Here is a 42,052-nt window from a genome sequence, read left to right as displayed (position 1 = left end):
TTTTTTCTCTTCAACCGACCGGGTTAACTGTGAAGTGATTCACATCTGCCGTGTCGATGGAGGCGCATTATAGGGTGCCGCCGAGGAATGACAAGCGGAAATATGCATTTTTATTTTGACCGCTCACCTTTTCACCAAAAAGGCTATTTTTGGTGCTTTTTAATCTCTTTTGGCAGATCTGCCAGGCTATTAATCACCCAATCCGCGGCACTCTCTGCTTCAGGCGTCACAGGTTTGCCGGTGCGCACAAGTATTTTAGTCCCCACACCTGCGGCGGTTGCTGCCTGCATATCTTCCAGTTTATCGCCCACCATATAAGAAGCAGCCATATCGATATGCAGGAATTCCTGCGCAGAGATAAACATTCCCGGATGCGGCTTGCGGCAATCACACGTCTGGCGAAACTCTTCTACAGTTCCCTGCGGGTGGTGCGGGCAATAGTAAATGCCATCAAGTTCGACACCGCGGTCAGCCAGCGACCAGTCCATCCATTCCGTCAGCGTCTCGAATTGCGCCTCGGTGAATTTTCCACGTGCGATGCCGGACTGGTTGGTCACGACCACCAGCGCATAGCCCATCTCTTTCAGCTGGCGCATAGCATCGATAACGCCCTCGATAAACTCGAACTCATCAATTTCGTGGACATAACCGTGATCCACATTAATAGTGCCATCACGATCGAGAAAAATTGCGGGTACTGATTTTGCCACCGGTTTGCTCCTGAAAAAGGCATGTACAGCTAGTATCTCATGAATCGCAGCGCAATAAAGTGCTCATCGTACAGAGTTGGATTGATTTAGACGTCTGGATGCCTTAACATCCGTTTTGTTTACGGTCATCACCCGTATCTGGCAGAAGAAAATGCCACGGCTAACTTACATACGATAAAAATAATCTAATGATTAAACTTTCCAATATCACCAAAGTGTTCCAGCAGGGGAACCGAACCATTCAGGCGCTGAACAATGTCAGCCTGCATGTTCCTGCTGGTCAAATTTATGGCGTCATTGGCGCATCGGGTGCAGGTAAAAGTACGCTGATCCGTTGTGTTAACCTGCTTGAGCGCCCAACCCAGGGTCGTGTAGAAGTAGGCGGGCAGGAACTGACCGCCCTTTCAGAGAAAGAACTGACGAAAGCACGCCGCCAGATTGGCATGATCTTCCAGCACTTTAACCTGCTGGCCTCCCGTACGGTGTTTGGCAACGTTGCCTTACCGCTGGAACTGGACAACACGCCAAAAGAAGAAGTTAAGCGTCGCGTAACCGAACTGCTGGATCTCGTCGGTCTGGGTGATAAACACGATAGCTACCCGGCAAACCTGTCCGGCGGACAAAAGCAGCGTGTGGCCATTGCCCGCGCGCTGGCAAGCAACCCGAAAGTGCTGCTGTGCGATGAAGCCACCAGCGCATTAGATCCCGCCACTACGCGTTCCATTCTGGAGCTGCTGAAGGACATCAACCGTCGCCTCGGCCTGACCATTCTCCTTATTACACATGAAATGGACGTGGTGAAACGCATCTGTGATTGCGTCGCGGTAATCAGCAACGGTGAGTTGATTGAGCAAGACACGGTCAGCGAAGTGTTTTCCCATCCGAAAACACCACTGGCACAACAGTTTATTCAGTCCACGCTGCACCTGGATATTCCGGAAGATTATCTGGAGCGTTTAAAAACAGAATCGACCGCTGACAGCGTCCCGATGCTGCGTATGGAGTTCACTGGCCAGTCCGTCGATGCACCGCTGCTGTCCGAAACCGCGCGCCGCTTTAATGTGAATAACAACATCATCAGCGCGCAAATGGATTACGCCGGTGGCGTGAAGTTCGGCATCATGCTGACGGAAATGCACGGCACACAAGCAGAAACCCAGGCGGCAATTGCCTGGCTGCAAGAACATCACGTAAAAGTAGAGGTACTGGGTTATGTCTGAGCCGATGATGTGGCTGCTGGTTCGCGGCGTTTGGGAAACGCTGGCAATGACCTTTGTATCAGGCTTCTTTGGTTTTGTGATTGGTCTGCCGGTCGGCGTGCTGCTGTATGTGACGCGCCCGGGACAAATCATTGAGAACGCGAAGCTGTATCGCACCCTGTCTGCACTGGTGAATATCTTCCGTTCTATCCCGTTCATTATTCTGCTGGTGTGGATGATTCCATTTACCCGTGTGATCGTGGGAACGTCTATCGGTTTGCAGGCAGCTATCGTTCCGCTGACCGTGGGAGCTGCGCCGTTTATCGCCCGTATGGTGGAAAACGCCCTGCTGGAAATCCCGACCGGTTTGATCGAGGCTTCCCGCGCGATGGGGGCAACGCCAATGCAGATCGTGCGTAAAGTCCTGCTGCCTGAAGCGCTGCCAGGGCTGGTTAACGCGGCAACCATTACGTTGATTACTCTGGTGGGTTATTCCGCGATGGGCGGTGCCGTTGGCGCCGGCGGTTTAGGCCAGATTGGCTACCAGTACGGCTATATTGGTTATAACGCTACCGTAATGAATACCGTTCTGGTATTGCTGGTTGTGCTGGTTTACTTAATCCAGTTCTCTGGCGATCGCATCGTCCGGACTGTTACTCACAAATAACGTTACACACAACACAAACTCGACGAGTTAAGGATATAACATGGCGTTTAAATTAAAGACCTTTGCAGCGGTAGGCGCGCTGATCGGCTCTCTGGCACTGGTGGGTTGCGGTCAGGACGAAAAAGATCCAAACCACATCAAAGTGGGCGTTATCGTGGGTGCAGAACAGCAGGTTGCTGAAGTCGCGCAGAAAGTCGCGAAAGAGAAGTATGGTCTGGACGTTGAGCTGGTGACCTTTAACGATTACGTTCTGCCGAACGAAGCGCTGAGCAAAGGCGATATCGACGCCAACGCCTTCCAGCACAAACCTTACCTGGATCAGCAGATCAAGGATCGCGGCTATAAACTGGTGGGTGTGGGTAACACCTTTGTTTACCCTATTGCCGGTTACTCCAAGAAAATTAAATCTCTGGACGAACTGCAGCCAGGCTCTCAGGTTGCCGTCCCTAACGACCCAACCAACCTTGGCCGTTCCCTGCTGCTGCTGCAGAAAGTGGGCCTGATTAAGCTGAAAGACGGTGTTGGCCTGCTGCCAACCGTTCTGGATGTCACCGAGAATCCGAAAAATCTGAAAATTGTTGAGCTGGAAGCCCCACAGCTGCCACGTTCTCTCGACGACGCGCAGATTGCCCTGGCCGTTATCAACACCACGTACGCCAGCCAGATTGGCCTGACGCCAGCGAAAGACGGTATCTTCGTTGAAGACAAAGACTCCCCGTATGTAAACCTGATCGTGACTCGCGAAGACAACAAAGATGCGGAAAACGTGAAGAAGTTCGTACAGGCTTATCAGTCTGACGAAGTTTACCAGGAAGCCAACAAAGTGTTTAACGGCGGCGCTGTTAAGGGCTGGTAATCTCACCTCAGTGTAATATCATCAAGACGGGCTTATGCCCGTCTTGTCATTTGTGCAGTCAACTGATTCAATATCTGACGTTTTGATTATCCATTGAGGAATTATTATGCGTGCTTTACCGATCTGTCTTTTAGCACTCATGCTGAGCGGCTGTTCTATGCTAAGCAGATCTCCTGTTGAACCTGTCCAAAGCACGGCAACCCCGCCAAAAGCAGAACCCGTAAAACCGAAAGCGCCTCGCCCTGCGCCGGTTCGCATTATTACCAAAGCTGACGAACTCGTGGGTAAACCTTTCCGTGAACTGGGTGAAGTAAGCGGCGAATCCTGTCAGGCTACCAATCAGGACTCTCCACCGAATATCCCAACAGCGCGTAAACGCATGCAGATCAACGCGGCAAAAATGAAAGCCAACGCGGTTCTGCTGCATAGCTGCGAAGTGACCAGTGGAACACCGGGTTGCTACCGTCAGGCGGTTTGCATCGGCTCGGCGCTGAACATTACGGCGAAATGAGTTCATTTCAGTTCGAACAGATAGGCGTTATTCGCTCTCCCTATAAAGAGAAGTTCGCCGTGCCACGCCAGCCAGGTCTGGTCACCAGCGGTGGCGAGCTTCACTTGATCGCGCCCTACAATCAGGCCGATGCCGTACGCGGGCTCGAAGCATTCAGCCACTTATGGGTTGTGTTTGTGTTTCACCAGACGATGGAAGGTGGCTGGCGTCCGACCGTACGCCCTCCTCGCCTGGGAGGCAACGCCAGGATGGGGGTGTTTGCGACGCGCTCAACCTTCCGTCCAAACCCTGTCGGGATGTCGCTGGTCGAACTGAAAGGTATACGCTGTCAAAAGGATCAGGTCATACTGGAGTTAGGCAGCCTTGACCTGGTTGATGGCACGCCGGTTATCGATATCAAGCCGTATCTCCCCTTTGCCGAAGCGTTACCCGACGCCCGCGCAAGCTATGCCCAGGAAGCACCGCAGGCAGATATGCCTGTTCACTTCACGGCTGAGATAACCACGCAGCTTGAGCAGTTGGAAACACGCTATCCCCGCCTTCGTGACTTTATCACCGAAGTGCTGGCTCAGGACCCCCGTCCGGCCTATCGTAAAGAAGAGGACGCCGGGAAAACCTACGCCGTCTGGCTGCTGGATTTTAACGTTCGCTGGCGCGTGACCGGGGCAGGTTTTGAAGTGTTTGCCCTTGAACCCAGGTAATTTTGTCCTCCTCTCTTTTGGCATCTTTGCCACACTGGTAAACTAAACCACTTTTTTTGTCTCAGGCTGGTGTTTCAGCCTGTTCCAATCGTCGAAATGGAACCGTAACAACATGCGTACTAGCCAATATCTGCTCTCCACTCTGAAGGAGACGCCTGCCGACGCCGAAGTGATCAGCCATCAGCTGATGCTGCGCGCCGGGATGATCCGCAAGCTGGCCTCCGGGTTATATACCTGGCTGCCGACCGGCGTGCGCGTCCTGAAAAAAGTCGAAAACATCGTGCGTGAAGAGATGAACAACGCCGGTGCTATCGAGGTGTCCATGCCTGTGGTTCAGCCCGCTGACCTGTGGCAGGAGAGCGGCCGTTGGGAGCAATATGGCCCTGAGCTGCTGCGTTTCGTTGATCGTGGCGAGCGTCCATTCGTCCTCGGCCCAACGCATGAAGAAGTCATTACCGACCTGATTCGTAATGAGCTGAGCTCTTACAAACAGCTGCCGCTGAACTTCTTCCAGATCCAGACCAAGTTCCGTGATGAAGTTCGCCCACGTTTCGGCGTCATGCGCTCACGCGAATTCCTGATGAAAGATGCTTACTCTTTCCATACGTCTCAGGAATCGCTGCAAGAGACCTACGACAAAATGTACGAGGCTTACAGCAAAATCTTCTCCCGTATGGGTCTGGATTTCCGTGCTGTGCAGGCTGATACCGGTTCTATCGGCGGAAGCGCGTCTCATGAGTTCCAGGTTCTGGCTCAGAGCGGTGAAGACGATGTGATCTTCTCTGACTCTTCTGATTACGCCGCGAACATCGAGTTTGCAGAAGCGCTGGCCCCTAAAGCGCCACGTGCTGCTGCAACGGAAGAGATGAAGCTGGTTGATACACCTCACGCAAAAACCATTGCTGAGCTGGTTGAGCAGTTCAACCTGCCCGTCGAAAAAACGGTAAAAACCCTGCTGGTGAAATCCACCGAAGGTAGCGCGTACCCGCTGGTTGCCCTGCTGGTGCGTGGCGATCACGAACTGAACGAAGTGAAAGCTGAGAAGCTGCCTCAGGTTGCCAGCCCGCTGACGTTCGCAACGGAAGCGGAAATCCGTGCCGTCGTGAATGCAGGTCCAGGCTCTCTGGGCCCGGTGGATATGCCGGTTCCGGTGGTTATTGACCGTACGGTAGCCGCAATGAGCGACTTCGCCGCTGGCGCTAACATCGACGGTAAACATTACTTCGGCATCAACTGGGATCGCGATGTCGCGACGCCGGAAGTGGCTGATATCCGTAACGTGGTGGCAGGCGATCCGAGCCCGGACGGCCAGGGCACCCTGATGATCAAACGCGGTATCGAAGTGGGCCACATCTTCCAGCTGGGGGATAAATATTCCCGCGCGCTGAATGCCGCCGTTCAGGGGGAAGATGGCCGCAACCAGATCCTGACCATGGGTTGCTACGGTATCGGTGTGACGCGTGTGGTTGCAGCCGCCATTGAGCAAAACTACGACGAACGTGGCATCGTCTGGCCAGACAATATCGCCCCGTTCCAGGTGGCTATTCTGCCAATGAACATGCACAAGTCTTACCGTGTGCAGGAGCTGGCCGAAAAACTTTACTCCGAGCTGCGCGCTCAGGGTATCGAAGTGCTGATGGATGACCGTAAAGAGCGTCCAGGCGTGATGTTTGCCGATATGGAACTGATCGGTATCCCGCACACCGTAGTCATCGGCGACCGTAACCTCGACAGCGACGACATTGAATACAAATACCGTCGCAGTGGTGAAAAGCAGATGATCAAGACTGGCGACATTCTTGATTACCTGGTGAAAGCCATCAAAGGTTAACGTTCAACAAAAAACCCCGCTCAGGCGGGGTTTTTTAATGGGCCGATATCGGCTTATTTGCTGTTACAGTCTTTGCCCGCAACAAACTTCGCGTCTTTATCTGTCACCAGCGTTTTCACCAGCTCTCCGCTGTCCGGGTTCGGCTCCAGCGTAAAGTGACCATCTACCGTCAGCAGGACAGGCTTGCTGTCATTGCCGCGCGCAACAGCGTAATCACGCTCCAGCTGCGCATTGTTCGCCACGCTGATTTTCTTGCCGGTGGCGCAGTCGGTAAAGATCGCCGCATCCGCCATATAGAAATACATCCCACGCATTGGCATTGGCGTTGCAGGCAGGGCCGCTTTCACCGGGGCCAGCGTATAGTTGAACTGGGACTCAATCGGATTGCCTTCGCGGTCGAGCATCTCCATCCCTTCACCTTTGGCGCGGAAATAGGTTTTCTCACCGGTGGTATCCGTCAGTACCAGCTTCTCAGCCGTACGCGCCCATGTCCCGTAGGACGCAAAGGAAGATGGTTCTTTCGCCCCCTGATAACGCTGGTTCATAACCCAGGTACCGTCTTTCTGCAGGAACAGTGACGTTTCAATGCCCTCGCAGTCGGCACACGGTAAAACGCCGCGCCAGCTCTGCTGCATTGGTTTTAACTCTTCATTCTGCGCAGGCTGCACGACCTGCGTTTCAGAACGGTTGTTACACCCGAAAAGCGCAAACAGCGTACTCACTGCCAGCGCTGACAATAATGCTTTTTTCACAATGAATTCCTTATGAAATTGTGTTCCTTTTCGTCACTCCGTAGGGCGACGAACTTTACCGCGTAGTGCTTTCACTGTGGATTTTTGGGCCTTCGACGATAGCCGACGCTCTTTCGATGCGCGGGTCGGTCGCGTTGCCCGACGGCTTTTTTGCACTGCCGTTAATTCTTTAATCATCGACACCAGTCTGGCAATCGCCGCTTCGCGGTTCAACTCCTGGCTGCGGTACTCCTGCGCTTTAATCACAATCACGCCATCACTGGTGATCAGGTGATGGCTGGCAGCGAGCAGGCTTTCTTTGTAATACTCTGGCAGGCTGGAGGCCCGAATGTCAAAGCGCAAATGGATAGCCGTTGAAGCCTTGTTAACGTGCTGTCCACCCGCCCCCTGAGCACGGATGGCGGTGATCTCCAGCTCATTGTCAGGGATACTAACGTTTCGGGACAAGACAATCATGGCGCTGGCTGCCACGCCGTCAAATGAATTTCCAGATTATTCTGAGAATCAGAAAGCCAGATAGCACCGTCCTGAATTGTGGCCTGCAGGACCATCGTCCGGCTGGCAAACTCGCTGAGCTTCGCCAGCTGCTCATCGTCCAGATACCAGACGGTAAGGTTGGCAAACTGCCCGCACTTGCTCTTGCTTTGCTGCCACCAGATTTCCGCAGCACGTTGATTATACGCGAATAACGCCACGTTAGCGGACTGCGTGCAGGCCTTTTTAATGCGACGCTCATCCGGCAGACCGAGTTCAATCCATAAATCGATACCCAGATGATCGTTGTGCAGCCAGGCCTCTGGCTCGTCCTCAGCGCTTAAGCCCCGGCTAAATTGCAGACGCTCGTCAGCATACTTTATCCACGCCAGCAGGCGCAGCATCATGCGCTCCTGGGTTTCAGAGGGGTGGCGTGCCAGAGTGAGTGACGCATCCAGGAACTGGTTGCGGTCAAGATCTGCCACATTGACCACAGCTTTATAAATTGTCGCTTTCAGCGCCATGAGAGAACTCCTTTCGAATCAGGCGCACATTGTAGCGAAAAAGGAATAAAAAGGCTGTTCCTGGGTGAACATTCACCGGCTATCAAGGCGCTGATATTGCTTAAATGAGTATGGTATAGTCACCTTGCTAAACCGAGTTTATCTTCGTAGGCTTAATGATATCTCACAGTAAGTCAGTGCGCTGGCGGGAGGGGATGTGAATAATTATTGTGAGTTAATTCGCAAACGGTATGCGGAAATCGCCAGCGGAGATCTGGGGTATGTCCCGGACGCGTTGGGCTGTGTATTGAAAGTGCTTAATGAAGTGGCCTCTGATGAGGGCCTTTCAGAATCGGTCAGGGAAAAAGCAGCGTATGCTGCGGCGAATTTACTGGTGAGCGATTATGTCAATGAATGAAACTTATCAACCCATCAATTGTGATGACTATGACAACCTCGAACTCGCCTGCCAGCATCATTTAATACTGACGCTGGAGCTAAAAGATGGCGAAGTGTTGAAGGCAAAAGCCAGCGACCTGGTTTCGCGAAAGAATGTGGAATATCTGATAGTGGAAGATGCCGGGGCGACGCGTGAGCTACGTCTGGACAAAATTGCCAGCTTCAGCCACCCGCAAATCGGCACCGTTGTGGTGAGCGAATCCTGATGACACTAACGGGCAGCCCGGCTGCCCGTTACGCTTTCCACTCAAACTGCACGCCCGTTTCTGCCCACCCCTCTTGCGTAATGAATACCCCCGCAGCAGCAATCAGCGTTTCACCGTAGAAAAGTAGCGGCGTGGTATCGCGTCGCCAGGGCGGCACATTGCTCTCCTGCCAGATTTTCTTCAGCTTCCGCCCTCCGTTGCGCCCGACAATATGCAGCAGACCGCCCGCCTTAAAGCGCACGGTGACCGGCTCCCCGGGTTCAGGCAGACGCACATGGCCGGTTGGCACCAAAGACACACGACCGGCATCACAGGGCAACAGTAGCGGTTCCGCAAGCGACGGCCAGTCAAGCACCCTGTCGGCGAGCGAGGGGGATGATTTAACCCACCAGAGCGCCCCTTTATAGCGTCTGACGTCGAAACCGTTCAGGTGCACACACGGCGTAGCATCTTCCCGTGCCAGGGCGACTTCATCCCAGAGACGAGCCAGCATTGCCCGCGACGGCATAGCGGCACCGTGAGAGGCCAGCCAGCGTCGTAACAATGCGGCCCGACGCGCCGGGCTCATCGCTTCCAGCGGTGCGATGGTAAGCGATCCCTGCGCGGTAATCAGTTCCGCCAGCTCTTCGCTCAGCAGCTCATCCAGCAGACTCTCCTGTTCAGCGCACAGCATGGCGCTGCGTGCTGCCGCTTCTGCAAAGTGCGGCCAGCGCTCGCTCAGAAGCGGTACGACACGCAGACGCAGGAAGTTACGGTCATAGCGGTCATCCTGGTTGCTTTCATCTTCAATCCAGCTCAGCCCGTGTTCCCGTGCCCACGTTTCCAGCGAGGCTCGCGTCTCGCCAAGCAGTGGGCGAAGGAGGTGCGATCCGGCGAAATCAGCCCGTTCTGGCATCGCGGATAACCCCGCCGGGCCGCTTCCTCGTTTGAGGGCCAGTAATAACGTCTCGCACTGGTCATCGAGATGCTGCGCCGTGACCAGCGCTTCGTCAGGCTGTAATTCAGCGGCAAAAGCGGCATAGCGTGCTTTACGCGCCTGCGCCTCAATGCCCAGCCCCTCATCATGGAGATGTACACGTTCAACAGTCAGCGGGATCGTCCATGCTGCACACACCGCCTCGCAGTGTGCCACCCACGCATCCGCGTGCGGGCTTAACCCGTGATGAATGTGCATCGCCCGAAGCTGAATATCAGGCTCGTTGTCACGCCAGAGTTTGAGACGGTGGAGCAGAACGGTGGAATCCAGGCCACCGCTAAACCCCACCAGCAGCTGGCGGTACGGTGAAACGGCTTGAGCAATCGCGGGTAGGGTCATAGAAAATCACACATAAAAATGCCCGAACTGAGCGGGCATTATCACACAGGGTGGAAATTACTGCTGGTAAAGCTCCAGCGGAAGGCCATCCGGATCGTTGAAAAAGGTAAAACGCTTGTCGGTGAACGGATCGATACGAATCGCTTCGCACTTCACGCCGTGGGTCTCCAGATGTTTTACGGCGCGATCAATGTCGTCGACGCTAAAGGCAAGGTGGCGCAGGCCGCAGGCTTCCGGGCGGGACGGACGTGCTGGCGGAAAAGGAAAAGAGAACAGCTCAATCACATATTGCCCGTTTAAAGCGAGATCGCCTTTCCAGGAGTCACGCTCCTCACGGTAAGCCTCGCTTAACAACGTAAAGCCCAGAATATCGCAGTAGAAGGCCTTACTTTTTGCGTAATCGGTGGCAATGATCGCAATATGGTGAACCTGTTTTAAACCCAGCATAGCTTCTCCTTTTTATGATGCCTGAACGTTACAACCGACAACCCGGGCCTGGCAAGCTGTCGCCCTTATTTTAGGACTCGCACCCAGTAACCCCCTTGCTCATCGCGCTTCGCCCCGTGAATATCAGTCTCAAAGCCTGGATAGTGGCGCCCCACTGAGCAGAGCATCAGCAGAAAATCGAGCACCGCCCGACTCTCTTCGGTGATCATCTCCCCCGGCATCAACAACGGTACGCCCGGCGGATAAGGCAGGATCATGTTAGCCGACACGCGCCCGACCAGATTTTCCAGCTCAACGGTTTCAACCTCCCCTTTCACCTGACGTTGCCAGGCCTTGTGTGGGGTCAACTTCATCTCCGGTAGCACGTCAAACGCCTGCAGCATCAGGCGCGGCAGATCGTGCTGACGGATCAGCCGATGGATCCCCTGGGCCAGATCCTGAATGCGCATATTGCGGTAGAAGTCAGGATCTTCAGCATAAAGATCCGGCAGCATATTTTTCACCCGCAGGTTGAGATCGTAAGCGCGCTTAAACTCCATCAGTCCGCGCAATAAGCCCATCGCACGGGTTTTATCAATCCCAATACTGAACAGGAACAAGAGGTTATAAGGGCCGGTTTTCTCCACCACTACGCCACGTTCATCAAGGAATTTTGCCACCAGAGCAGCAGGAATGCCTTCGTCACTCATCGTGCCCTGTTCGTCCATCCCCGGCGTCAGGATCGTTACCTTCACCGGGTCGAGGAACATATGGTCGGCGTCGGCATCGCGAAAACCGTGCCAGCTCTCGCCGGGTGAGACAGGCCAGCACTCGGCCTCATCAATCTCTTCGGGTTGCCAGATATCGAAGAACCAGCCGTCCGCTTCATCTTTCAGCCGCTGAACTTCTTTACGGAAATGCAGCGCCCGCTCTACAGACCGATTGATCAGACGCTTGCCCGGATTCCCGCGCAGCATTGCCGCCGCCGTTTCAATAGAGGCCACCAGCGGATAGCTTGGCGAGGTGGTGGTGTGCATCATAAAGGCTTCGTTAAACGTCTCTTCGTCGTACTCGCCTTTGATGTGAATAAGCGAGGCCTGAGAAAACGCGGCCAGCATTTTGTGCGTCGACTGCGTTTCGAAAAACACTTTGCCCGGCACGCGCTCACCGCTCATGCCGCTTTTTCCCGCGTAAATCGGATGAAAGTTGGTGTATGGCACCCACGCGGAGTCAAAGTGGATCGACGGCACATCCAGCGCCTGCTTAATCCAGTTGGTGTTATAGAGCAGACCGTCATAGGTGGAGTTAGTGATGACCGCGTGGATCGGCCAGCTTGCCCCCGGGATCGCCGCGACCTTATGTTCAATCGCGGCGTGGCTAAATTCACGACGCGGGATCCCGCCGAGGATCCCAAGCGCGTTTCGCGTCGGGGAGAGCCATAACGGTACAACATCGCTCATCATCAGCAGATGAGCCAGCGACTTGTGGCAGTTACGGTCAATCAGCAAGGTGCTGCCGGCGGGTGCGGCGTACATTCCGACGATTTTGTTTGATGTCGAGGTGCCGTTGGTCACCATATAACTCTGCTCGGCACCAAAAGTCCGGGCAATGTATTCTTCAGCTTCCAGGTGCGGTCCGGTGTGATCGAGCAGCGATCCAAGTTCTGTGACGGAAATCGACACGTCCGCTTTAAGCGTGTTGCCCCCGAAGAAATCATAGAACAAACAACCCACCGGGCTTTTTTGATAGGCCGTCCCGGCCATATGGCCTGGCGTGCAGAAGGTGTATTTGCCTTCTTTGACGTAAGTAAACAGCGCGCGGGTAAACGGTGGCGTGATGTTATCGAGATATTCACCGGTGTACTGCTGAATACGGGTCGCAATATCTTCCGCGACACCGAGTGAGTATTCAAAGAACCACAGCGCCATTCGCATATCATGAGCGCTCACGTCCATTGTCGAGTGGGTATTAATAAAAGCGTACAGCGGGAGATATTCGTTCAGCTTATTGATATCGCTGCACAACTCCATGTCGTACTCGTCCCAGTCGAAGATCACGCCACAGATGCGAGGGTTGTGCTCGATAAATTTCAGCAGGTCGGCGCTATTGTGCGGCCAAATCAACTGGTACCCGCGGGACTGAAGGGCGTGCTCCAGCTCCTTAATGGGCTCGTCTTTATAAAAGACGCCGTGCGGCCCCATAATGGCGATGATGTTCACGGTTTACCTCCTTGAAAAACATTAGCTAAGCATAGTTAAGGTAAACGGCAGGCATAAAAAAAGCCGCAACAATGTGCGGCTTTTAGGATAATTGTGAAGCTTACGCGTAACCGTAGGTCATCAGACGCTGGTAACGACGGTTGAGTAGATCTTCTGTGCTCAGGACATCCAGGTCCGCCAGGTCTGCCAGCAGCTGCGCTTTCAGGGAAGCCGCCATCACTTCCGGCTTACGATGCGCGCCACCCAGAGGTTCAGGGATCACGGAGTCGATCAGCTTCAGCTCTTTCAGACGTGGGGCAATGATGCCCATCGCTTCTGCAGCCAGAGGCGCTTTATCGGCGCTCTTCCACAGAATAGAGGCACAACCTTCCGGGGAGATAACGGAATAGGTGCTGTACTGCAGCATATTCACTTTATCGCCCACGCCAATCGCCAGCGCACCACCGGAACCCCCTTCACCGATAACGGTACAGATGACCGGCACCTTCAGGCGAGACATCTCGCGAAGGTTACGCGCGATGGCTTCTGACTGGCCACGCTCTTCCGCGCCCACGCCAGGATACGCACCCGGGGTGTCGATGAAGGTGATGATTGGCATCTTGAAACGCTCAGCCATCTCCATCAGACGCAGGGCTTTACGATAGCCTTCTGGTGCCGGCATACCAAAGTTACGACGAATTTTCTCTTTGGTTTCACGGCCTTTCTGATGACCAATGATCATCACCGGGCGCCCGTCCAGACGTGCGATGCCGCCGACGATAGCTTTGTCGTCAGCGTAAGCGCGATCGCCTGCCAGTTCGTCAAATTCGTCAAACGCCAGGCGGACATAATCCAGGGTGTACGGACGCTGTGGATGACGCGCCAGCTGGGCGATCTGCCATGCGCCGAGATCGGCAAAGATTTTGCGCGTCAGTTCTACGCTTTTCTCACGCAGACGATGCACTTCTTCATCGATGTTAATATCCAGTTTTTCATCCTGACGGCTTACCGCTGTCAGAGAATCGATTTTCGCTTCCAGCTCAGCAATCGGCTGTTCGAAATCAAGGAAATTCAGACTCATAGTATTCCTGTATTAGTCAAACTCCAGTTCCACCTGCTCCGAACCAATGAGGCCACGGAGATCGTTAAGTAAACGATCGCTCGGAGAGACACGCCACGTTGCACCAAAGCGCAACCGCGCACGTGCATCCGCCCTCTGATAGTAGAGATGTACTGGAATTGTCCCCGAGCGGTGGGGTTCCAGAGACTGACGGAGTCGGTTTAAAAGCTGGTCATCAATTTGCCTGTCCGTCAGCGAGATAGCAAGCCCGCGAGCATATTTTTCCCGGGCTTCGTCAATGTCCATCACTTCGCGGGCGGTCATTTTAAGCCCCCCACTGAAGTCATCAAAGCTGACCTGTCCGCTGACGATAAGTATGCGGTCTTTTTCCAGCAAATGCTGGTATTTATCCAGCGCGTCGGTGAACAACATCACCTCCAGACGCCCGGAACGGTCATCCAACGTACAGATGCCGATACGATTGCCGCGCTTGGTGACCATAACCCTTGCAGCAATCACGAGCCCCGCAGCCGTGGTGATTTTACCACGTTCTGTCGGATGCATGTCTTTCAGCCTGTAGCCTCCGACATAGCGCTCAATTTCTTTGATGTACTGGGTGATGGGGTGCCCCGTCAGGTATAAGCCTAACGTTTCACGCTCTCCATCCAGCACCACCTGTTCTGGCCACGGCTGGCAGCTGGCATAAGACTGCTCTATCTGCTCTGGCTCTTCCGCCAGTACGCCAAACATATCCGCCTGACCGATTGCTTCCGCTTTGGCGTGCTGATCAGCCGCTTTCAGCGCATCGCCGAGAGAGTTCATCAGCGCGGCGCGATGCGGCCCCAGCCTGTCGAACGCGCCGGACATGATCAGTTTTTCGAGCACGCGGCGGTTCAGTTTTTTGGTGTCCGTACGGGCGCAAAGATCGAACAACTCGCGGAAATAACCGCCGTTGTTACGCGCTTCGAGGATCGCCTCAATCGGGCCTTCACCCACGCCTTTGATCGCGCCAATCCCGTAAACAATTTCCCCGTGCTCGTTGACGTGGAAATGATAGAGACCGGAGTTGATATCCGGCGGCAGGATCTTAAGCCCCATGCGCCAGCACTCATCGACCAGGCCAACCACCTTCTCGGTGTTGTCCATATCGGCAGTCATAACCGCCGCCATAAATTCTGCAGGATAGTGCGCTTTCAGCCACAGCGTCTGGTAAGAGACCAAAGCATAGGCAGCAGAGTGAGATTTGTTAAATCCGTACCCGGCGAATTTCTCTACCAGGTCAAAGATTTTGATCGCCAGCTCGCCATCAATACCGTTTTTTCTTGCGCCTTCTTCGAAAGTGCCGCGCTGCTTGGCCATCTCTTCCGGCTTTTTCTTACCCATCGCACGACGCAGCATGTCCGCGCCGCCAAGGGTGTAGCCAGAGAGCACCTGGGCAATCTGCATAACCTGTTCCTGGTACAGGATAATGCCGTAGGTTGGCTCCAGAACGGGCTTCAGGCACTCGTGCTGCCACTGTACATCCGGATAGGAAATCTCTTCACGCCCGTGCTTACGGTCGATAAAGTTATCTACCATCCCTGACTGTAGCGGGCCCGGTCGGAACAGCGCCACCAGTGCGATCATATCTTCGAAGCAGTCAGGCTGCAGGCGCTTAATCAAATCTTTCATGCCGCGGGATTCAAGCTGGAAGACGGCGGTGGTCTCCGAGCGCTGCAGCATGTCGAAACTTTTCTTATCATCAAGCGGGATGGCCGCGATATCCAGCGGCGGCTCGCCATTCTTCTCGCGACGGGCGTTGATCATCTTCAGCGCCCAGTTGATGATGGTGAGCGTACGCAGACCGAGGAAGTCAAACTTCACCAGCCCGGCGTATTCGACGTCGTTCTTGTCAAACTGGGTGACCGGATGCTGGCCCGCTTCATCGCAGTATAGCGGCGCAAAATCGGTGATTTTGGTCGGCGCGATAACCACCCCACCCGCATGCTTACCGGCGTTACGCGTGACGCCTTCCAGCTTACGGGCCATGTCGATCAGCGCTTTAACTTCTTCATCGGCTTCGTAGATTTCTGGCAGCTGTGGTTCAGCTTCAAACGCTTTTGCCAGCGTCATACCTGGGTCAGGCGGCACCAGTTTAGAGATACGATCGACAAAACCGTACGGATGCCCCAGTACACGGCCAACGTCGCGAATAACCGCTTTCGCTGCCATCGTACCGAAGGTAATAATCTGCGATACCGCGTCGCGGCCGTACATGTCCGCCACGTGTTCAATAACCTGGTCGCGTTTCTCCATGCAGAAGTCGACGTCGAAGTCGGGCATCGAGACACGTTCCGGGTTAAGGAAACGTTCGAACAGCAGGTCAAATTCCAGCGGGTCGAGGTCGGTAATTTTGAGTGCATAGGCCACCAGCGAGCCCGCACCGGAGCCACGCCCCGGTCCAACCGGTACGCCGTTATCCTTCGACCACTGGATAAACTCCATAACGATCAGGAAGTAGCCCGGGAAACCCATCTGGTTGATCACCTGGAGTTCAATATCCAGGCGCTCGTCATATTCTGGTCGACGTTTTTTACGCTCGTCTTCATCCGGGAAGAGGAATTCCAGACGCTCTTCGAGGCCTTCTTTCGACTTCATGACCAGGAAGTCTTCCGTGGTCATGTCCCCGGTCGGGAACTGCGGCAGGAAGTATTCGCCAAGGCGCACGGTGACGTTACAGCGTTTGGCTATCTCAACGCTGTTCTCCAGCGCTTCCGGGATATCGGAGAAGAGTTCGCACATCTCCTCTTCATTGCGCATGTACTGCTGAGTCGAGTAGTTGCGCGGACGTTTCGGATCGTCAAGCGTGAAGCCATCATGGATCGCGACGCGAATCTCATGCGCGTCAAAATCGCCAGGCTCAAGGAAACGCACGTCATTGGTTGCCACCACGGGCAGGCCGCGTTCTTCAGCCAGCGCAACCGCGGCGTGCAGGTAACTCTCTTCGTCCTGCCGACCGGTGCGGATCAGCTCAAGGTAGTAACGATCCGGGAAATGTTCTTCATAGAACGACACGCACTGATCCACCAGCGCACTGTTGCCACGCAGCAGACATTTGCCGACATCACCCATACGGCCGCCGGAGATCAGCAGCAGCCCGTCGTTCAGCTCAGCCAGCCAGTCCCGGTCGATCCACGGCCCCAGTGCGCCATAGCCGCGCTGATAGGCTTTGGAGATAAGCAGAGTCAGGTTTTGATACCCTACGTTATTCATCGCTAACACGGAGATTTGCGTCAATTCATCGCCAATAAGATCGCTTTGGACGTGAAAATCCGCGCCAACGATGGGTTTCATCCCCGCGCCATGTGCCGCTCCGTAGAACTTCACCAGGCCACACAGGTTGGTAAAATCGGTGATCGCCAGCGCAGGCATGCCAAGCGAGGCCGCCTTTTTTACCAGCGGCCCGGTCTTCGCCAGCCCATCGATCATGGAGTAGTCGCTATGCACCCGCAGGTGTACGAAACGTGGTTCAGCCATCTTCAGATTCCGCGTTACTTAATTGCTTGCGTATTGATTCAGGACACCAGTCCCAGCGCGCGTTTCACCGGGCCAAAGCTGCGTCGGTGATGTTCAGTTGCGCCATGTTCAGCCAGCCTTTCCAGATGAAAGGCCGTTGGATAACCCTTATGCTGGGCGAAGCCATACTGAGGGTAAGTGAGGTCCAGCGCGGCCATTTCGGCATCACGCGTCACTTTGGCAATGATTGAAGCCGCACTGATTTCTGCGACCCGGCTATCGCCTTTCACCACCGCCATTGACGGCATCGGCAATGCAGGGCAGCGGTTTCCGTCAATCAGGACATACTCCGGGGTAATTTTCAGACCCGCCACTGCACGCTGCATCGCCAGCATAGTGGCATGCAAAATATTGAGTTCGTCGATCTCATGCGGCTCTGCACGCCCCAGGCTCCAGGCCAGTGCCTTTTCCTGAATCTCACTAAACAGCGCCAGACGGCGCTTTTCAGACAATTTTTTAGAGTCGTTTAACCCGATAATCGGGCGAGCAGGATCGAGGATCACCGCAGCGGTCACCACTGCACCCACTAACGGGCCACGACCGACTTCGTCCACACCCGCCACGAGGTGGGTGTGAGGATAAATAAATTCCATCATTTTGCTAACTCCAGCACCGCTTCAGCCGCTTGTTCATCGGCATTACAGCGGATCTGCTGATGCAGTTCGCGGAACGTATCATGCATCTGGTGGCTGGTTTTGCCGTCGGCCAGTAGCGGTAACAACGCATCGGCCAGCGCCTGCGGCTCGCACTCATCCTGCAGAAGCTCTTTCACCAGCTCGCGCCCGGCAAGCAGGTTTGGCAGAGAGACATAGTCCGTTTTCACCAGACGTTTCGCCAGCCAGAAGGTGAACGGCTTCATGCGATAGCCTACCACCATCGGGCACTTCGCCAGCATACACTCCAGCGCAGCGGTGCCCGAGGCCAACAGTGCGGCGTCGCTTGCGACCATCGCCTCACGGCCCTTCCCGTCCAGCAGATGAACATGGAGATCCGGAGCAACCTCCGCCTTGATGCGCTCAAACTGCTCGCGACGTTTTGCATTCACCAGCGGCACAACCACTTCGAGGTCAGGATAGGTCTTGCGAAGGATTTGCGCCGTTTTCAGGAAGTCCGCGCTGAGCATCTCGACTTCTGCACCACGGCTACCGGGCAGCAGTGCCAGACAGTGCGCATCATGAGGAATACCCAGCACATCGCGCGCCGCGTTTTTATCCGGATCCAGCGGCATTGCATCCGCCATGGTATGACCGATAAAACGGCACGGGACATTAAATTTGTCGTAAAACGCTTTTTCGAAAGGCAGAAAAGCCAGCACCAGGTTGGTTGACCGTCCGATTTTGAAAACGCGTTTCTGTCGCCACGCCCAGACGGACGGACTGACATAATGAATGGTTTTGATGCCCTTCTGCTTCAGATTCCCTTCGAGGGTAATGTTGAAATCCGGTGCATCGATACCGACAAACACATCGGGTTTGAGTTCGGTAAAGCGACGGGTGAGATCGGCACGAATGTGCAGCAGACGGCGCAGGCGACCCAGCACCTCAACGATACCCATCACAGCCAGCTCTTCCATTTCATACCAGGCTTCACAGCCTTCGGCCTGCATCAACGGGCCAGCAACGCCTACAAAGCGCGCATTGGGTACCCGGGCCTTGAGCGCACGGATAAGACCTGCACCAAGAATATCGCCGGAGGTTTCTCCGGCGACCAGGGCTATCGTAAGCGGACGACTGTCGACCATTAACGAATCAGACCCCTTGTGGAACGGTCAAAGAACGTCATGAACTCGTTCACTTCAGGGTGCTTCTCCGCCAGCTCGGCAATTTCCGGCTTCGCCTCTTCCAGCGTTTTACCGCTACGGTACAACAGTTTGTACGCGTTGCGGATTGCAGTAATCGCTTCGCGACTAAAGCCACGACGCTTGAGGCCTTCGATGTTCACGCCAAACGGCGTGGCATGGTTACCCTGCGCAATGACGAACGGTGGGACATCCTGCGCCACACCGGAGCATCCGCCGACCATCACGTGTGCACCAATGATGCAGAACTGATGGACTGCGGTCATGCCGCCAATAATTGCGAAATCATCTACCGATACGTGTCCTGCCAGCGTTGCGTTGTTGGCAAGAATACAGCGGTTACCTACCGTACAGTCGTGCGCGATATGCGCATTAACCATAAACAGGTTGTCGCTGCCCACCTTCGTCAATCCACCACCCTGTACTGTTCCACGATGAATGGTGACGCTTTCGCGAATGCGGTTACGATCGCCGATTTCCAGACGGGTCGACTCACCAGCATATTTAAGATCCTGGTTTACTTCGCCGATGGAAGCGAACTGATAGATCTCGTTATTGCAGCCAATAGTCGTATGACCATTCACGACAACGTGAGATTTCAGTACTGTACCCTCACCAATTTCGACATGGGGTCCAACAATACAAAATGGGCCAATATGGACGTTAGCACCAATAATGGCACCGACTTCCACAATGGCGGTAGGATGAATAAAGGCGGATTTATCAATCACGTATCAAGACTCCCGGCTACGAGCACACATCATAGTCGCTTCGCAAACAACTTTGCCGTCAACCAGAGCTACGCCTTTGAAGCGAGTCAGGCCGCGACGCGTTTTTTCAAAAGTGACTTCCATGATCATCTGATCACCAGGCACGACAGGACGCTTGAAGCGCGCTTCATCGATACCCGCGAAGTAGTACAGCTCACCCGGCTCCAGTTTGCCCACGCTTTTAAACGCAAGAATACCGGTAGCCTGTGCCATCGCTTCCAGAATCAACACACCCGGGAAGATAGGTTTACCCGGGAAGTGTCCCTGGAAGAACGGCTCGTTCACGGAAACATTTTTCACTGCGCGCAGAAAACGACCTTCTTCAAAATCCAGCACACGGTCTACCAGCAAAAACGGGTAGCGGTGCGGCAGAAGTTCTAAAATCTCTTCAATATGCAGAGTATGAGTGTCAGTAGTCAAAATACTCTTCCTGTCAAAATGTACTGATAAAAATAATAACACGGCCTGCCGGTTTATAAGAAAGCCGACAGGCCGGGGAATATAGCATTAAACGGATGAACGCTTAGTCTTGTTGATCGATTTTGCGCTCAAGAGACTTGAGTCGCTTGCTCATATCATCAATATTCATCACCAGAGCAGCTGTTTTACGCCATACCTTGTTGGGTTGCAGCGGGATGCCAGAGGAATAGACGCCAGGTTCGGTGATAGGACGCATTACCATGCCCATTCCTGTCACGGTCACCTTGTCGCATATTTCCATATGGCCATTAATCACGCTCGCACCGCCGATCATGCAGTAACGGCCAATTTTCAGGCTGCCCGCCATGATAACGCCACCCGCAACCGCGGTATTGTCGCCAATCACAACGTTATGCGCAATCTGGCACTGATTATCGATGATAACACCATTGCCAATAATCGTATCGTCAAGTGCACCACGGTCAATGGTGGTACAAGCACCGATCTCAACACGATCGCCGATAATCACGCGACCAAGCTGTGGGATCTTAACCCAATTACCACGATCGTTAGCGTAGCCAAAGCCATCAGAACCAATCACTGTGCTGGACTGAATGAGGCAATTTTCGCCAATTTCTACTTCATGGTAAACAGACACGTTGGCCCATAAACGGGTCCCGGCGCCGATTTTCGTATTTTTCCCAACGAAGCAACCTGGGCCAATGACAACATTATCGCCCAGCACCACGCCAGATTCGATAACGGCATTTGCGCCAACTGCCACGTTGTGACCAAGCTGAGCCGTCGGATCAATCGCTGCACTGGCAGCAATGTCCTGCGCCGGCTGCGGCGTGGAATCAAGAATTTGTGCCATGCGTGCATACGTCAGGTAGGGATTTTTCACTACCAACGCGCTTCCAGTGGCAAACGGAAGATCGTCCTGCGTCAGAACAACAGCTGACGCCTGGCATTGAGCCAGTTGCTCACGGTACTTAGGGCTTACCATGAAGGTAATAGTGCCGGCTTTAGCAGATTGCATGGACGCAACAGCGGTGATGACGAGATCGCCATCACCGTGTAATTCTGCATCCAACTGCTGAGCTAAATCAGCCAGTCGAATTGAAGGCATTACTTATTTAACCTGTTTCAGAACATCAGCGGTGATGTCTTTAACATCGCTGCTGTTGAAAGCAACGGCATTCGCATCAACAACCAGATCGATGCTCTGATCGGCAGCAACTGCTTTAACAGCAGTCTGAATGCGAGTCACCAGCTTGCCACGCTCTTCGTTAGAACGACGCTGACGATCCTGCTCGAAAGCCTGCGCTTTCTGGGAGAACGTCTGACGCTGAGCCATTACGTCTTTTTCCAGCTTGCTACGGTCGCTCGCTTTCATGGTAGAACCATCACGCTGCAGACGCTGCATTTTGGACTGAAGATCGTTTTCCATACCCTGCAGTTCGCTTGCACGGCCTTTGAATTCGTTTTCCAGCGTCGCAGAAACACCTGTTTTCTGTGCAACCTGCTGGAACAAATTACCCATGTTGACGATTGCAATTTTGTCTGCTGCCTGAGCAGAGGTTGCCATCGCTAAACCGAGACCTGCAGCTAATAACCACTTTTTCACAATTAACTCCTTACCATCCCATTGGCACCAGAAGGTACCGTTCTTTGCGTGGCAAGGCGATCGTGTTACCGATCGCCAGTTGTCAGCGCTACACTGCCAACGCATTCCATTGCAGCGGATTATTACCAGGTTTTACCAATGTTAAACTGGAATTGCTCCGCTTTGTCTCCATCGTATTTCTTAAACGGCTGGGCGTAAGAGAAGACCAACGGCCCCAGCGGTGACATCCATTGTAATGCGATACCTGCAGACATGCGAATATTGCTCGGATCGCTGTAGTCTGGTACGCCTGCCGCACGCATCTGGGCAGTATTCTCCCAGTTGGTATCCCATACAGTACCGGCATCCCAGAAGATGGATGTACGGACTGAATTTGCGTATTTATCACTGATGAACGGCGTTGGTGTGATGAACTCCAGGCTGGCAACGGCCATGGCGTTACCGCCCACCGCATCATCAGAGCTACAGACTTCAGAAGACGACGATTTATTACAGTTATCGGTGTCGTTACCGCCGTAATAGACCGCTTTCGGACCAATGTTGTTGGACTGGAAGCCACGGACGGTGCTGGAACCACCGGCGTAGAAGTTCTCATAGAATGGCAGTTCTTTGCCACCTAAACCATCGCCATAGCCCCAACGGGTACGACCCAGGACGACCCACTTGTGGTCGTCATCAATTGGGAAGTAGGACGCGGTGTCCAGCGTTACCTTGTAGAACTCGTTATCAGAACCCGGAACGGTCACTTTACCGTTCAGGTTGACACGAGAACCTTCCGTCGGGAAGTAACCACGGTCGAGACGGTTATAGGTCCAGCCATAGTTGAAGGTGAAGTCATCAGCAGCAAAGCCGTTGTTGTCCCCATTTTTACTGGTTGACTGACCAATAGAGTCCAGATAACGCCACATCGCCACCTGCGGTTGCATGTTGGACAGGTCGTTATGCACATAACCTAAACCAGCGCGCAGCGAGTTGTATTCGTTAACCGGGAAGCCGAGCGTGCCATCTACACCGTAGCTCTTGTTGGTGTAAGAGGACAGATCCGCGTCATCTGCTTTAAAGTCGTTATAGAAGATACGACCGCCCAGGCTCACACCATCTACGGTGAAGTATGGGTTGGTAACAGAGAACTCAGAGTATGTCTGGTAGTCGTTTTTGGTACCGTTGATACCTACGGAGTAACCCGTACCCAGCCAGTTATCCTGCTGTACGCCGACCTGGAAGCTGACGCCACTTTCAGTACCGTAGCCCACACCGAAGTTAAAGCTACCGGTGTTACGCTCTTTGACTTTATAAACGACATCAACCTGATCCGGGCTGCCTGGAACACGCTGGGTATCGGTATCAACCGTTTCGAAATAGCCCAGACGGTTCAGACGCTCTTTACCCTGGTCAACAAGGTCGCTACCTAACCATGCGCCTTCCATCTGACGCATCTCGCGACGCAGGACGGAATCTTTGGAGGTGTCGTTACCTTCGAAGCGGATCTTACGCACGTAGAAACGGTTACCCGCATCAACGTTAACGTGAAGCTTCACAGTTTTATCCGCGTCGTTGATTTCAGGCTGAGTTTGTACACGCGGATAAGCATAACCATAGCGGCCGAGCAGCTTCTTAATGCTGTCTTCCATTTTGGTCACTTTAGACCCGCTATACAGCTCGCCCGGCTGAATTTTGGTCAGCGATTCGATCTCAGCAGAATGGCCTGCCAGGTTACCACTCACGTCAACACCAGAAAGTTTGTACTGATCGCCTTCTGTGATGTTAATCGTAATGTAGATGCCTTTCTTGTCTGGCGTCAGACTGACCTGAGTCGAGTCGATGTTGAAACGGGCATAACCGCGATCCAGATAGTAGCTGCGCAGGGTTTCAAGGTCGCCCGCCAGTTTCTGCTTCTGGTATTTACGATCGCCCACCACGTTCCACCATGGCACTTCGTCGCGCAGCTGGAACGTAGAGATCAGTTCATCGGTGCTGAACGCGTGGTTACCCACGATGTTGATCTGCTGGATCTTCGCAGAAACACCTTCCTGGAAGACCAGTTTCAGGTCAACACGGTTACGTGGCAACGGCGTCACAACCGCTTTCACGCTGGCACTGTATTTACCCACGCTGTAATAGAAGTCTTCCAGACCTTTTTCTATGTCTGAAAGGGTTGTGCGGTCCAGGGATTCCCCCACACGTACGCCAGATGCTTCAAGGTTCTGCTTGAGCATGTCATCTTTCACCGACTTGTTACCGGAGAAGGTGATACTGGCGATCGTCGGACGTTCTTTTACCTGAACCAGAAGCGTATCACCATCGCGCAGGACGCGGACATCCTCGAAGTTGCCAGTGGCAAACAGAGCACGGATGGTGTTACTGATGTCATCATCATTAACCGTATCGCCGGGGCGCACAGGCATACTGAGGAGGGCCGCACCAACGGCGACACGCTGAAGGCCTTCGAAATGAATGTCTTTCACTACGAACCCGTCAGCACCGTATACGGTGGCGCTGCTAAACAGCAGCGACGCTATGAGCAACTTTTTCATCGCCATCGTTATTATGCGTTCTTCCTAACTAACTCTCTTACAACCGAGAGAAATCATTGAAAAGTGCAAGCCCCATTAACAGCACCAGCAAAATCGAGCCAATGCGATAACTAAAGTCTTGAACTCGCTCGGATACCGGCCCGCCTTTTAGCTTTTCAATCGCCAAAAACAGCAGATGACCCCCGTCTAAAACGGGAAGCGGGAACAGGTTGATTATCCCAAGGTTCACGCTAATGAGCGCAAGAAACATGAGATAGTAAATCACCCCGAACTCCGCTGACATCCCAGCCCCCTGAGCTATTGAAATTGGCCCACTGAGGTTGTTCAGTTTCACATCACCGGTTATCAATTTCCCCAACATGTTTACCGTCAGCTTCATCAGTTGCCATGTTTTATCCGTGGCTTCAAGGATGGCGCTGAACGGCCCATACTGGCGTATTGTCTTGTACTCATCTGGCAGCGGGATGACTTTCGGCACAACGCCTGCAAACCCTTCTGCCTTTTTGCCGACCGACTTCGTATCCGGAGTCAGCGTCAGCGAAAGCGGACTGCCCTGCCTTTCAACTTCCAGCGCGAGCGACGTGCCCGGATTATCGCGCACCAGAGTAACAAAGGTCATCCACTCTGTTAATGGTTGACCATCGACTTTAACGATCCTGTCGCCCGCTTGCAAACCTGCTTTGCTGGCAGCCGAGTTTGCCTGTACTTCGGCTAATACCGGCTCAATCTGCGCACCGCGTGGACGAATGCCCAGCGCAGAGACGGGATCTTCTTTGTCTGGCTCGAAACGCCAGTGACGTAAATCGAGCACTTTGTCCTGCCGCTGGTCAGAACCAAACGGCGACACGCTGAATGTTGTCTGCCGCTCGCCAATTTTGGCTACCAGCTGCAGACGCACGGCATCCCAATCAGGGGTTTCGATGCCATCAATCGCTTTAAGTTCCATCCCCGGCGTAATTTGCGCACTCGCCGCGATGGAATCAGGCGCAATTTCACCTACAACCGGACGCACGCCAGGCACGCCGATGATAAACACCAGCCAGTAGGCGAAAACAGCAAAGATGAAGTTGGCTACCGGCCCGGCAGCGATGATGGCGGCGCGTTGTCCAACGGTTTTGTTGTTGAATGCGCTGTGTCGTAGCTCAGGGGCGACAGGCTCAACGCGTTCGTCGAGCATCTTAACGTAGCCGCCAAGCGGGATAAGAGCGATGACAAATTCTGTGCCGTGGCGGTCAGTGCGCGTCCAGAGTGATTTACCAAAACCGATGGAAAACCGCTCTACCCGCACACCGCAACGGCGAGCAACCCAGAAATGGCCAAATTCATGCACGGTAATCAGTACACCCAGTGCAACAATGAACGCCGCCAGATTCCAGAGAATGCTCAGCATAAAACCTTCCGTTAAATCGTCCCGAATACCAGTAAAAGCAAGCACGCAAACACTGGAACAGCCGCTGTCAGGCTATCAATGCGATCCAGTATACCGCCATGTCCTGGAATCAGGTGTCCGCTGTCCTTAATCCCTGCTTCACGCTTAAACATACTTTCGGTTAAATCACCGAGTACCGAGGCCAGCGCAGCAAAAATAGAGCACACCAGCAGTATTGACGGTGCCACTTCCAGATTCGCCCAGACGCCATAGCCCCAGGAAATGATTGCTGCCGTAAACAGGCCGCCGATGAATCCTTGCCAGGTTTTGCCCGGAGACACTTTTGGCGCCAGTTTATGTTTGCCAAACAGTTTACCAAACATATAGGCCCCAGAGTCAGCCCCCCAGACGAGAATCATCACATAAAGCAGCCAGATCGCGCCGCTGTAGTGGTTTTCGTCATAGTGCCAGGCGCGCAGTGCGACCATACCCCAGAAAAAAGGAACAATTGTGAGCAGGCCAAAAATAAGACGCAACACCTTTGAATTACGCCAGAATGCCGCGGAACCTGGGTAAAAAAGCACCAACAGCAGCGCGGCAACCCACCAGCCCAGCGATATCCAAAGGGAACCGGCAACCAGCGGTTGATGAATATCATGGTGATATTCAGGCAAGGTAAACAGCATCAGGGCCAGGATAAAGCCACAGAGTACCGCCAGCCATACCCGCTGAGTGCGTGAGGTAAAGCCGCTAAACTGACCCCATTCCCACGCGGCGAGCATGCAGACCACCAGCGTCAAAATAGCGAATCCCACCGGGGGCAGTAAAAACAGCGCCGCAATGACAATGGGTATTAATACAAAAGCGGAAATCAGGCGATACTTCAGCAAAAGCTACCCCCATCAGGCTTTGTCGCCACCTGGCTCGGTGCCGCCGAAACGACGCTCTCGATTGGCAAAGGCATGCAGCGCACCTTCAAAGTCTTGTTCATCAAAATCGGGCCAAAGAACATCAGTAAAGTAAAGTTCGGCGTAGGCAATTTGCCACAGCAAAAAGTTACTGATGCGATGTTCTCCCCCTGTCCTAATTACCAAATCCACAGGTGCCAGTTCATTCATGCAGATTTGCTTACTCAGCGCCTCTTCATCAATTTGGTCGGGTCTCAACAGCCCTTCCTGAACCTGTTCGGCCAGATGCCGAACGCCCTGGATAATATCCCAGCGTCCACCGTAATTCGCCGCGATATTGAGCGTCAGACCGGTATTATTTTCAGTCAGCGCTTCTGCTTTACGAATCCGTTCCTGCAAACGTGAGTTAAAACGACTGGTTTCGCCGATAATACGCAGACGGACGTTGTGGCGGTGCAGGCTTTTTACTTCGCTATCGAGCGCCCACACAAACAATTCCATCAACGCGGTCACTTCCTGCGGCGGTCGATTCCAGTTTTCACTGCTAAAAGCATAGAGCGTTAACGCATCAATGCCGTTATTGGCGGCAAAAGAAACGGCGCGGCGAACAGATTTCGCCCCAGCTTTATGCCCAAAGGCTCGTATCTTCCCTTGTCTTTTCGCCCAGCGGCCGTTGCCATCCATAATGATTGCTACATGACGGCAGCCATGAGCTGGCAAGTTTTCGCTTATTGGTTGATTCGCAGACAACATAACGCGTTTTTGGTCCCTGAAAAGGATTTAACGGTACTCAGGAATACTGAAGCCTATACGTAAAAAAGCCGTGTCAAACCACGGCTTACCTGACCACGTAAAGTCAAATACCTGCGATCAGGTGGCGCAGACTATATCACTGAAGCCCAACGCTAACAAATAGCACAACCACTAGTGCTTGCTTTATCACCAGCTTGCGAGGCGTGTTACCTGCTTACGTGCAATAACGCGAGCCTGTGCATCCACCGCCAGCACCTCTTCCACGCTTTGTGGTTCGCGCAAATCCATCATTTCCAGTACCGATAAATTCAACGTCGCAATATCGGTAAATCGGATCTGCTGATTCAGAAATGCCTCAACGGTAATTTCATTAGCTGCATTAAGTGCCGTCGTCGCCGCCTGCCCCTGGTCAAAGGCTTTCATCGCAAGCTTCAGACACGGATAACGATCGTAGTCCGGTTCGCTAAAGGTCAGTGAACTCAGCTTGCAAAAATCGAGCGGTTTCGCCCCGGACTTCACCCGATTCGGCCACGCCATGGCATGCGCGATAGGCGTGCGCATGTCCGGTTCGCCCAGTTGCGCAAGGACGCTGCCATCCTGATAGCGCACCATCGAGTGAATCACCGATTGCGGGTGGATCAGCACTTCCATCTGTTTCGCCGACGCATTGAACAGCCAGCGCGCTTCAATGTATTCCAGACCTTTGTTCATCATGGTGGCGGAGTCAACGGAGATTTTACGCCCCATTGACCAGTTCGGATGACGGCACGCCTGCTCAGGCGTCATTGCGCTCAGTTCAGACAGTGGCGTTTCACGGAACGGGCCACCTGACCCGGTAAGCAAAATCGATACTACGCCATTCTGCTCCAGGTCAGCGTACCCCAGGTTCTGTTGAAAAGGTTGCGGTAAACTCTGAAAAATCGCGTTGTGCTCGCTGTCGACCGGTAAAAGACGCGCCCCGCGCTGCTTCACCGCCTCCATAAAGAGACGTCCGCAGGTCACCAGCGACTCTTTGTTAGCCAGCAGAACCTCTTTACCGGCATCAATAGCGGCAAGCGTCGGTAGCAGCCCTGCAGCCCCGACGATTGCCGCCATGACCTGATCAACCTCATCCAGCGCAGCCATGTCGCAGGCCGCCTGCTGGCCGCTCAGGACCTCGGTACGACAGCCTTTCTCACGCAACTGCGCGGTGAGCAGGCGGGCGCTCTCTTCGTCATCCATAACCGCATAGCGAGGCGTAAACTCCAGACACTGTTCGATCATACGCTGCACATTCTTACCGGCCACCAGCGCGGTCACGGTGTAATGTTCAGGATTATGGCGAACAACGTCGAGAGTGCTGCAACCGATAGAGCCGGTTGAGCCAAGGAGTGTTAAATGCTTCATGAGATGCCCGAAAAAAGTTAGACCAGATAAAAGCAAAACGCCGCCAGCAAGACCCGAAGTCCTTCTGAACGGCGTTTATCAGTGTACGACAGAAATCAGAACTGCATCAGTTCCGCTTCTTTATCTGCCAGCGCCGCATCAATTTTCTTGATCGCAGCATCCGTCATTTTCTGAATGTCGTCCTGAGAACGACGATCGTCATCTTCACTGATCTCTTTTTCTTTCAGCAGCGCTTTGAGTTTATCGTTCGCATCACGACGTACGTTACGCACGGATACGCGACCCTGCTCAGCTTCACCACGAACAACTTTGATCAGGTCTTTACGACGTTCTTCAGTCAGTGGAGGCAGTGGAACGCGAATGTCAGCGCCCGCAGAGCTTGGGTTCAGACCGAGGTCAGACGCCATGATCGCTTTCTCAACCGCTGGGCTCATAGAACGATCGAAGACGTTGATTTTCAGCGTACGGGTATCTTCAACGGTAACACTCGCCAGCTGACGCAGTGGCGTTGGCGTGCCGTAGTATTCTACGATGATGCCATCCAGCAGGCTTGGGGAAGCACGGCCAGTACGGATTTTGCTGATTTGGGTTTTGAACGCTTCTACGCATTTTTCCATGCGTACTTCAGCATCTTTTCTGATTTCGTTAATCACGTTACGAATCCTTGAAAACTTGTCTCAGGCAGACTATCCGCCAGCACAGCGCTACAGGTGTGCTAAGTATAGTCGCGTTTAATTCTGACAACGCCAAAGGCGCGCCCAGGTAAGATACCACTACAAAATAAAGCGGAATCTTACCTGTATTTATCGCCGACGGAAATTATTCTGTGATCAAAGTGCCTTCTTTTTCACCCATGACCACGCGACGCAGTGCGCCAGGTTTGTTCATGTTGAAGACACGGATCGGCAGTTTGTGGTCACGAGCCAGCGTAAAGGCGGCAAGATCCATCACTTTCAGCTCTTTTTCCAGCACTTCGCTGTAGCTCAGCTGATCGTACATGGTGGCAGACGGATCTTTTGCCGGGTCGGCAGTAAACACGCCATCCACTTTGGTCGCTTTCAGAACCACATCGGCTTCGATCTCGATACCGCGCAGGCAGGCAGCGGAATCGGTAGTAAAGAACGGGTTACCCGTACCGGCGGAGAGGATCACCACGCGGTTGTTGCGCAGCAGGCTAATCGCCTCTGCCCAGCTGTAGTTATCGCAGACGCCATTCAATGGGATTGCGGACATCAGGCGGGCGTTCACATAGGCGCGATGAAGCGCATCACGCATTGCCAGGCCATTCATCACGGTTGCCAGCATACCCATGTGGTCGCCCACAACGCGGTTCATCCCCGCTTTCGCCAGACCAGCACCACGGAAAAGGTTGCCACCGCCAATGACCACGCCAACCTGAATACCCAGTTCGACCAGTTCTTTGATTTCCTGTGCCATGCGGTCAAGGATGCTTGCGTCAATACCGAAGCCTTCCGATCCCTGCAGCGCTTCGCCACTCAGCTTAAGCAGAATGCGTTTGTACACGGGTTTTGCATTGGTAGCCATGTTTCTTTCCTGAGACTGTCAACGATTAAGATGGGGGTTAATTCTGGCGACATGATATGTCGCATATCAGCACAGGGATACTGGAGCCTGTCTGATTTCGTGTGACGGGTGACAAAAAGAAGCCGCCCTCAGGCGGCTCCTTTTCAATCATTAAGACTGCTTGGACATTGCAGCAACTTCTGCTGCGAAGTCAGTCTCAACTTTCTCGATGCCTTCGCCCACTTCGAAGCGGATGAAGCCAGTCACGTCAGCGTTGTGCTCTTTCAGCAGCTGAGCAACAGACTTGCTTGGATCCATAACGAATGGCTGGCCAGTCAGAGAAACTTCGCCGGTGAATTTCTTCATGCGGCCTTCAACCATTTTCTCTGCGATTTCTTTTGGCTTACCAGACTGCATCGCGATGTCCAGCTGAACCTGGTACTCTTTCTCTACCACTTCAGCAGACACGTCTTCTGGCTTAACGAATTCTGGTTTGCTTGCAGCGATGTGCATAGCCAGCTGTTTAACCAGCTCTTCATCAGCGCCTTTAGCCGCAACCAGAACACCGATACGTGCACCGTGCTGGTATGAACCCAGAACGTCGCCTTCCAGAGAAGCAACACGACGGATGTTGATGTTCTCACCGATTTTAGCAACCAGAGCAACACGTTCTTCTTCGAACTGTGCTTTCAGAACTTCAACGTCAGTGATTTTGCCCGCAACAGCTGCGTCCAGAACTTTGTTAGCAAATGCCTGGAAACCACCATCTTTTGCAACGAAGTCAGTCTGGCAGTTAACTTCCAGGATGATGCCGTAGTTGCCGTCGATCTTAGTGATGATCACGCCGTCAGCAGCAACGTTGCCTGCTTTTTTAGCTGCTTTGATCGCACCGGATTTACGCATGTTTTCGATTGCCAGCTCGATGTCGCCGTTCGCTTCAGTCAGCGCTTTTTTGCAATCCATCATGCCTGCGCCAGTACGCTCGCGCAGCTCTTTTACCAGGGATGCGGTAATTTCAGCCATTCTTAAATCCTCGGGAGATGTGAACTGCCCGGCCTGCGGCCAAACAGTGTAAATTGAAAAAAGGGGCCGATAATTGGCCCCTATTCATACACGGTACTAATAAGGGGTGAAACCTTATTATTCAGCTTCTACGAAGCTTTCTTCCGCCTGAGAAGCCAGATCCTGGGAACGGCCTTCACGAACGGTAGCAGCTACAGCGCTCAGGTACAGGCTAACAGCACGGATTGCGTCGTCGTTACCCGGGATAACGAAGTCAACACCGTCCGGATCGGAGTTGGTATCAACGATAGCGAATACCGGGATACCCAGGTTGTTAGCTTCTTTGATTGCGATGTGCTCGTGGTCTGCATCGATTACGAACAGCGCGTCTGGCAGGCCGCCCATATCTTTGATACCGCCCAGGCTGTTTTCCAGCTTGTCCAGTTCACGAGTGCGCATCAGCGCTTCTTTCTTAGTCAGCTTGTCGAAAGTACCGTCCTGAGACTGGGTTTCCAGATCTTTCAGGCGCTTGATGGACTGACGAACGGTTTTCCAGTTAGTCAGCATGCCGCCCAACCAGCGATGGTTCACGAAGAACTGATCGCAGCTGTTAGCAGCATCTTTCACAGCTTCGCTTGCAGCGCGCTTAGTACCAACGAACAGAATCTTACCTTTACGGGAAGAGATCTTGTTCAGCTCAGCCAGGGCTTCGTTGAACATTGGTACAGTTTTCTCAAGGTTGATGATGTGAACTTTGTTACGTGCGCCGAAGATGAAAGGCTTCATTTTCGGGTTCCAGTAACGGGTCTGGTGACCGAAGTGAACACCAGCCTTGAGCATGTCGCGCATGGAAACAGTTGCCATGTTTAAAACCTCTATATTAAAAGTTGGGGTTATGCCTCCACGTATCCCATATTACCGACCCCGAAGGGCACCCCGGAATATGTGCCGATACGTGTGTGTTGTTACACAAAGTGAGATTTGTCGCTTCCGTCCAGCCTGTGTATCTGAAATGGATCGGAAGTCCGGCGCGCTTTATACCACAAAACACGACCAGAAACCAACAGTTGTTGGCCGAGTGTGCTGTTAATGATTCTCAATTTGGCACGGGGTGCGCCTGACTGATACCATTAACGACACTTAGACTAGTATTGTCGAAAAAATCGACACTGATGGACAGATTACATGGCTATCTCTATTAAGACACCTGAAGAAATTGAAAAGATGCGCGTCGCCGGTCGTCTGGCCGCAGACGTGCTGGAAATGATCGAGCCGTACGTGAAGCCGGGCGTGAGCACGGGTGAACTGGACCGCATTTGTAACGACTATATCGTCAATGAGCAGCACGCGGTCTCCGCCTGCCTTGGTTACCATGGTTTCCCGAAATCCGTCTGCATTTCGATTAACGAAGTGGTTTGTCACGGTATTCCGGACAACGAAAAACTGCTCAAAGATGGCGACATCGTCAACATCGACGTGACGGTCATTAAAGATGACTACCACGGTGACACCTCTAAGATGTTCATCGTGGGCAAGCCGACGATTCTGGGCGAGCGTTTGTGCAAAGTGACGCAAGAAAGCCTCTACCTGGCGCTGAAAATGGTTAAACCCGGCATTCGCCTGCGCACCATTGGGGCCGCTATCCAGAAATTCGTTGAAGCGGAAGGTTTCTCCGTTGTGCGTGAATACTGCGGCCACGGCATTGGCCGTGTCTTCCACGAAGAGCCACAGGTTCTGCACTATGATGCGGATGACGGCGGCGTGGTACTGCAAAAAGGCATGACCTTCACCATCGAGCCGATGGTCAACGCCGGTGATTACCGCATCCGCACCATGAAAGATGGCTGGACGGTGAAAACCAAAGACAGAAGCTTGTCTGCACAGTACGAGCATACTATTGTGGTAACAGACAACGGCTGCGAAATTATGACGTTGCGCAAGGATGACACCATCCCGGCGATACTCACGCACGATGAATGATAAAAAAGCCGGCAGATGCCGGCTTTTTTAATGGCTATAGCTTTTTCTTATGGGTGGCGCACGATGAGTAATCTTTTACCCGAACAGTATGCTAACACAGCACTTCCCACCCTACCCGACCAGCCCGATAACCCGGGCGTCTGGCCCCAGCAGGATCTGACCTGCGCCGGTATCAAGGCGCATATGGATGTCTTCCAGCGCTGGCTCGGAAGCGCATTTGATGCCGGCATCTCCGCGGAGCAGCTTATTGAAGCACGCACCGAGTTTATCGACCAGCTCCTGCAGCGTCTGTGGATTGATTACGGGTTTGGGCAGATCAGTGACGTGGCACTGGTCGCCGTCGGGGGCTATGGCCGCGGTGAGCTTCATCCGCTTTCCGATATCGACTTACTGATTTTAAGCCGCAAAAAGCTGCCGGATGAACAGGCGCAGAAAATTGGCGAACTGCTGACGCTGCTGTGGGATGTGAAGCTTGAAGTGGGCCACAGCGTGCGCACGCTGGAAGAGTGCCTGCTCGAAGGATTATCTGACCTGACCGTCGCCACCAACCTGATTGAAACCCGCCTGTTGATTGGCGACGTTGCGTTGTTCCTGGAGCTGCAAAAACACATTTTCAGCGACGGCTTCTGGCCTTCAGAAAAATTCTTCGCCGCGAAGGTCGAGGAGCAGAATCAGCGTCACCAGCGCTACCACGGCACCAGCTATAACCTGGAGCCGGATATAAAAAGCAGTCCGGGCGGACTGCGCGACATTCACACGCTGCAGTGGGTGGCCCGCCGCCACTTTGGCGCCACCTCAATGGACGAGATGGTTGGCTTCGGCTTTTTAACCGAGGCTGAGCGAAACGAGCTGAATGAGTGTCTACACCTGCTCTGGCGGATCCGTTTTGCCCTGCATCTCGAGCTTAGCCGCTACGATAACCGTCTGCTGTTTGACCGTCAGCTCAGCGTGGCGCAGCGCCTCAACTACCGCGGTGAAGGTAACGAACCGGTTGAGCACATGATGAAGGATTTCTTCCGCGTTACCCGTCGCGTCACTGAACTGAACCAGATGCTGCTGCAGCTGTTCGACGAAGCGATCCTGGCCCTGACGGCGGACGAAAAACCGCGGCCGATCGATGATGAATTCCAGCTGCGCGGCACGCTTATCGATCTGCGCGACGAAACGCTGTTTATTCGTGAGCCGGAAGCGATCCTGCGGATGTTCTACACCATGGTTCGCAACAGCACGATCACCGGGATCTACTCCACAACGCTGCGTCATCTGCGCCATGCGCGCCGTCATCTGACGCAGCCACTGTGCTATATCCCGGAAGCCCGATCCCTTTTTCTCAGTATGTTGCGCCATCCGGGGGCCGTCAGCCGTGGGCTTCTGCCGATGCATCGCCACAGCGTGCTGTGGGCCTATATGCCGCAGTGGTCACATATCGTCGGGCAGATGCAGTTCGATCTGTTCCACGCCTATACGGTGGATGAACACACGATCCGCGTCATGCTCAAGCTGGAGAGCTTTGCCAGAGAAGAGACACGCTCACGTCACCCACTGTGCGTCGAACTGTGGCCACGTCTTACCCACCCGGAACTGATCCTGATTGCCGCCCTGTTCCACGACATCGCCAAAGGTCGCGGCGGTGACCACTCGGTGCTCGGCGCGCAGGACGTGCTGAAATTTGCCGAACTGCATGGACTGAACTCTCGCGAGACGCAGCTGGTTGCCTGGCTGGTACGCCACCACCTGCTGATGTCCGTCACCGCGCAGCGTCGTGACATTCAGGATCCGGAGGTCATCAAGCAGTTTGCAGAAGAGGTTCAGACGGAAAACCGCCTGCGCTATCTGGTCTGCCTGACGGTAGCCGATATTTGTGCCACCAACGAAACGCTGTGGAACAGCTGGAAGCAAAGCCTGTTGCGCGAGTTGTACTTTGCCACCGAAAAACAGCTGCGCCGCGGGATGCAAAACACCCCGGACATGCGCGAGCGTGTACGCCATCATCAGCTGCAGGCGCTGGCGCTGTTGCGGATGGATAACATTGATGAAGAGGCGCTGCATCAGATTTGGGCGCGCTGTCGTGCCAACTATTTTGTCCGCCACAGCCCAAACCAGCTTGCCTGGCATGCGCGACATCTGCTTCAGCATGATTTGTCGCAGCCGATGATCCTCCTCAGTCCGCAGGCCACGCGCGGCGGTACCGAGATCTTTATCTGGAGCCCGGATCGGCCTTATCTGTTTGCTGCGGTTTGTGCCGAACTGGACAGGCGTAACCTGAGCGTTCACGACGCGCAGATTTTCACCACCCGGGACGGCATGGCGATGGACACCTTTATTGTACTGGAGCCAGACGGAAGCCCGCTGTCGTCGGACCGCCATGAAGGGATACGTTTTGGCCTGGAACAGGCGATCACCCAGCGCAGCTGGCAGCCACCGCAGCCGCGTCGTCAGCCGTCGAAATTACGCCACTTTACCGTCGATACCGAGGTCAATTTCCTGCCGACCCACACCGATCGTAAATCGTTCCTGGAGCTGATCGCGCTCGACCAGCCAGGGCTGCTCGCCCGCGTCGGCCAGGTTTTTGCCGATCTGGGAATTTCGCTTCACGGGGCCAGAATTACAACCATTGGCGAACGAGTAGAAGATTTATTTATAATCGCCACCGCCGACCGGCGTGCCCTTAATAATGACCTGCAACTTGAAGTGCAACAACGGTTGACAGCAGCCCTCAATCCAAACGATAAAGGGTGACGTGTTTTTTAGTGAAATGGAAAGAGTAAACAATGCAGCAGTTACAGAACGTTATTGAGTCCGCTTTTGAGCGTCGCGCCGAGATTACTCCGGCAAATGTGGATACCGTTACCCGTGAAGCGGTTAATCAGGTTATTTCTCTGCTGGATTCCGGCGCGCTACGTGTAGCAGAAAAAATCGACGGTCAGTGGGTAACTCATCAATGGCTGAAGAAAGCCGTGCTGCTCTCTTTCCGTATCAATGATAACCAGGTTATCGACGGAGCAGAAAGCCGCTACTTCGATAAAGTCCCCATGAAATTCGCTGACTACGACGAAGCTCGCTTCCAGAAAGAAGGCTTCCGCGTAGTACCGCCAGCGGCCGTACGTCAGGGTGCGTTCATCGCGCGTAACACCGTGCTGATGCCCTCCTACGTTAACATCGGTGCTTACGTAGACGAAGGCTCCATGGTGGATACCTGGGCAACCGTCGGCTCCTGCGCGCAGATCGGTAAAAACGTTCACCTGTCCGGCGGCGTGGGTATCGGTGGTGTACTGGAGCCACTGCAGGCTAACCCAACCATCATCGAAGATAACTGCTTCATCGGTGCGCGCTCTGAAGTGGTGGAAGGCGTGATCGTTGAGGAAGGCTCCGTTATCTCGATGGGCGTTTACATCGGTCAGAGCACCCGTATTTACGATCGTGAGACCGGTGAAATTCACTACGGTCGCGTGCCGGCCGGTTCCGTTGTGGTCTCCGGCAACCTGCCGTCAAAAGATGGCAAGTACAGCCTGTACTGTGCGGTTATCGTGAAGAAAGTTGATGCGAAAACCCGCGGTAAGGTGGGCATCAATGAGTTGCTGCGCACCATCGATTAATCGGATATAACAAAAAGCGGGGGCCACCCCGCTTTTTTCATATCTCAGGGTGGCGAAAATAGATTTTTTCGTTAATTATTCAAAGGTTATGTTGAGATCAAGGGTACCGCTATGTACGATAATCTGAAAAGTCTGGGCATTACCAATCCTGATGAAATTGATCGTTACAGCCTTCGCCAGGAAGCTAATAACGACATTCTGAAAATCTATTTTCACAAGGACAAAGGAGAGTTTTTCGCCAAGAGCGTGAAGTTTAAATATCCACGCCAGCGTAAGACCGTCGTCGCTGACGGTGTAGGACAGGGATACAAAGAAGTTCAGGAAATCAGCCCTAATCTGCGCTATGTGATCGATGAACTCGATCAGATCTGTCAGCGCGACCGCACTGAAGTCGATCTCAAACGTAAGATCCTCGACGATCTGCGTCACCTTGAAAGCGTTGTCACCAACAAGATTAGCGAAATCGAAGCGGATCTTGAAAAGCTTACCCGGAAATAAACGCTAAAACGGCAATCTTTGATTGCCGTTTTAGTGTTTGCGCCCTCTCCCGTGGAAAGGGATGGAGTAAGGGCATCAGGCCGTATTTCACTCATCTCTGCTCATCGAGCTGTAACGCCACATAAAGCAGCAGCCTGTCGTCAAAGCTCCCCAGATCCAGCCCTGTCAGCTCCGAAATCCGGTTCAGTCGATATTCCAGCGTATTACGATGTATAAACAGCGCTTTCGACGTTGCCAGCGGCTGTACGTTATGACGGAACCACGCCTGCAGCGTCCGACGCAGCAGACCGTTATTGTCCATCGCCTTCAGGCGCGCTAACGGACGTGCCAGCTCATTGGCCTGCCAGCCACCGCGCAGGCTGTCGAGCAGCACCGGCAGCATCAGATCCTGGTAGAAATAACTGCGGCTTTCCGGCATCCGCTGCTTACCCACCATCATGGTGGTGCGGGCAGTACGCCAGGAGCGGGCAATACTGCCCGGACCGGTGAAGTAATTGCCCAGCGCGACGCGAAAACGAAGCTGTCCATTCTCCTTCATGCGGGCAATCAACTGCTCCACGCGACGACGATGATCTTCTGCATCCCAGCGCCCGAACGCATTCAGCGCGGGCTTGAGCACCACCATTTCCGTCAGAGAGACAATCGCCACCAGGTTATCGCGTTCCGGCGTTGCCAGCGCATTTTGCAGCTGCTGCAGCTCAGCCATCGCACTGTCGACGCCAAGCTGGCCGCTGTCCACCTCAATTACCGCCACGACGCGCGGTTGATTCAGATCGATTCCCAGGCGCTGCGCCCATTCATTGAGTGCAGGGGTATGCTCATCCGCCTGAATCAGGTTCATCACCAGCTCTTCACGCAGACGGCTGTCCTGGGCGAGCAGATGCATCAGGCGCGACTGCTCAAGCATCATCTCCGCCGTCATACAGACCAGTTCGCCATATTTTCGCAGCGACTCCGGCTCGCCGGTCAGGCCGATAACGCCAACAATTTCCCCCTCAAGACGCAGCGGTAAATTGATGCCCTGACGGACACCGTGCAGGTGTTTCGCCACCGCATCGTCGATGTCCACCACCCGCCCCTGGGAGAGCACCAGCAGCGCCCCTTCGTGCAATTCCCCAATACGCTCACGATCGCCACTGCCAATAATGCGCCCACGGGCATCCATTACGTTGATATTGGTATCAATGATGCGCATGGTGCGTGCCACAATATCCTGCGCCATTTTGGTATCGAGATGCCAGCCAGCCATGTAACCCTCCTGTGAGCAGAGCTCAAGCATAGGGAAGTTCAGCTACCGCTGCATTGTGCGAATGCACAAAGTGAAAGGGAGAAGTATGGAGTTGTGGAAAAGGTCACAGAAAGGTGAAAAGCCCCTGCTCATCTGAAACAGGGGCCTGAGAGGATTACTGCATCAGCAGGTAAATTGAGGTATCACCACGCTGAATATTCAACGCCAGCACGGAAGGTTTGCTGTCCAGAATTTTGCGCAGTTCAGCAATGTTTTTCACTGGCTGCTGGTTCGCACCCATGATCACATCGCCTTTTTTCAGGCCAATGCGCGCAGCCGGGCTGTTCGCTTTAACGTTGTTTACCACAACGCCTTTGTCCTGACCTTTATTGCTCATCTCGGCGCCTTCAATGCCGCTGAAGATGGTGCTGGAATCAACCTGATTCTGGCTGCTCTGCTGCAGTTCCAGGCTCACGTTAACCGGTTTACCGTCACGCAGCAGGCCGAGGGTGACTTTGCTGCCAATCGGCATGGAGCCCACTTCAGCACGCAGCGCGGCAAAGCTGCTGATCGGTTTCCCGTTCAGGGAGGTGATGACATCACCTGCTTTAATGCCCGCTTTCGCCGCGGAGGAGTTCGGCATCACCTGGCTGACAAATGCGCCGCGCTGGGCGTCAACTTTCATCGCCTTAGCCAGTTCGGAATTCAGTTCGGTACCCAGAATCCCCAGTTCACCGCGTTTCACCTGGCCATACTGCACCATCTGCGCGGTCAGGTTTTTCACCATGTTACTTGGGATAGCAAAGCCGATCCCGATATTGCCGCCGTCTGGTGCAAGGATCGCGGTGTTGATACCAATCAGCTCACCGTTCAGGTTCACCAGCGCACCGCCGGAGTTACCCCGGTTGATGGCGGCATCCGTCTGGATGAAGTTTTCATAGTTTTCGGCGTTGAGGCCGCTACGACCCAGCGCGGAAACAATCCCCGAGGTTACGGTTTCACCCAGACCGAACGGGTTACCGATAGCGACGGTATAATCACCGACACGCAGCGCATCGGAATCGGCAATTTTAATCGCCGTCAGGTTTTTCGGATCCTGAATCTGGATCAGCGCAATATCGGAGCGCGGGTCTTTCCCGACCACTTTGGCATCAAATTTACGCCCGTCGCTCAGCTGAACCTTAATGCTGTTGGCGTTATCAACAACGTGGTTGTTGGTCACGACGTAGCCTTTCGCCGCATCGATAATCACACCCGAGCCAAGCGCCATGAATTTCTGCTGCTGGCCACCCCCCTGGGTGTCATCCCCTGCACCACCGCCCTGACAGAACGGGGAGCTCTGGAATGGCGAACCGTCCTGGCAGAAAGGTGAGTTATCACCAAAGAACTGCTGGAAGTTACGCGGCATACGCGGCGTATTGACGGTTGTGCTGCCCTCAACGTTAATACTCACCACCGATGGCATCACTTTTTCGAGCATCGGTGCCAGGCTTGGCATCTGCTGCGCGGTCGCTGCCGACGATGCGGTCTCAGCTGCAGTAGCAGTCAGAGGAGACAGCGCTAAACCTAAACTCAGAGCCAGTGCACTCATTGCTAATGTGGTTTTTTTCATGTGTCTTAATCTCGATTTACAGATAACGCAAAATTGCTGTGTAACTCAGATTCATTTTATACCGCTTAGTTCCGGGCATAAGTTTATGGAAAAGGTAAAAATTTATTGGCCGTCTTTACAAAACTCCGTGCTTATTCCACCGCCATGAGCTTGCGGTATTCATCCCAGGCATACAAATCTGTCATCCCGCTGATATAGTCCTGGATAAGACGGCAGCGATAATAATATTCCATCACCGGCCACTGGGGCGACTGCCGATCCAGCTTGCCGATGGCTTCGACATAAGCCAGACGGTGGCGGGTTGAAAGTTTCTGATAAAGCCGGGATTCAATCGGTATTCGCCGCACGCGCTCTTTTTCCACCAGCTCGCTGAACTCGTCGACGGATAACTGCAGCAGAGGCCGATAGATTTCGAGTAACCCACTGATAACCCTGTATCCCTGCAGCTCAAGCTGTTCAACATCCGGATGGCTGAAAACATTACGCACGGCCACGTTTTTATAGAGCTCAAGAAGCTGGCTAAAGCTGCTGTCATCTTCCAGCAACGCATGGTTGAATTCGCCGCTATAAATTAACGGCAGGTTGTCTATAAAGCGCGAGGCGGCATAAGGCACCAGTTTATTTAATGTATTGACCCGTAAATACATAAAGAACTGATCTTCCGTGCTGCGGCTTAATGTATTTGAACGCGATTTCTCCCAGGCATTTTCGACAACCTGAGCAAACAGCGAGCCTTTTTCATGCGTTCCCCAGGCCTCATAAAGATGCTGATAAAGTTCTTCGACGCTGAATATTCTTTTCTCAACGGCGTCTTCCAGGTCGGCAACACAATATGAAATGTCGTCGGCAGCTTCCATAATCCAGGTTAAGGGGAAGCGGCCGTTTGGTGTCAGAGAAAGTTCTTTACGCAGGCGCTCAATATAGGCTTCTTCAGAAAGATAATAGCCCGGCTTTTTCATCAAATAACTGTGCGACGCGGGCGTCTCGCCCATCCACCATGCCGGTCGCGTATATTTCAGGATGCACCCCACCTGTGCCCAGGTCAGGTTCATACGCATCAGGGAGTGTACCAGCCGGATCCCCTGCGCATTCCCTTCGAAGTGACAGAGGTCGTGACGGACTTTACGCCGCAGGTCGTTCAGCGCATCTTCACCTTCGCGCAGGCGTAAATCCCGCACCAGGCAGCGGTCATCGCTCAGAGGCTGGCTTACCGCATCAGCAGGATAAAGCCGCTGTTTAAACCAGTCATTTATGGCGGCTTCGCCAAAATGACCAAAGGGCGGGTTGCCGATGTCATGCATCAGGCAGGCCATCTCAACGATGCTCTCAAACGGCCCGGTCAGCTCATTCAGCCCATAGGTTTCGAGAAGCTGCTGCTCTTTGAGACGGCTTAAAATCTCTTTGGCAATGTAGCGGCCAACCTGCTGAACTTCCATAGAATGCGTTAAGCGCGTGCGCACCGCAGCGTTACGTTCAAGCGGAAACACCTGGGTTTTTTGCTGTAAACGACGGATTGCCGGCGAGTTTATGATCCGCCCACGATCGCTTTCGAAGATACGCAGGATCTCATGCTCGCTCTTGTCGCCCTGCGGCGAACGGAAACGTCGGTGCCAGTTAATTTTGG

The 42,052-nt window shown here is 53.6% G+C and carries 39 protein-coding genes (1 of these 39 running past the window's edge); 12 read left to right on the top strand and 27 right to left on the bottom strand.

Going from position 1 to position 42,052, the window contains the following annotated elements:
* Positions 1–143: 143 nt before the first annotated feature.
* Positions 144–710, bottom strand: coding sequence for a D-glycero-beta-D-manno-heptose 1,7-bisphosphate 7-phosphatase (gmhB, locus tag JTA15_RS21675; RefSeq protein ID WP_059306864.1), 567 nt, complete (start codon positions 708–710; stop codon positions 144–146).
* A gap of 188 nt (positions 711–898) precedes the next feature.
* On the opposite strand from gmhB, the gene metN reads away from it, so the two are divergent.
* From metN to proS, 6 genes are all read left to right on the top strand, one after another.
* On the top strand, positions 899–1,930 hold the full coding sequence (metN, locus tag JTA15_RS21670; protein ID WP_014168731.1) for a methionine ABC transporter ATP-binding protein MetN: 1,032 nt from the start codon (positions 899–901) through the stop codon (positions 1,928–1,930).
* Positions 1,923–2,576: a methionine ABC transporter permease MetI gene (locus JTA15_RS21665; protein ID WP_014168730.1), complete on the top strand. Its 654-nt coding sequence runs from the start codon at positions 1,923–1,925 to the stop codon at positions 2,574–2,576. The genes metN and JTA15_RS21665 overlap by 8 nt, the downstream gene beginning before the upstream one ends.
* A gap of 40 nt (positions 2,577–2,616) precedes the next feature.
* Positions 2,617–3,432 carry a methionine ABC transporter substrate-binding lipoprotein MetQ gene (gene metQ / locus JTA15_RS21660; RefSeq protein ID WP_014168729.1) on the top strand — a complete coding sequence of 272 codons (816 nt, stop codon included), beginning with the start codon at positions 2,617–2,619 and terminating at the stop codon, positions 3,430–3,432.
* A 106-nt stretch (positions 3,433–3,538) separates the two neighbouring features.
* Positions 3,539–3,943, top strand: a complete 405-nt coding sequence (gene rcsF, locus JTA15_RS21655; RefSeq protein ID WP_014168727.1) for an Rcs stress response system protein RcsF — start codon at positions 3,539–3,541, stop codon at positions 3,941–3,943.
* Positions 3,940–4,644 carry a tRNA (N6-threonylcarbamoyladenosine(37)-N6)-methyltransferase TrmO gene (tsaA, locus tag JTA15_RS21650; protein ID WP_047743467.1) on the top strand — a complete coding sequence of 235 codons (705 nt, stop codon included), beginning with the start codon at positions 3,940–3,942 and terminating at the stop codon, positions 4,642–4,644. The genes rcsF and tsaA overlap by 4 nt, the downstream gene beginning before the upstream one ends.
* Positions 4,645–4,756: 112 nt before the next feature.
* Positions 4,757–6,475, top strand: coding sequence for a proline--tRNA ligase (proS, locus tag JTA15_RS21645; protein ID WP_032681624.1), 1,719 nt, complete (start codon positions 4,757–4,759; stop codon positions 6,473–6,475).
* Between the two features lie 53 nt (positions 6,476–6,528).
* On the opposite strand, the gene nlpE is transcribed toward proS, so the two are convergent.
* The 3 genes from nlpE to JTA15_RS21630 are packed head-to-tail and all read right to left on the bottom strand — an operon-like array spanning position 6,529 to position 8,225.
* Positions 6,529–7,227 (bottom strand): envelope stress response activation lipoprotein NlpE, encoded by a 699-nt coding sequence (gene nlpE / locus JTA15_RS21640; protein WP_032681625.1) that lies wholly within the window; start codon positions 7,225–7,227, stop codon positions 6,529–6,531.
* A gap of 33 nt (positions 7,228–7,260) precedes the next feature.
* The gene (arfB, locus tag JTA15_RS21635; protein WP_020882624.1) at positions 7,261–7,683 is read right to left on the bottom strand and encodes an alternative ribosome rescue aminoacyl-tRNA hydrolase ArfB; all 423 of its coding nucleotides are present in this window, start codon (positions 7,681–7,683) and stop codon (positions 7,261–7,263) included.
* Positions 7,680–8,225 carry a YaeQ family protein gene (locus JTA15_RS21630; protein WP_014168722.1) on the bottom strand — a complete coding sequence of 182 codons (546 nt, stop codon included), beginning with the start codon at positions 8,223–8,225 and terminating at the stop codon, positions 7,680–7,682. Before JTA15_RS21630 ends, arfB begins: the two co-directional genes overlap by 4 nt.
* Positions 8,226–8,421: 196 nt before the next feature.
* Here JTA15_RS21630 and JTA15_RS21625 point away from each other — a divergent pair, with 196 nt between their 5' ends.
* Positions 8,422–8,622 (top strand): YaeP family protein, encoded by a 201-nt coding sequence (locus tag JTA15_RS21625; RefSeq protein WP_014168721.1) that lies wholly within the window; start codon positions 8,422–8,424, stop codon positions 8,620–8,622.
* Positions 8,609–8,869 carry a Rho-binding antiterminator gene (rof, locus tag JTA15_RS21620; RefSeq protein ID WP_014168720.1) on the top strand — a complete coding sequence of 87 codons (261 nt, stop codon included), beginning with the start codon at positions 8,609–8,611 and terminating at the stop codon, positions 8,867–8,869. The genes JTA15_RS21625 and rof overlap by 14 nt, the downstream gene beginning before the upstream one ends.
* A 28-nt stretch (positions 8,870–8,897) precedes the next feature.
* On the opposite strand, the gene tilS is transcribed toward rof, so the two are convergent.
* The 20 genes from tilS to rpsB all read right to left on the bottom strand — a co-directional run bounded on the left by tilS (position 8,898) and on the right by rpsB (position 32,378).
* On the bottom strand, positions 8,898–10,184 hold the full coding sequence (gene tilS / locus JTA15_RS21615; RefSeq protein ID WP_040018669.1) for a tRNA lysidine(34) synthetase TilS: 1,287 nt from the start codon (positions 10,182–10,184) through the stop codon (positions 8,898–8,900).
* 57 nt (positions 10,185–10,241) lie between these two features.
* On the bottom strand, positions 10,242–10,631 hold the full coding sequence (locus JTA15_RS21610) for a VOC family protein (protein ID WP_014168718.1): 390 nt from the start codon (positions 10,629–10,631) through the stop codon (positions 10,242–10,244).
* A 65-nt stretch (positions 10,632–10,696) separates the two neighbouring features.
* Entirely contained in the window at positions 10,697–12,829 is a 2,133-nt protein-coding gene (locus tag JTA15_RS21605; RefSeq protein WP_219372709.1) for a lysine decarboxylase LdcC, read from the bottom strand.
* 100 nt (positions 12,830–12,929) lie between these two features.
* A complete protein-coding gene (accA, locus tag JTA15_RS21600; protein WP_014168716.1) occupies positions 12,930–13,889 on the bottom strand; it encodes an acetyl-CoA carboxylase carboxyl transferase subunit alpha in 960 nt (319 codons plus the stop codon).
* Between the two features lie 12 nt (positions 13,890–13,901).
* Entirely contained in the window at positions 13,902–17,384 is a 3,483-nt protein-coding gene (gene dnaE, locus JTA15_RS21595) for a DNA polymerase III subunit alpha (RefSeq protein WP_219372708.1), read from the bottom strand.
* 38 nt (positions 17,385–17,422) lie between these two features.
* Positions 17,423–18,019 carry a ribonuclease HII gene (gene rnhB, locus JTA15_RS21590; protein WP_014168714.1) on the bottom strand — a complete coding sequence of 199 codons (597 nt, stop codon included), beginning with the start codon at positions 18,017–18,019 and terminating at the stop codon, positions 17,423–17,425.
* On the bottom strand, positions 18,016–19,164 hold the full coding sequence (gene lpxB / locus JTA15_RS21585; RefSeq protein WP_020882621.1) for a lipid-A-disaccharide synthase: 1,149 nt from the start codon (positions 19,162–19,164) through the stop codon (positions 18,016–18,018). Before lpxB ends, rnhB begins: the two co-directional genes overlap by 4 nt.
* On the bottom strand, positions 19,164–19,952 hold the full coding sequence (lpxA, locus tag JTA15_RS21580) for an acyl-ACP--UDP-N-acetylglucosamine O-acyltransferase (protein WP_020882620.1): 789 nt from the start codon (positions 19,950–19,952) through the stop codon (positions 19,164–19,166). The genes lpxB and lpxA overlap by 1 nt, the downstream gene beginning before the upstream one ends.
* 3 nt (positions 19,953–19,955) lie before the next feature.
* Complete coding sequence (gene fabZ, locus JTA15_RS21575; protein WP_010426706.1) at positions 19,956–20,411, bottom strand: 3-hydroxyacyl-ACP dehydratase FabZ; 456 nt, start codon at positions 20,409–20,411, stop codon at positions 19,956–19,958.
* Positions 20,412–20,514: 103 nt separating this feature from the next.
* A complete protein-coding gene (gene lpxD / locus JTA15_RS21570; RefSeq protein ID WP_014168709.1) occupies positions 20,515–21,540 on the bottom strand; it encodes a UDP-3-O-(3-hydroxymyristoyl)glucosamine N-acyltransferase in 1,026 nt (341 codons plus the stop codon).
* Positions 21,541–21,543: 3 nt separating this feature from the next.
* Entirely contained in the window at positions 21,544–22,038 is a 495-nt protein-coding gene (gene skp, locus JTA15_RS21565) for a molecular chaperone Skp (protein ID WP_020882619.1), read from the bottom strand.
* 122 nt (positions 22,039–22,160) lie between these two features.
* The gene (gene bamA / locus JTA15_RS21560) at positions 22,161–24,578 is read right to left on the bottom strand and encodes an outer membrane protein assembly factor BamA (protein WP_014168707.1); all 2,418 of its coding nucleotides are present in this window, start codon (positions 24,576–24,578) and stop codon (positions 22,161–22,163) included.
* Between the two features lie 31 nt (positions 24,579–24,609).
* Positions 24,610–25,962, bottom strand: coding sequence for a sigma E protease regulator RseP (rseP, locus tag JTA15_RS21555; protein WP_219372707.1), 1,353 nt, complete (start codon positions 25,960–25,962; stop codon positions 24,610–24,612).
* A gap of 11 nt (positions 25,963–25,973) precedes the next feature.
* On the bottom strand, positions 25,974–26,831 hold the full coding sequence (gene cdsA / locus JTA15_RS21550) for a phosphatidate cytidylyltransferase (RefSeq protein WP_014168705.1): 858 nt from the start codon (positions 26,829–26,831) through the stop codon (positions 25,974–25,976).
* Between the two features lie 12 nt (positions 26,832–26,843).
* Positions 26,844–27,602 carry a (2E,6E)-farnesyl-diphosphate-specific ditrans,polycis-undecaprenyl-diphosphate synthase gene (gene ispU / locus JTA15_RS21545; protein WP_014168704.1) on the bottom strand — a complete coding sequence of 253 codons (759 nt, stop codon included), beginning with the start codon at positions 27,600–27,602 and terminating at the stop codon, positions 26,844–26,846.
* Between the two features lie 186 nt (positions 27,603–27,788).
* Positions 27,789–28,988 carry a 1-deoxy-D-xylulose-5-phosphate reductoisomerase gene (gene ispC / locus JTA15_RS21540; protein WP_020882617.1) on the bottom strand — a complete coding sequence of 400 codons (1,200 nt, stop codon included), beginning with the start codon at positions 28,986–28,988 and terminating at the stop codon, positions 27,789–27,791.
* A 95-nt stretch (positions 28,989–29,083) separates the two neighbouring features.
* Complete coding sequence (gene frr, locus JTA15_RS21535; protein ID WP_014168702.1) at positions 29,084–29,641, bottom strand: ribosome recycling factor; 558 nt, start codon at positions 29,639–29,641, stop codon at positions 29,084–29,086.
* A gap of 166 nt (positions 29,642–29,807) precedes the next feature.
* Entirely contained in the window at positions 29,808–30,533 is a 726-nt protein-coding gene (gene pyrH, locus JTA15_RS21530) for a UMP kinase (protein WP_003856194.1), read from the bottom strand.
* 150 nt (positions 30,534–30,683) lie between these two features.
* The gene (gene tsf, locus JTA15_RS21525) at positions 30,684–31,535 is read right to left on the bottom strand and encodes a translation elongation factor Ts (RefSeq protein ID WP_008501911.1); all 852 of its coding nucleotides are present in this window, start codon (positions 31,533–31,535) and stop codon (positions 30,684–30,686) included.
* Positions 31,536–31,652: 117 nt separating this feature from the next.
* The gene (rpsB, locus tag JTA15_RS21520) at positions 31,653–32,378 is read right to left on the bottom strand and encodes a 30S ribosomal protein S2 (protein WP_003856207.1); all 726 of its coding nucleotides are present in this window, start codon (positions 32,376–32,378) and stop codon (positions 31,653–31,655) included.
* Positions 32,379–32,699: 321 nt separating this feature from the next.
* On the opposite strand from rpsB, the gene map reads away from it, so the two are divergent.
* From map to JTA15_RS21500, 4 genes are all read left to right on the top strand, one after another.
* Complete coding sequence (gene map / locus JTA15_RS21515) at positions 32,700–33,494, top strand: type I methionyl aminopeptidase (protein ID WP_014168699.1); 795 nt, start codon at positions 32,700–32,702, stop codon at positions 33,492–33,494.
* A gap of 63 nt (positions 33,495–33,557) precedes the next feature.
* The gene (gene glnD / locus JTA15_RS21510) at positions 33,558–36,233 is read left to right on the top strand and encodes a bifunctional uridylyltransferase/uridylyl-removing protein GlnD (RefSeq protein ID WP_020882615.1); all 2,676 of its coding nucleotides are present in this window, start codon (positions 33,558–33,560) and stop codon (positions 36,231–36,233) included.
* Between the two features lie 32 nt (positions 36,234–36,265).
* Entirely contained in the window at positions 36,266–37,090 is an 825-nt protein-coding gene (gene dapD / locus JTA15_RS21505) for a 2,3,4,5-tetrahydropyridine-2,6-dicarboxylate N-succinyltransferase (RefSeq protein WP_020882614.1), read from the top strand.
* Between the two features lie 111 nt (positions 37,091–37,201).
* Positions 37,202–37,588 carry a DUF3461 family protein gene (locus tag JTA15_RS21500; protein ID WP_014168696.1) on the top strand — a complete coding sequence of 129 codons (387 nt, stop codon included), beginning with the start codon at positions 37,202–37,204 and terminating at the stop codon, positions 37,586–37,588.
* A 91-nt stretch (positions 37,589–37,679) separates the two neighbouring features.
* Here the strand turns inward: JTA15_RS21500 and cdaR are convergent, their stop codons facing one another.
* The 3 genes from cdaR to dgt all read right to left on the bottom strand — a co-directional run.
* On the bottom strand, positions 37,680–38,837 hold the full coding sequence (gene cdaR, locus JTA15_RS21495) for a DNA-binding transcriptional regulator CdaR (protein WP_020882613.1): 1,158 nt from the start codon (positions 38,835–38,837) through the stop codon (positions 37,680–37,682).
* Between the two features lie 154 nt (positions 38,838–38,991).
* Positions 38,992–40,428, bottom strand: a complete 1,437-nt coding sequence (gene degP / locus JTA15_RS21490; protein ID WP_032679638.1) for a serine endoprotease DegP — start codon at positions 40,426–40,428, stop codon at positions 38,992–38,994.
* A 131-nt stretch (positions 40,429–40,559) separates the two neighbouring features.
* Positions 40,560–42,052 carry the 3' portion of a dGTPase gene (gene dgt, locus JTA15_RS21485; protein ID WP_219372706.1) on the bottom strand. It continues 22 nt past the right edge of the window, so 1,493 of the gene's 1,515 nt are visible here — the last part of the coding sequence; its start codon lies off the right edge, out of view; its stop codon occupies positions 40,560–40,562.

This window comes from Enterobacter sp. BIDMC 29 (genome assembly GCF_019378755.1).
In the GTDB taxonomy this organism is placed as follows: domain Bacteria; phylum Pseudomonadota; class Gammaproteobacteria; order Enterobacterales; family Enterobacteriaceae; genus Enterobacter; species Enterobacter ludwigii.
This window is presented reverse-complemented; position numbering and strand designations above follow the sequence as displayed.

What these genes read in the sequence shown, in the direction of transcription:
- rpsB (WP_003856207.1), bottom strand. Translation starts at nt 32,378, where the DNA reads ATGGCAACTGTTTCCATGCGCGACATGCTCAAGGCTGGTGTTCACTTC.
- pyrH (WP_003856194.1), bottom strand. Translation starts at nt 30,533, where the DNA reads ATGGCTACCAATGCAAAACCCGTGTACAAACGCATTCTGCTTAAGCTG.
- bamA (WP_014168707.1), bottom strand. Translation starts at nt 24,578, where the DNA reads ATGGCGATGAAAAAGTTGCTCATAGCGTCGCTGCTGTTTAGCAGCGCC.
- lpxB (WP_020882621.1), bottom strand. Translation starts at nt 19,164, where the DNA reads ATGGTCGACAGTCGTCCGCTTACGATAGCCCTGGTCGCCGGAGAAACC.
- rof (WP_014168720.1), top strand. Translation starts at nt 8,609, where the DNA reads ATGTCAATGAATGAAACTTATCAACCCATCAATTGTGATGACTATGAC.
- ispC (WP_020882617.1), bottom strand. Translation starts at nt 28,988, where the DNA reads ATGAAGCATTTAACACTCCTTGGCTCAACCGGCTCTATCGGTTGCAGC.
- tsaA (WP_047743467.1), top strand. Translation starts at nt 3,940, where the DNA reads ATGAGTTCATTTCAGTTCGAACAGATAGGCGTTATTCGCTCTCCCTAT.
- degP (WP_032679638.1), bottom strand. Translation starts at nt 40,428, where the DNA reads ATGAAAAAAACCACATTAGCAATGAGTGCACTGGCTCTGAGTTTAGGT.
- cdaR (WP_020882613.1), bottom strand. Translation starts at nt 38,837, where the DNA reads ATGGCTGGCTGGCATCTCGATACCAAAATGGCGCAGGATATTGTGGCA.
- metQ (WP_014168729.1), top strand. Translation starts at nt 2,617, where the DNA reads ATGGCGTTTAAATTAAAGACCTTTGCAGCGGTAGGCGCGCTGATCGGC.
- tsf (WP_008501911.1), bottom strand. Translation starts at nt 31,535, where the DNA reads ATGGCTGAAATTACCGCATCCCTGGTAAAAGAGCTGCGCGAGCGTACT.
- metN (WP_014168731.1), top strand. Translation starts at nt 899, where the DNA reads ATGATTAAACTTTCCAATATCACCAAAGTGTTCCAGCAGGGGAACCGA.
- map (WP_014168699.1), top strand. Translation starts at nt 32,700, where the DNA reads ATGGCTATCTCTATTAAGACACCTGAAGAAATTGAAAAGATGCGCGTC.
- dnaE (WP_219372708.1), bottom strand. Translation starts at nt 17,384, where the DNA reads ATGGCTGAACCACGTTTCGTACACCTGCGGGTGCATAGCGACTACTCC.
- rnhB (WP_014168714.1), bottom strand. Translation starts at nt 18,019, where the DNA reads ATGATGGAATTTATTTATCCTCACACCCACCTCGTGGCGGGTGTGGAC.
- accA (WP_014168716.1), bottom strand. Translation starts at nt 13,889, where the DNA reads ATGAGTCTGAATTTCCTTGATTTCGAACAGCCGATTGCTGAGCTGGAA.
- dapD (WP_020882614.1), top strand. Translation starts at nt 36,266, where the DNA reads ATGCAGCAGTTACAGAACGTTATTGAGTCCGCTTTTGAGCGTCGCGCC.
- JTA15_RS21630 (WP_014168722.1), bottom strand. Translation starts at nt 8,225, where the DNA reads ATGGCGCTGAAAGCGACAATTTATAAAGCTGTGGTCAATGTGGCAGAT.
- rcsF (WP_014168727.1), top strand. Translation starts at nt 3,539, where the DNA reads ATGCGTGCTTTACCGATCTGTCTTTTAGCACTCATGCTGAGCGGCTGT.
- arfB (WP_020882624.1), bottom strand. Translation starts at nt 7,683, where the DNA reads ATGATTGTCTTGTCCCGAAACGTTAGTATCCCTGACAATGAGCTGGAG.
- tilS (WP_040018669.1), bottom strand. Translation starts at nt 10,184, where the DNA reads ATGACCCTACCCGCGATTGCTCAAGCCGTTTCACCGTACCGCCAGCTG.
- JTA15_RS21665 (WP_014168730.1), top strand. Translation starts at nt 1,923, where the DNA reads ATGTCTGAGCCGATGATGTGGCTGCTGGTTCGCGGCGTTTGGGAAACG.
- ispU (WP_014168704.1), bottom strand. Translation starts at nt 27,602, where the DNA reads ATGTTGTCTGCGAATCAACCAATAAGCGAAAACTTGCCAGCTCATGGC.
- proS (WP_032681624.1), top strand. Translation starts at nt 4,757, where the DNA reads ATGCGTACTAGCCAATATCTGCTCTCCACTCTGAAGGAGACGCCTGCC.
- rseP (WP_219372707.1), bottom strand. Translation starts at nt 25,962, where the DNA reads ATGCTGAGCATTCTCTGGAATCTGGCGGCGTTCATTGTTGCACTGGGT.
- glnD (WP_020882615.1), top strand. Translation starts at nt 33,558, where the DNA reads ATGAGTAATCTTTTACCCGAACAGTATGCTAACACAGCACTTCCCACC.
- JTA15_RS21500 (WP_014168696.1), top strand. Translation starts at nt 37,202, where the DNA reads ATGTACGATAATCTGAAAAGTCTGGGCATTACCAATCCTGATGAAATT.
- lpxD (WP_014168709.1), bottom strand. Translation starts at nt 21,540, where the DNA reads ATGCCTTCAATTCGACTGGCTGATTTAGCTCAGCAGTTGGATGCAGAA.
- JTA15_RS21610 (WP_014168718.1), bottom strand. Translation starts at nt 10,631, where the DNA reads ATGCTGGGTTTAAAACAGGTTCACCATATTGCGATCATTGCCACCGAT.